53 protein-coding genes, 1 tRNA gene, 3 pseudogenes and 1 riboswitch are annotated in these 55841 nt (G+C 73.5%); of the genes and pseudogenes, 40 read left to right on the top strand and 17 right to left on the bottom strand.

The window, feature by feature from the left end:
- The first annotated feature begins 15 nt into the window (after window positions 1–15).
- From ABZ807_RS23335 to ABZ807_RS23325, 3 genes are all read left to right on the top strand, one after another.
- On the top strand, window positions 16–1137 hold the full coding sequence (locus ABZ807_RS23335; protein WP_357161662.1) for a CapA family protein: 1122 nt from the start codon (window positions 16–18) through the stop codon (window positions 1135–1137).
- Window positions 1138–1282: 145 nt separating this feature from the next.
- Window positions 1283–1945, top strand: coding sequence for a GntR family transcriptional regulator (locus ABZ807_RS23330; RefSeq protein ID WP_357161659.1), 663 nt, complete (start codon window positions 1283–1285; stop codon window positions 1943–1945).
- Window positions 1942–3249 (top strand): MFS transporter, encoded by a 1308-nt coding sequence (locus tag ABZ807_RS23325; RefSeq protein WP_357161656.1) that lies wholly within the window; start codon window positions 1942–1944, stop codon window positions 3247–3249. The genes ABZ807_RS23330 and ABZ807_RS23325 overlap by 4 nt, the downstream gene beginning before the upstream one ends.
- 17 nt (window positions 3250–3266) lie before the next feature.
- On the opposite strand, the gene ABZ807_RS23320 is transcribed toward ABZ807_RS23325, so the two are convergent.
- Window positions 3267–3686, bottom strand: coding sequence for a hypothetical protein (locus tag ABZ807_RS23320; protein ID WP_357161653.1), 420 nt, complete (start codon window positions 3684–3686; stop codon window positions 3267–3269).
- A 144-nt stretch (window positions 3687–3830) separates the two neighbouring features.
- Here ABZ807_RS23320 and ABZ807_RS23315 point away from each other — a divergent pair, with 144 nt between their 5' ends.
- Window positions 3831–4919 carry an S-(hydroxymethyl)mycothiol dehydrogenase gene (locus tag ABZ807_RS23315; RefSeq protein WP_357161650.1) on the top strand — a complete coding sequence of 363 codons (1089 nt, stop codon included), beginning with the start codon at window positions 3831–3833 and terminating at the stop codon, window positions 4917–4919.
- The gene (locus ABZ807_RS23310) at window positions 4916–5545 is read left to right on the top strand and encodes an MBL fold metallo-hydrolase (protein ID WP_357161647.1); all 630 of its coding nucleotides are present in this window, start codon (window positions 4916–4918) and stop codon (window positions 5543–5545) included. The genes ABZ807_RS23315 and ABZ807_RS23310 overlap by 4 nt, the downstream gene beginning before the upstream one ends.
- A gap of 21 nt (window positions 5546–5566) precedes the next feature.
- Here the strand turns inward: ABZ807_RS23310 and ABZ807_RS23305 are convergent, their stop codons facing one another.
- Window positions 5567–5821 carry a hypothetical protein gene (locus ABZ807_RS23305; RefSeq protein ID WP_357161645.1) on the bottom strand — a complete coding sequence of 85 codons (255 nt, stop codon included), beginning with the start codon at window positions 5819–5821 and terminating at the stop codon, window positions 5567–5569.
- A gap of 331 nt (window positions 5822–6152) precedes the next feature.
- On the opposite strand from ABZ807_RS23305, the pseudogene rho reads away from it, so the two are divergent.
- The 5 genes and pseudogenes from rho to ABZ807_RS23280 form a co-directional block, all read left to right on the top strand.
- Window positions 6153–7238, top strand: a pseudogene (gene rho, locus ABZ807_RS23300) (transcription termination factor Rho); the annotation flags it as partial.
- Between the two features lie 10 nt (window positions 7239–7248).
- The gene (locus ABZ807_RS23295) at window positions 7249–7713 is read left to right on the top strand and encodes a VOC family protein (RefSeq protein ID WP_357161642.1); all 465 of its coding nucleotides are present in this window, start codon (window positions 7249–7251) and stop codon (window positions 7711–7713) included.
- 53 nt (window positions 7714–7766) lie between these two features.
- Window positions 7767–8879, top strand: coding sequence for a DUF3626 domain-containing protein (locus tag ABZ807_RS23290; RefSeq protein WP_357161639.1), 1113 nt, complete (start codon window positions 7767–7769; stop codon window positions 8877–8879).
- A gap of 199 nt (window positions 8880–9078) precedes the next feature.
- The gene (locus ABZ807_RS23285; protein WP_357161636.1) at window positions 9079–9783 is read left to right on the top strand and encodes a hypothetical protein; all 705 of its coding nucleotides are present in this window, start codon (window positions 9079–9081) and stop codon (window positions 9781–9783) included.
- A gap of 709 nt (window positions 9784–10492) precedes the next feature.
- A complete protein-coding gene (locus ABZ807_RS23280; RefSeq protein ID WP_357161633.1) occupies window positions 10493–11086 on the top strand; it encodes a hypothetical protein in 594 nt (197 codons plus the stop codon).
- Between the two features lie 96 nt (window positions 11087–11182).
- Here ABZ807_RS23280 and ABZ807_RS23275 read toward each other — a convergent pair whose 3' ends face one another.
- Both ABZ807_RS23275 and ABZ807_RS23270 read right to left on the bottom strand, forming a co-directional pair.
- Complete coding sequence (locus ABZ807_RS23275) at window positions 11183–12628, bottom strand: MFS transporter (protein ID WP_357161630.1); 1446 nt, start codon at window positions 12626–12628, stop codon at window positions 11183–11185.
- Window positions 12629–12665: 37 nt separating this feature from the next.
- Complete coding sequence (locus ABZ807_RS23270) at window positions 12666–12902, bottom strand: hypothetical protein (protein WP_357161627.1); 237 nt, start codon at window positions 12900–12902, stop codon at window positions 12666–12668.
- Between the two features lie 137 nt (window positions 12903–13039).
- Here ABZ807_RS23270 and ABZ807_RS23265 point away from each other — a divergent pair, with 137 nt between their 5' ends.
- Window positions 13040–14218 (top strand): geranylgeranyl reductase family protein, encoded by a 1179-nt coding sequence (locus ABZ807_RS23265; protein WP_357161625.1) that lies wholly within the window; start codon window positions 13040–13042, stop codon window positions 14216–14218.
- 43 nt (window positions 14219–14261) lie between these two features.
- Here the strand turns inward: ABZ807_RS23265 and ABZ807_RS23260 are convergent, their stop codons facing one another.
- Entirely contained in the window at window positions 14262–15338 is a 1077-nt protein-coding gene (locus ABZ807_RS23260; RefSeq protein ID WP_357161622.1) for an NAD(P)-dependent alcohol dehydrogenase, read from the bottom strand.
- Between the two features lie 24 nt (window positions 15339–15362).
- Between ABZ807_RS23260 and ABZ807_RS23255 the strand changes: the two genes are divergently transcribed.
- A complete protein-coding gene (locus ABZ807_RS23255) occupies window positions 15363–15599 on the top strand; it encodes a hypothetical protein (protein ID WP_357161619.1) in 237 nt (78 codons plus the stop codon).
- 82 nt (window positions 15600–15681) lie between these two features.
- Here ABZ807_RS23255 and ABZ807_RS23250 read toward each other — a convergent pair whose 3' ends face one another.
- The 3 genes from ABZ807_RS23250 to ABZ807_RS23240 form a co-directional block, all read right to left on the bottom strand.
- Entirely contained in the window at window positions 15682–17475 is a 1794-nt protein-coding gene (locus ABZ807_RS23250; protein WP_357161616.1) for a 5'-nucleotidase C-terminal domain-containing protein, read from the bottom strand.
- Between the two features lie 248 nt (window positions 17476–17723).
- Window positions 17724–18383: a nucleotidyl transferase AbiEii/AbiGii toxin family protein gene (locus ABZ807_RS23245; protein WP_357161613.1), complete on the bottom strand. Its 660-nt coding sequence runs from the start codon at window positions 18381–18383 to the stop codon at window positions 17724–17726.
- Window positions 18380–18712 carry a hypothetical protein gene (locus ABZ807_RS23240; protein ID WP_357161610.1) on the bottom strand — a complete coding sequence of 111 codons (333 nt, stop codon included), beginning with the start codon at window positions 18710–18712 and terminating at the stop codon, window positions 18380–18382. The genes ABZ807_RS23245 and ABZ807_RS23240 overlap by 4 nt, the downstream gene beginning before the upstream one ends.
- A gap of 820 nt (window positions 18713–19532) precedes the next feature.
- Here ABZ807_RS23240 and ABZ807_RS23235 point away from each other — a divergent pair.
- The 10 genes from ABZ807_RS23235 to ABZ807_RS23190 all read left to right on the top strand — a co-directional run bounded on the left by ABZ807_RS23235 (window position 19533) and on the right by ABZ807_RS23190 (window position 31224).
- Window positions 19533–20126, top strand: a complete 594-nt coding sequence (locus tag ABZ807_RS23235; protein ID WP_357161607.1) for a hypothetical protein — start codon at window positions 19533–19535, stop codon at window positions 20124–20126.
- 463 nt (window positions 20127–20589) lie between these two features.
- Entirely contained in the window at window positions 20590–23892 is a 3303-nt protein-coding gene (fdh, locus tag ABZ807_RS23230; protein WP_357161604.1) for a formate dehydrogenase, read from the top strand.
- Complete coding sequence (locus ABZ807_RS23225; protein WP_357161601.1) at window positions 23885–24979, top strand: 4Fe-4S dicluster domain-containing protein; 1095 nt, start codon at window positions 23885–23887, stop codon at window positions 24977–24979. Before fdh ends, ABZ807_RS23225 begins: the two co-directional genes overlap by 8 nt.
- The gene (gene nrfD, locus ABZ807_RS23220; protein WP_357161598.1) at window positions 24976–26055 is read left to right on the top strand and encodes an NrfD/PsrC family molybdoenzyme membrane anchor subunit; all 1080 of its coding nucleotides are present in this window, start codon (window positions 24976–24978) and stop codon (window positions 26053–26055) included. The genes ABZ807_RS23225 and nrfD overlap by 4 nt, the downstream gene beginning before the upstream one ends.
- A 44-nt stretch (window positions 26056–26099) precedes the next feature.
- Window positions 26100–26195, top strand: a tRNA-Sec gene (locus tag ABZ807_RS23215).
- 22 nt (window positions 26196–26217) lie between these two features.
- Window positions 26218–27522, top strand: coding sequence for an L-seryl-tRNA(Sec) selenium transferase (gene selA, locus ABZ807_RS23210; protein ID WP_357161595.1), 1305 nt, complete (start codon window positions 26218–26220; stop codon window positions 27520–27522).
- A 1-nt stretch (window position 27523) separates the two neighbouring features.
- On the top strand, window positions 27524–29287 hold the full coding sequence (gene selB, locus ABZ807_RS23205) for a selenocysteine-specific translation elongation factor (protein ID WP_357161592.1): 1764 nt from the start codon (window positions 27524–27526) through the stop codon (window positions 29285–29287).
- Window positions 29288–29432: 145 nt separating this feature from the next.
- Window positions 29433–29630, top strand: coding sequence for a hypothetical protein (locus ABZ807_RS23200; RefSeq protein ID WP_357161589.1), 198 nt, complete (start codon window positions 29433–29435; stop codon window positions 29628–29630).
- A gap of 62 nt (window positions 29631–29692) precedes the next feature.
- Window positions 29693–30970: a hemolysin family protein gene (locus tag ABZ807_RS23195; RefSeq protein ID WP_357161586.1), complete on the top strand. Its 1278-nt coding sequence runs from the start codon at window positions 29693–29695 to the stop codon at window positions 30968–30970.
- Window positions 30971–31035: 65 nt separating this feature from the next.
- Window positions 31036–31224 (top strand): hypothetical protein, encoded by a 189-nt coding sequence (locus tag ABZ807_RS23190; RefSeq protein ID WP_357161760.1) that lies wholly within the window; start codon window positions 31036–31038, stop codon window positions 31222–31224.
- A 3-nt stretch (window positions 31225–31227) separates the two neighbouring features.
- On the opposite strand, the gene ABZ807_RS23185 is transcribed toward ABZ807_RS23190, so the two are convergent.
- Window positions 31228–31881: a hypothetical protein gene (locus ABZ807_RS23185; protein ID WP_357161583.1), complete on the bottom strand. Its 654-nt coding sequence runs from the start codon at window positions 31879–31881 to the stop codon at window positions 31228–31230.
- 128 nt (window positions 31882–32009) lie between these two features.
- On the opposite strand from ABZ807_RS23185, the gene ABZ807_RS23180 reads away from it, so the two are divergent.
- Window positions 32010–32213, top strand: a complete 204-nt coding sequence (locus ABZ807_RS23180; protein WP_357161580.1) for a hypothetical protein — start codon at window positions 32010–32012, stop codon at window positions 32211–32213.
- On the opposite strand, the gene ABZ807_RS23175 is transcribed toward ABZ807_RS23180, so the two are convergent.
- From ABZ807_RS23175 to ABZ807_RS23165, 3 genes are all read right to left on the bottom strand, one after another.
- The gene (locus ABZ807_RS23175) at window positions 32210–32686 is read right to left on the bottom strand and encodes a hypothetical protein (protein ID WP_357161577.1); all 477 of its coding nucleotides are present in this window, start codon (window positions 32684–32686) and stop codon (window positions 32210–32212) included. The two genes, ABZ807_RS23180 and ABZ807_RS23175, sit on opposite strands and share 4 nt — an antisense overlap.
- On the bottom strand, window positions 32683–32892 hold the full coding sequence (locus ABZ807_RS23170; RefSeq protein WP_154936875.1) for a phosphatidylethanolamine-binding protein: 210 nt from the start codon (window positions 32890–32892) through the stop codon (window positions 32683–32685). Before ABZ807_RS23170 ends, ABZ807_RS23175 begins: the two co-directional genes overlap by 4 nt.
- A gap of 73 nt (window positions 32893–32965) precedes the next feature.
- Entirely contained in the window at window positions 32966–33847 is an 882-nt protein-coding gene (locus ABZ807_RS23165; RefSeq protein ID WP_357161573.1) for a universal stress protein, read from the bottom strand.
- A gap of 119 nt (window positions 33848–33966) precedes the next feature.
- Between ABZ807_RS23165 and ABZ807_RS23160 the strand changes: the two genes are divergently transcribed.
- The 13 genes from ABZ807_RS23160 (at window position 33967) to ABZ807_RS23100 (ending at window position 44695) form a co-directional block, all read left to right on the top strand.
- Complete coding sequence (locus tag ABZ807_RS23160; protein ID WP_357161570.1) at window positions 33967–34713, top strand: SAM-dependent methyltransferase; 747 nt, start codon at window positions 33967–33969, stop codon at window positions 34711–34713.
- A gap of 304 nt (window positions 34714–35017) precedes the next feature.
- A complete protein-coding gene (locus ABZ807_RS23155; protein WP_357161567.1) occupies window positions 35018–35656 on the top strand; it encodes a CDP-alcohol phosphatidyltransferase family protein in 639 nt (212 codons plus the stop codon).
- Window positions 35653–36603, top strand: coding sequence for a DUF881 domain-containing protein (locus ABZ807_RS23150; RefSeq protein WP_357161564.1), 951 nt, complete (start codon window positions 35653–35655; stop codon window positions 36601–36603). The genes ABZ807_RS23155 and ABZ807_RS23150 overlap by 4 nt, the downstream gene beginning before the upstream one ends.
- On the top strand, window positions 36600–36932 hold the full coding sequence (locus tag ABZ807_RS23145) for a small basic family protein (protein ID WP_067311500.1): 333 nt from the start codon (window positions 36600–36602) through the stop codon (window positions 36930–36932). The genes ABZ807_RS23150 and ABZ807_RS23145 overlap by 4 nt, the downstream gene beginning before the upstream one ends.
- A 9-nt stretch (window positions 36933–36941) precedes the next feature.
- Entirely contained in the window at window positions 36942–37895 is a 954-nt protein-coding gene (locus ABZ807_RS23140; protein ID WP_357161561.1) for a DUF881 domain-containing protein, read from the top strand.
- A 56-nt stretch (window positions 37896–37951) separates the two neighbouring features.
- On the top strand, window positions 37952–38332 hold the full coding sequence (gcvH, locus tag ABZ807_RS23135) for a glycine cleavage system protein GcvH (RefSeq protein ID WP_357161558.1): 381 nt from the start codon (window positions 37952–37954) through the stop codon (window positions 38330–38332).
- 215 nt (window positions 38333–38547) lie between these two features.
- The gene (locus ABZ807_RS23130) at window positions 38548–39000 is read left to right on the top strand and encodes an FHA domain-containing protein (protein ID WP_088962138.1); all 453 of its coding nucleotides are present in this window, start codon (window positions 38548–38550) and stop codon (window positions 38998–39000) included.
- Window positions 39001–39050: 50 nt separating this feature from the next.
- A complete protein-coding gene (locus tag ABZ807_RS23125) occupies window positions 39051–39749 on the top strand; it encodes a MerR family transcriptional regulator (RefSeq protein ID WP_357161754.1) in 699 nt (232 codons plus the stop codon).
- A gap of 179 nt (window positions 39750–39928) precedes the next feature.
- Entirely contained in the window at window positions 39929–40393 is a 465-nt protein-coding gene (locus ABZ807_RS23120) for a bifunctional nuclease family protein (RefSeq protein WP_210778061.1), read from the top strand.
- A gap of 202 nt (window positions 40394–40595) precedes the next feature.
- Window positions 40596–41189, top strand: a complete 594-nt coding sequence (locus ABZ807_RS23115; protein ID WP_357161555.1) for a MerR family transcriptional regulator — start codon at window positions 40596–40598, stop codon at window positions 41187–41189.
- Between the two features lie 451 nt (window positions 41190–41640).
- A complete protein-coding gene (locus tag ABZ807_RS23110) occupies window positions 41641–42813 on the top strand; it encodes a nitric oxide synthase oxygenase (RefSeq protein ID WP_357161552.1) in 1173 nt (390 codons plus the stop codon).
- 5 nt (window positions 42814–42818) lie between these two features.
- Complete coding sequence (locus ABZ807_RS23105; RefSeq protein ID WP_357161549.1) at window positions 42819–44045, top strand: globin domain-containing protein; 1227 nt, start codon at window positions 42819–42821, stop codon at window positions 44043–44045.
- Entirely contained in the window at window positions 44042–44695 is a 654-nt protein-coding gene (locus ABZ807_RS23100; protein ID WP_357161546.1) for a hypothetical protein, read from the top strand. The genes ABZ807_RS23105 and ABZ807_RS23100 overlap by 4 nt, the downstream gene beginning before the upstream one ends.
- Before the next feature lie 146 nt (window positions 44696–44841).
- Here the strand turns inward: ABZ807_RS23100 and ABZ807_RS23095 are convergent, their stop codons facing one another.
- Complete coding sequence (locus tag ABZ807_RS23095; RefSeq protein WP_357161543.1) at window positions 44842–45501, bottom strand: NAD(P)H-binding protein; 660 nt, start codon at window positions 45499–45501, stop codon at window positions 44842–44844.
- A 104-nt stretch (window positions 45502–45605) separates the two neighbouring features.
- On the opposite strand from ABZ807_RS23095, the gene ABZ807_RS23090 reads away from it, so the two are divergent.
- Window positions 45606–46505, top strand: coding sequence for an NAD-dependent protein deacetylase (locus ABZ807_RS23090; protein ID WP_357161540.1), 900 nt, complete (start codon window positions 45606–45608; stop codon window positions 46503–46505).
- Between the two features lie 142 nt (window positions 46506–46647).
- Window positions 46648–46745: riboswitch (glycine riboswitch) on the top strand.
- Window positions 46746–46818: 73 nt separating this feature from the next.
- Window positions 46819–49641, top strand: coding sequence for an aminomethyl-transferring glycine dehydrogenase (gcvP, locus tag ABZ807_RS23085; RefSeq protein WP_357161537.1), 2823 nt, complete (start codon window positions 46819–46821; stop codon window positions 49639–49641).
- A 126-nt stretch (window positions 49642–49767) separates the two neighbouring features.
- Here the strand turns inward: gcvP and ABZ807_RS23080 are convergent, their stop codons facing one another.
- Complete coding sequence (locus ABZ807_RS23080; RefSeq protein WP_088962150.1) at window positions 49768–49968, bottom strand: DUF5999 family protein; 201 nt, start codon at window positions 49966–49968, stop codon at window positions 49768–49770.
- A gap of 124 nt (window positions 49969–50092) precedes the next feature.
- Here ABZ807_RS23080 and ABZ807_RS23075 point away from each other — a divergent pair, with 124 nt between their 5' ends.
- The gene (locus tag ABZ807_RS23075; RefSeq protein WP_357161533.1) at window positions 50093–51289 is read left to right on the top strand and encodes a chorismate-binding protein; all 1197 of its coding nucleotides are present in this window, start codon (window positions 50093–50095) and stop codon (window positions 51287–51289) included.
- A 109-nt stretch (window positions 51290–51398) separates the two neighbouring features.
- On the opposite strand, the gene ABZ807_RS23070 is transcribed toward ABZ807_RS23075, so the two are convergent.
- Both ABZ807_RS23070 and ABZ807_RS23065 read right to left on the bottom strand, forming a co-directional pair.
- On the bottom strand, window positions 51399–52379 hold the full coding sequence (locus ABZ807_RS23070) for a helicase-related protein (protein ID WP_357161530.1): 981 nt from the start codon (window positions 52377–52379) through the stop codon (window positions 51399–51401).
- Between the two features lie 64 nt (window positions 52380–52443).
- Window positions 52444–54072 (bottom strand): annotated as a pseudogene (locus tag ABZ807_RS23065) (SNF2-related protein); the annotation flags it as partial.
- A 432-nt stretch (window positions 54073–54504) separates the two neighbouring features.
- Between ABZ807_RS23065 and ABZ807_RS23060 the strand changes: the two are divergent.
- The gene (locus tag ABZ807_RS23060; RefSeq protein ID WP_357161527.1) at window positions 54505–55173 is read left to right on the top strand and encodes a recombinase family protein; all 669 of its coding nucleotides are present in this window, start codon (window positions 54505–54507) and stop codon (window positions 55171–55173) included.
- Window positions 55174–55693: 520 nt separating this feature from the next.
- Here the strand turns inward: ABZ807_RS23060 and ABZ807_RS23055 are convergent.
- A pseudogene (locus ABZ807_RS23055) lies at window positions 55694–55841 on the bottom strand (IS30 family transposase); the annotation flags it as partial.

Genomic DNA, 55841 nt, shown 5'->3' with positions numbered 1-55841 from the left:
CGGGAAAGCGGCGCCATGCCGGGCGACGAGGTGACCCTGTTTCTCAGCGGCGACGTGATGACCGGTCGGGGAGTGGACCAGATCCTGCCCCGACCGGGCCCGTCCGAGCTGCGGGAACCGGCGGTCACCGACGCCCGCCGGTACGTGGAGCTGGCCGAGTCGGCGTCCGGGCCGGTCCCGCGCCCGGCCCCGCCGCGGTGGCCGTGGGGGGAGGCGCTGCGGCTGCTCGACGACCTGCGGCCGGACGTGCGGATCGTCAACCTGGAGACCTCGGTGACCGGCCGGGGCGAGTTCGCCGCAGGCAAGGCCATCCACTACCGGATGCACCCGGAGAACCTGGCCTGCCTCACCGCCGCCCGGCTGGACGTCTGCGCGCTGGCCAACAACCACGTGCTCGACTTCGGCCCGCGGGGGCTCGCCGACACCCTCGACGGGCTGCGCCGGGTCGGCATCACGCCGGCGGGCGCGGGCCGGGACGCGGCGGAGGCGTGGCGGCCGGCCCGGATCGACCTGGGCGGGGGCCGCCGGCTGCTGCTCTGGTCGGTGGGCGCCCCGTCCAGCGGGATCCCGCCGCAGTGGGCGGCGACCGACCGGCGGGCCGGGGTGGCGTACCTGCCGGAGACGACCGAGGAGTCCGCCGCCGCGCTCGCCGAGCGGGTCGCCGATGAGGCCGGGCCGGGCGATCTGGTGGTGGTCTCCGTGCACTGGGGATCGAACTGGGGTTACCAGGTGCCGGCGGAGCAGGTGCGCTTCGCGCATCGGCTGGTGGAGGCCGGGGTGCACCTGGTGCACGGCCACTCCTCGCACCACCCCCGTCCGATCGAGGTCCATCGGGGCCGGCTGATCCTGTACGGCTGTGGCGACCTGCTGGACGACTACGAGGGGATCGGCGGGCAGGAGTCGTACCGTCCGGAGCTGCGGCTGCTGCACCTGCCCACGTTCGACGCGGGCGGGCTGGTCCGGCTGCGCCTGGTCCCGGTCCGGATCCGCCGGATGCGACTGGAGCGGGCGGCGCCGGCCGAGGCCCGGTGGCTCGCCGACCTGGCCGACCGCCTCGGCGAGCCGCACCGGACCCGGTTCCGGCTCGGCGACGGCGGAGTGATCATGCTCGACCCGGCCGGCGGCGGGCCCTCCTGACGGAGCCAGCGCGGTGGGCGGGTCCCGCCTGCCCTGGGGGCGGCCTGCCCGGGGACGCGGGGGGCCCGGCCTGCTCGACTGTGGCGGGACCCATCCGTGACCGGCCCGCCGCGCCTGCCCACCGGCAGGAACGCATCATAGATACATGACGTATCCCAGCTCGCCGACGCGCGCCACCGTGCCGTCGGCCGCGGAACGGGCCTACCGCTACCTGAAGCGGGCCATCCTGGAGCAGGTCCACCCGGGCGGGTCCCTGATCAGCGAGGGCGAGATCGCCGAGGCCGCCGGGGTCTCCCGCACCCCGGTCCGCGAGGCGCTGCTCCGCCTCGAAGCCGAGGGCCTGGTCGCGCTCTACCCCAAGCGTGGCGCGCTGGTCCGGCCGGTCTCCGCCCGCGAGATCGCCGACGTCATCGAGGCCCGGCGGCTGGTCGAGCTGCACGCCGCCGAGCGAATCTGGCCGGACCGGCACGCCCTACGGCCGGTGCTGGCCGGCTGGCTCGACCGGATGCGCGAGGCCCATGCCGCCGGCGACCTGCGGGCGCTGATGGAGGCCGACCGGGCCTTCCACGCCAGCGTCGTCGAGGCGGCCGGCAACGAGATCCTCGCCGAGCTGTACCACCGGCTGCGCGACCGCCAGCTGCGGATGGGGGTTGCCAGCTTCCGGCTCTCGCCGGGCCGGGCGGAGGTGGCCCTCACTGAGCACGCCGGCCAACTCGCCGCGCTCGCCGGCGACGACCCGCACGCCTGGCTCGACGCCGTCGGCGCGCACATCGACAGCGCCGCGACCGTCTTTCGGACCCTGCGGTGAGCGCCGCTTCGGCAATCCCGCGCCGGTCCGCCGCGCTGGTCTGGGCGGTCGCGCTCTGCGCGTACGTGGCGGCCGTTTTCCACCGCAGCTCGCTCGGCGTGACCGGGGTCGACGCCGCGCACCGGTTCGACATCAACGCCTCCGCCCTGGCCACCTTCTCGGTGGCACAGCTGGCCGTTTACGCGGCCATGCAGGTGCCGGTCGGGGTGCTGCTGGACCGGTACGGCTCCCGCCGGCTGCTGCTCGCCGGCGGCGCGCTGATGGTCGCCGGCCAGCTCTGCTTCGCGGTCGCCACCGACGTACGACTGGCCGTGGCCGCCCGGGTGCTGGTCGGCCTCGGCGACGCGATGACCTTCATCAGCGTGCTGCGGATCGTCGCCTTCTGGTTCCCTGGCCGGCGCAACCCGCTGATGGTGCAGCTGACCGGTACCCTCGGTCAGCTCGGCGCGATCCTGGGCGCGATGCCACTGGTCGCGCTGCTGCACCACGCCGGCTGGACCCCGGCCTTCCTCACCGCCGCCGCGCTGGGCGCGACGGTGCTGCTGATGGTGGCCGCCGCCGTCCGGGACACCCCGCACCGCGAGCACCCCGGAGCCCTCGCCCCCGACCTGGCCACCGTACGCCGGGAACTCGCCGCCGCCTGGGCGCAGCCGGGCACCCGGCTGGGGCTGTGGACCCACTTCGTCACCCAGTTCTCCGGCTCGGTCTTCGCGCTGCTCTGGGGCTACCCGTTCCTGGTGCAGGGGCAGGGCCTGTCGCCGACCGCCGCGGCTGGCCTGCTCACCCTGATGACCCTGGCCACGCTGCTCAGCGGCCCGGTCGTCGCGCACCTGTGCGCGCGGCACCCGTTCCGCCGCTCGGTCGTGGTCTTCGCCATCACCGCCGGCACCGCCGCGGTCTGGGCCGTCGTGCTGGCCTGGCCGGGCCGCGCCCCGCACTGGCTGCTGGTCACCCTGGTGGTCGTCCTGGCCGTGAACGGACCCGGCTCGGTGATCGGGTTCGACTACGCGCGCACCTCCAACCCGGTCCACCGGATCGGCAGCGCGACCGGCATCGTCAACGTCGGTGGGTTTGTCGCCTCGATCCTGTTGGTCCTCGCGGTCGGCGTCGTCCTGGACCTGCTGACCCCGGCCGGGGCGTCCACCCCGACGCTGGACGCCTACCGCTGGGCCTTCGCCGTGCAGTACCTGCTCTGGGCGCTTGGCGCGGTCCAGGTGCTGCGCTTCCGCAACGCCGCCCGCCGCCGGCACGCCGCCGAACGTGCCGGCGCGCCCATACCCGTCGCGGCCGTGCCCGGCACCTGACCCGCTGGCGGCGCCGGTCAGTGGCGGAACCGGCGGTGGGTCAGGGAGTCCAGGACCAGGGTGAGGCCGGCGCCGACCAGCCACACGTCCTTGGCGAGGCCGATGCCGGCCTGGGTCGGTTTCAGGCTGTTGGCCTCGCGCATCCCGGGCGTGCGCAGGTAGAGCTGCACCAGCCCGGCGCCGAACGCGGTCAGACCCAGCCCGGCCAGCAGCGACGGCACGAACGGGGTGAGCAGGGCGGCGCCCAGCGCAATCTCGCCGCCGGACAGCAGCCGGGCGAAGCGGTCCGCCTCCACCTGCCGGAGCTGGGGGATGGATCCGGCCGCCATGCCGTGCAGCCCTGCGGCGGCCTCGCCCTCCAGCGTCCGCTTGCCCAGCCCGGAATTCAGGATGAAAGCGCCGATGCTGACCCGCAACGGCGCGTGCGTGAGCTTCATGTCCACTCCCGTCCCGCGGAGAACCGTGCCCCCGGCCTACCCCGCACCGGCCGCGATAACCCGCCGGCCAAGGCCGTGTCCCCGACGCCGCGCGGCGGTAGGTTCGCGGGTAGGGATGATCGTGCGCGCAGCCGGGAGGACACCGTGAGCCAGCAAGTCCGGGGAGTCGTTTCGCGGCACAAGGGCGCGCCGGTCGAGGTCACCACCATCGTGGTGCCCGACCCGGGGCCTGGCGAGGCGGTGGTGAAGGTGCGGTCCTGCGGGGTCTGCCACACCGACCTGCACTACCGCGAGGGCGGCATCAACGACGACTACCCGTTCCTGCTCGGCCACGAGGCGGCCGGCGTGGTGGAACAGGTGGGGGAGGGGGTCACCGGCGTCGCGCCGGGGGACTTCGTGGTGCTCAACTGGCGGGCGGTCTGCGGCGTGTGCCGGGCCTGCCGGCGTGGCCGCCCCTGGTACTGCTTCAACACCCACAACGCCGCCCGGAAGATGACCCTCGCCGACGGCACCGAGCTCTCGCCGGCCCTGGGCATCGGGGCCTTCGCGGAGAAGACGCTGGTCCACGCCGGGCAGTGCACCAAGGTCGACCCGGCCGCCCGGCCCGCCGCCGTGGGCCTGCTCGGCTGCGGCGTGATGGCCGGCCTCGGCGCGGCGATGAACACCGGCCAGGTCACCCGGGGCGACTCGGTCGCCGTGATCGGCTGCGGCGGAGTCGGCGACGCCGCCGTGGCCGGCGCCGCCCTCGCCGGCGCGACCACGATCATCGCGGTCGACACCGACGCCCGCAAACTCGACTGGGCCCGCAGGTTCGGCGCCACGCACACCGTGAACGCCTCGGCGGACGACCCGGTCGAGGCGATCCGGTCCGCCACCGGCGGGTTCGGCGCCGACGTGGTGATCGACGCGGTGGGCCGTCCGGAGACCTGGAAGCAGGCGTTCTACGCCCGCGACCTGGCCGGCACGGTCGTGCTGGTCGGGGTGCCCACCCCGGAGATGACCGTCGACCTGCCCCTGCTGGACGTCTTCGGCCGGGGCGGCGCCCTCAAGTCCAGCTGGTACGGCGACTGCCTGCCCAGCCGTGACTTCCCCGTGCTCACCGAGCTCTACCTGCAGGGCCGCCTCGACCTGGACGCCTTCGTCACCGAGGAGATCGCCCTGGACCAGGTCGAGGAGGCGTTCCGCCGGATGCACCACGGCGACGTGCTGCGCTCGGTGGTGGTGTTCCCGTGACCGCCCGGGTCGACCACACCGTCACCTCCGGCACCTTCTCCCTCGACGGCCAGACCTTCGACGTCGACAACAACGTCTGGGTCGTCGGTGACGACACCGAATGCGTGGTGATCGACGCCCCGCACGACGTCAACGCGATCCGACACGTGGTCGGCGGTCGCCGGGTCCTCGCCATCCTGGCCAGCCACGCCCACGACGACCACGTACGGGTGGCCCCGGAGCTGGCCCGGGCCACCGGGGCGCCGGTGCTGCTGCACCCCGCTGACCGGGTGCTGTGGGACATGGTCCATCCCGAGCTGCCGCCCGACGGGGCGCTCGCCGACGGGCAGGGGATCGACGTCGCCGGCAGCACCCTGCGCGTCCTGCACACCCCCGGCCACAGCCCCGGCGCGTGCAGCTTCCACGCGCCCGACCTCGGCGCGGTCTTCACCGGCGACACCCTCTTCGCCGGTGGCCCTGGCGCCACCGGCCGCTCCCACAGCGACTTCGGCACCATCGTGGCGTCCATCCGCACCCGGCTGCTCACCCTGCCGCCGGAGACCGTGGTGCACACCGGGCACGGCGACGACACCACCATCGGCGCGGAGGCCCCGCACCTTCAGCAATGGCTGGCCCGCGGGCACTGACCGGCGCGGCGCGGCGGCGGCTCAGCCTTCCCCGCGCGGGTCGAGCACCGGCTTGACGTCCAGGGCCTCCAGGTCGGCGACCCGCACCCGCAGGCCGTCGACCGCCAGCACCCGCACCCGGTGCAGGCCGATCATGCCGGCACCGACGGTAGGGGAGAAGACCAGCCACGCCTCCGGCGAGCCCTCGTCGCCCTGCCTCGGCGCGAGATCCGCGTCGATCAGCGGGGACTCCACCCGCCCGATCGGCCGCACCTCGTACGGCCCGTCGCCGGTCACGCGCCCGCCGACGCCGGCCCAGGCGGCCCCTGCCGTCGCCGGAGCGGCCGCTTGCTGGCCGGGCAGGCGCGGGTTATGCTGCGACGGGACCCGGACGCCGGCGCACCGCGCCGCCCGGACTTCCCGTTCTCCCGCTCCCGCCCACCCGGCGGTCGTCTCCTCGACCGTGCCGGTCTCCGGGCCTCCTCCCGGCCGTCCGCCGTGCGCCGACGGTCTCCCACACCGTCCACCATGGTCCGTGCGTCGACGGTCCCTCCACGATGGCCTCCGGCACCCTCCGCCGGTGCGGGCCGCCGGTCCCAGGAAGGTAGAACCGATGAGTCCCACAACCCTCACGCCGGTCAGCGGCGTGCTCGACGTCGACGACCGGCGCGCCTCCCTGCGCGGGGACGGCTACCTGCCGTCCCCGCGCGACGCGCACCTTCCCCTCGCCCATCTGCGTCGGTACGGGCTGCGCCGCGGCGATGCCGTCACCGGCGCCGCCCGCGCGGACCAGCTCGTCCGGGTGGACACCGTCAACGGGCTGCCTGCCGAGCGTGCCCGGCACCGGCCCGACTTCCACGAGCTCACCGCGCTGTACCCGCAGGAGCGGCTGCGGCTGGAGACCGAGCCGCAGATCCTCACCACCCGGGTGATCGACCTGGTCATGCCGATCGGCAAGGGGCAGCGGGCGCTGATCGTGTCGCCGCCGAAGGCCGGTAAGACCATGGTGTTGCAGGCGATCGCGAACGCGATCACGCACAACAACCCGGAGTGCCATCTGATGGTGGTGCTGGTGGACGAGCGTCCCGAAGAGGTCACCGACTTTTCTCGATCGGTGAAGGGTGAGGTCGTCGCGGCGACGTTCGACCGTCCGCCGCAGGACCACACCACCGTGGCGGAGCTGGCGATCGAGCGGGCCAAGCGGCTGGTCGAGCTGGGCCACGACGTGGTCGTGCTGCTCGACTCGCTGACCCGGCTCGGCCGCGCCTACAACCTGGCGGCCCGCCCGGCTGGTCGTACCCTCTCCGGCGGTGTCGACGTCGCGGCGCTGAACCCGCCCAAGCGGCTGCTCGCCGCGGCCCGCAACATCGAGGGCGGCGGTTCGTTGACCGTCCTGGCCTCCGCGCTGGTGGACACCGGTTCCGCCGCCGACACGCTCTTCTTCGAGGAGCTCAAGAGCACCGGCAACGCCGAGCTGCGGCTGGACCGCGCGCTCGCCGACCGGCGGACCTTCCCGGCGGTGGACCTGCGCGCGTCCGGCACCCGACGCGACGAGCTGTTGCTGACTCCGGACGAGCGGATCCGCCTGCGGGCACTGCGCGTCGCGCTGTCCCAGGTGGACCGTCAGCAGGCCACCGACCAACTGCTGGGACAGTTGGTCGGCACCGCCGACAATCGGGAACTGCTCACCCGGCTCGGCGTCGCGCGGACCTAGGATCGGCCGGGTGAGCACCGATGAGCGACCCCCGACCGTACGACAGCTGCGCCTGGTGGTGGAGGCCGAGGACTACGAGGCCGCCGTCGCCTTCTTCCGGGATGCCCTGGGCCTGCCGGAGCAGGCCGCGTTCTCCGGCGACGGCGACGCCCGGGTGGTGATCCTCGACGCTGGCCGGGCCACCCTGGAGATCGCCAACCCGGCGCAGAAGCGGATGATCGACGAGGTCGAGGTGGGCCGGCAGGTGGCCCCGAAGATCCGGGTGGCGTTCGAGGTGGACGACGCCCCGGCCGCCACCGGAAGGCTGGTGGCCGCAGGCGCGACGGAGATCGCCCCGCCCACCGTGACGCCCTGGCACTCGCTCAACTCGCGGCTCGACGCGCCGGCCGGTTTGCAGCTCACCCTCTTCCAGGAGCTGCGGGACCTCGACGAACGCGCCACCCTGGACGGCTTCGGCACCGGCCGGGACGGCTGACGGCGCGGGAAACGACTCGACACGTCCCGGCCCGCGCGCCGACACTGCTGCCCATGTCGACCGCCACCGGTTGCGTCGTCCTGACCCCGGCGCAGGCCGCCGCACTGCGCCACGTCCGCGCCGTCGCGCTGCGGGAGCGGCCGGCCGCGCTGGCCACCATCGCCCGGCACCTCGCCGGGTCCGGCGCCGGTCACCACCCGGAACGGCTGGTCGCCGCGATGACCGCCGGGGAGGGGCTGTCCGTCAACTTCCACCCCGACCGGCTGCTGGCCGACGGCCGCACAGTGGCCGAGGCGCTCGCCGAGGAGGGCGTCTACCGCAGCCAGTTCGTCACCGGCATCTCCAACGGCGGGCTCACCGCGTACCCGGGCGGGGACCGGGACCGCTGGGAGGAGGCGATGTTCGGCGGGGCGTACCAGGCCCCCGGCGTACGCCCTGGGGAGCGACCGGTCTACGGCGGGCTGAACCTGCTCGACCACCCGGACGGCGCCTCCCCCCGCTTCGGCTCCTGCCACCTGCGGTTGCGTCCCGAGGTGCTGGCCCGGGCCACGCTCTGCTTCGGCGACAGCCACCTCGGGCCGGAGGACTTCGGCACGGCCGACGTCGCCGAGCCGGTCCTGGCCGCCCTGCTGGCGGCCACCGCCGGCACCGGGGTCTGCCTGGGCGTCGCCGGCATGGACCCGGCCCGCCTGGTGGCGACGCTCCTGCGCTGGCGCGAGCGGGGGGCGACGTGGGCGCCCGGCGGGGCCGGGCGCGCCCTGGACGACTACGTCGAGGCGCAGATCCACGGCGGCGTCGACCTGGCCCGGGACGTCGAGGCCATCGTCGCCGACCCCTCGTTCCACGGAACGGACACCGGGCGCGTCCTGGCCCGCATCGCCCACCGGTACGGCCTCCGGCTGCTCTTCCACGCGGGCTTCGCGCTGCCGGTCGACGCGGTCGACCCGGACTTCCGGGGGCCGGCCATCCCGCCGCTTGCCGCCCGGGTGCACGCCGAGTTCGCCCTGCCGGGGGCGCCGGTCGACGCCGCGCTGATCGGCCGGGCGGCGGCCTCGGTGGTCCGCGAGCCGCAGCGCTGGGCGGACCGTGGGCCGGTCGCCGACACCCTCCAGCACCTCAAGCAGCTCTGGCACGTCCTTGTTCGGTTCGGCGAGCCCAGCGCCTGACATCCGGTTCGTGCCGGTCGGTCCGATTCTGGAGTGACCTGTGCCGCAGACCGGGCCACCCGACGCATTTCCGGAATGACCGACAAGCGAAGCTGGTTGTGTTCCCCGTACCGCCGGTCCGCAAACCCCTGCGGGCCAGGCAGTTCCCCCGAGGGGCGCTCAATCCGGAGCGCGTCGACACGAGGAAAGGGCAACCATCGTGAAGCCGGACTTCACTCGATGGCTCCCGGCCATCGCGAAGAACCGCAACACCGCACTGAGCATCGCCGGCGTCGCCGCCCTCGGCGGCCTGGCGTTCGGACCCGCCGCCGTGGCCGCCCCTGTCACCAGCGGACCGCACGCCGGTGCGGTGGCCGCGATCGACCTCGCCACCGGCAAGAGCCGGCAGGCGGTCACGGTCGAGTCGGGCCTGACCACCGGCAGCGCCACCGGCACCGCCACCGGCAAGGTGCCAGCGGGCAAGCCGGACAAGGACCAGCTCATGCCGCACGGCGTGGAGGGCGCGCAGTCCCGCATCCCGCTGGACGACACCCAGCTCGCCAACGCCAAGGCCATCGTCGAGACGGCCAAGAAGACCGGCGTGGGGTCGCGCGGCGCGGTGATCGGCGTCGCCACCTCGCTGCAGGAGTCGAAGCTCTACAACCTGGGTCACCTCGGCGCGTACAACGACCACGACTCGCAGGGCCTGTTCCAGCAGCGCCCGTCGTCGGGTTGGGGCACGCCCGGGCAGATCACCGACCCCGACTACGCCTCGCGGGCGTTCTTCGAGGCGCTGAAGAACGTGCACGGCTGGCAGGACCTGCCGCTGACCACCGCGGCGCAGACCGTGCAGTTCTCGGCCTTCCCGTGGGCGTACGCCCAGTGGGAGGAGCAGGCGGCGGACGTCGTCCAGCAGCTCTGGTGACCTCCTGAACGACACCACGACTGGCCGGTCCCCTCCCGGGGGCCGGCCGGTCGCCGTCTCAGGCCGCCCCGGTGTGCGGCCGCGATCAGCGCGAGGTCGTCCGGGTCCGTCTGGAGGTCCTTCTCTCCGGTGAGAACCCGACCACCCACCGGCTCGCGCTGCCGGCCCGGGTGTCGCTGCTCGGGCGACATGCAGGTGCGCCCGAGGGGGCGTGTGTGGGTTGGTGTCTGGTTCGCGCGTGCCGGTCGGGCCGCGGGTGCCCCCTGTGTGCGATATCGGTTCCATGCGGGCTGGGGAGGTATGTCCGGTAGCGCGGGGCGGACTCGCCGCGACGCGGTATGTCCAGCGTGCGGGGGCGCTGGGCGTCCGGTTTGAGGCGAGCCGTGCCCGGTGTCCCGTGACCGGCGGCACCGTGGGCCCGGAATGGTGGCGGGGCGGGGGTGGTTACATCACCTGGACGATCGCAGCAGCAACCCCGCTGGCCTGACCTGATGGTGTGGCCGGCCCGGGGTGCGGGCCCCCGGGAATGGTGGTGGGCCGGCGGTCGTTACACATGGTCCCGGCGCCGCGAGCCCCCGGTTCGCGATGATCTGCCGGACAGAGACTTTCCCTCTTGTTTTGTTGAGCGCCTTGTCGTGGTGCTTGCCCGCGTGCTCGACCCCCCGGTCGTGGCCGTGGTGCCAATCCCCCCTCGAAGGAGCTACCTCCCATGAACACGATCATGCGTAAGAGCGTTCTTGGTATTGCTGGTCTGGCTTTCGCCGGTGGCATCTTCGCCGGCCCGGCCACCGGCGCCCATGCCGCCCCGGCGGCTGACATGAAGTCGGTTGCGGTGGTGCAGGCGGACAAGCCCGGCGTGGACAACGCCAAGCTGATCCCGCACGGTGTGCAGGGCGCGCAGTCCCGGATCGACCTGAACGGCGAGCAGACCGACAACGCCAAGGCGATCATCGCCGCGACGAAGAAGTCGGGCCTGGACGAACGGGCCGCCGTCATCTCGATCGCCACCAGCCTGCAGGAGTCGAAGCTGGAGAACCTGGGTCACCTGGGTGACCGCAACGACCACGACTCGCTGGGCCTGTTCCAGCAGCGCCCCTCCAGCGGGTGGGGCACGGTCGAGCAGATCACCGACCCCGAGTACTCCACCATGGCCTTCGAGAAGGGCCTGAAGCAGGTCGACGGCTGGAAGGACATGCCGCTGACCGAGGCCGCGCAGACCGTGCAGGTGTCGGCCTACCCGGACGCCTACGCCCAGTGGGAGCAGCAGGCCGCCGACCTCGTCGCCCAGCACTGGAACAGCTGACCCACCGCACCACCACGCTGGCCGGCACCCCTGAACCGAGGGGTGCCGGCCAGCGGCATATCCGGACCCGCAACCGACGAGGGGAGGAGCCGTGGATCAGTGCACCCCGTGGCGGTCAGCGCGGCGCCCCATGGCGACGTCGACGAGGGCGGCGACCAGCGCCAGCAGGATGATCCCCGCCGCCAGCACCAGCGAGCGCCGGAAGGCGGCCGACCAGTCCCCGCCGGTGCTCGACAGCGAGGAGAAGAACACCGCCCCGACTGCGGCGATGCCGGCGGCCGAGCCGATCCGCTGGCCGGTCTGGAGCATCCCGGCCGCGCTGCCCGCCTGCGGCACCGGCACCTCCGACAGGGTGAGGGTCTGGTTCGGGGTGATGACCAGGCCGCTGCCCAGCCCGGCCGCCAGCAGCGGCAGCGCGGTCAGCAGCGGTACGGAGTGGTGCGGGGAGTTGTGCAGCACCAGCACCACCGCCCCGAGGCCGAGCACCACGACGATCAGCCCGATGCCGACCAGTGGGCGGCCGTAGCGGTTGACGATCCGGCCGCCCAGCGTGGAGGCCAGCGCGGAACCGAGGGCGAAGGGCGTGATCGCCAGGCCGGCGACCAGGGCGCTGTACCCGAGGCCGATCTGCAGGTAGAGCGTGAAGATGAAGAAGACGGCGGTGAACCCGCCGAAGTAGACCAGCGCGATCAGCACGCCCAGGGTGTACGAGCGCAGCCCGAACAGCCGCAGGTCGAACAGGGGTGTCTGGTGCCGGGCGTACCGGCGTTCCCAGAGGCCGAACCCGACCAGGACGGCCAGGCCGGCCGGGATGAGTGCCCACTTCCACGGGCCGTGCCACTGCTGGCGTTGCACCAGCGGCAGCAGCAGGAGCACCACCCCGACGCCGAGCAGCAGGACGCCGAACGGGTCCAGTCGGTGCCGGTCGGGCTGCCCGGTCGGTCGGTCGGGCAGCAGCCGCCAGCCAAGCACCACCGCGAGGGCGCCCACCGGCACGTTGACGAAGAACACCCAGCGCCAGCCGTGCTCCTCACCGCCGAGTTGAATGAGCAGGCCGCCGAGCAGTGGGCCGATCGCGGTGGAGATGCCGATGGTCGCGCCGAGCAGGCCGAACGCCCGGCCCCGCTCGGCGCCCCGGAAGAGTTGCTGGATCAGGCCGATCACCTGGGGGTTGACCACCCCGGCGGCGGCGCCCTGGAGCAGCCGGGCGGCGATCAGCCAGGCGGGTGAGGTGGCCAGGCCGGCGAGGGCGCTGGTGAGCGTGAAGAGGGCGATGCCCACCACGAAGGCGGTGCGTCGTCCGCGGGCGTCGCCGAACCGGCCGGCGGGCACCAGGATCAGGCCGAACGTCAGCGCATACCCGGAGAGCACCCACTGCAGGTCGCTCGGGGTCGCGTGCAGCGCCCGGTCGATCGACGGGACGGCCACGTTGACGATGCTGACGTCCAGCAGCGTCATGAACGTCGCGACCAGCCCCACGCCGAGGGCCTGCCAGCGCCGTCGGCCACCCGCCTCCGTCACGGGGACCTGTCGGTCATTCACGACCGACCGCTACCCGGCGCCCCGAGGCGCAAACCGATCATGCCATCTGGCGGGCACACCACCGCGGACCGAAGTCCAGCCCGGCCATGGGCGAGTCCTCCCGGTGCAGCAGATCCTTCTCGGTGAGCAGGTGCAACGGCGCGTGCACCTCCTCCACCGGCATCCCCGCCTCCTGGGCGATCAGGTCCGGATACGGCACCTGACCGCGCGCCTCCAGCGTCGCGACCGCGTCGTAAACCCGTACCTCGGTTTCCGACAGACGTACCTGCTGCATGGTTGACCTCCTTGCGGTGACCCGCCCGTTCCATGGGCGGCCTGGCTACCGCGGATTACCCGCCGGGTGACCGACAATGCCCACCCGATCGGTCGGTCGTGAGCGGCCGGCCGGCCGGGGTGCCCTAGGGTGAATCCGTGATCACCTGGGATCTCGTCGTCGTCGGCGCCGGCCCCGCCGGGCTCTCCGCCGCCCACGCCGCCGCTGGCGCGGGCGTGCGCACGCTGGTGCTGGACCGGGCCGTCCACCCCCGCTACAAGACGTGCGGCGGCGGCCTGATCGGCGCCTCGCTGACCGCGGTCGCCGGCCGCATCGAGGTGCCCGCGCACGATCGGGTCGACCGGGTGACCTTCACCCGGGACGGGCGACGCGCCTTCACCCGCCGGCACCGCACCCCGCTGGTGGCCATGGTCCGCCGCGACGAGTTCGACGACCGGCTGCGCGCGGCCGCGGTCGCCGCCGGGGCCGAACTGCGCGAGGGCGTCGCCGTGCGCGGCATCGACCAGGACCCCGACGGGGTACGCGTACGCCTGGCCGACGGAAAGACCGTGCACGCCCGGACGGTGGTCGGGGCGGACGGCTCCTCCGGGGTCAGCTCCCGGCACGTGGGTGTCCGTTTCCGCCAGGTGGACCTGGGCCTGGAGCGGGAGCTGCCGGTCCCGCCGGCCGAGCAGCGGCGCTGGCGAGGCCGGCTGCTGCTCGACTGGGGCGCCGTCCCCGGCTCCTACGCCTGGGTTTTCCCCAAGGGGTCGAGCTTGACGGTGGGGGTGATCGCCGCCCGGGGCGAGGGGGAGCGGACCCGCGAGTACCTGCGGAGCTTCGTCGACCGGCTGGGGCTGTCCGGGGTGCAGGCCGAGCACGACTCCGGGCACCTGACCCGGTGCCGGGCCGAGGATTCGCCGCTGCGGCACGGCCGGGTGCTGGTCGCCGGCGATGCGGCCGGCCTGCTGGAGCCGTGGAGTCGGGAGGGGATCAGCTACGCGCTGCGCTCCGGGGCGCTCGCCGGCGCCGCGGTCGCCGCCGGTGACCTGGGCCGCTACGAGCGGGACGTACGCGATCAGCTGGTCCCGTCGATGCGGGCCGGGCACCGCCTGCTGGAGGTGTTCGAACGCCGGCCCGACGTCTTCCACGCCCTGCTGGCCACGCCGGCCGGCTGGGGGATGTTCGTCCGGTTCTGCCAGGGCCGGGCCAGCTTCGACCAGACGCTGACCCGGGCGCCGGTCCGGGCCGGCCTGGCGCTGCTGGACCGTCTCCCGCCGGTGCGGCCCCGCCCACCGTCGGCGCCGGCGGAGCCGGCGAACGCCCAGTCCCGCTGACCCGCCGGCGGCTCCTGGCCGGACGGGTCGACGAGCGGGTCGGTCAGGGCACGATGACCGCGCGGCCGTGGATCTCGCCCCGGCGCAGCAGGTCGTACGCCTCCGGCGCCCGCTCCAGGGGGAACGTCTGCACGTCGGCGGTGAGCAGCCCCAGCTGACCCATGGCGATCACCTCCTGGAGTTCGGCGCGGGTGCCCCAGAACGGCACCTCGACGCTGGTCTCCAGCGGCAGGGTGGGTGGCTCGTCGGCGACGGGCCGCACCGGCAGGGTGCCGCCGCCGAGGCCGACCAGGAGCAGCCGGCCGCCGGTGGACACCACCGTCCGGGCGGTGGTCAGGGTGGCGTCCACACCGACACAGTCGATCACCACGTCGGCGCCGTCCGGTGCGGGCCCGACGATCGCTCGGATCGTCTCGATCGCCTCCGGGCCGGCCTGCACCACGTGGTGCGCCCCCATCCGGGTGGCCAGGTCCAGCGCCGCCATGCTGGTGTCCACCGCGATGATCCGTACCGCGGTGGTGGCCGCCAGGATCTGCACCGCCATGTGGCCGAGCCCGCCGATGCCGATCACCACGCAGTAGGTGCCGGGCCGCAGCGCCGGGCGGGCCAGTTCGACGGCGTGGTACGGGGTGAGCCCGGCGTCGGTCAGCGGCGCCGCCTGGATCAGGTCCAGTTCGCCGATGGGCAGCAGGCGGGAGGCCGGCACCACCACGTAGTCGGCCAGCCCGCCGTCACGGCTGAGCCCGATGCCGCCGACAGGCACCCGGCGGCACTGGTTCTCCCGCCCGCGCAGGCAGGCCCGGCAGGTGCCGCAGCCGATGATCCCGTAGACCGCCGCCCGGTCCCCGGGCGACCAGCCGGTCACCCCGGCGCCGACCGTCTCGACCGTGCCCGCGATCTCGTGCCCCAGCGTCATGGGGGTAGGGAAGAGACCGGGGGGCGCGTCGAGGATGTGCAGGTCGGAGTGGCAGGCGCCGACGGCGGCGACGGCGAGCAGCACCTGGCCCGGCCCGGCCGTGGGGGTGGGCGCCGCCACCTGCTCGAGCACGCCGGGAGCAGTCAGCCGTACTGCGCGCATGGTCGCCTCCACCTCGTCGCCGACGCCGGTCGCGGCGCGCATACCCGCGCGGGCACCGTTGATGCCATGGCCATGCTGGACCGGTGGCGGCACAATGCGGGCATGGCCGAGCCGGAGCCCACCTCGTTCGACGACGAGGACTACGCGTTCCTGCGCCACGTGCGCTTCGGCGAGCTGCCGCCACCGGTCCGTCCCGACGAGCGGGTCGAGCTCACCGAGACCGATCCGCGCCGGGACCGACCCGAGCCGACCGCCAACGACGACCAGTGGTTCCTCCGGCTCGGACCGGGCGCCGGCAGCTGACGCCGGCCGGCCCGGCGACGCCGGGACGCGGACGGGCCGCGGGTGCTCACCCACGGCCCGTCCGGCATGCCGGTGGTACGGATCAGAAGACCGGCACGCCCTCGCGGACCAGCTTCCAGTTCGGCACGAAGAAGTCGGCCGGGTTGATCGTCCCCTTCGCCTGCGCCCAGTCGATGAGCAGCTGGCGGATCTCCTGCTGCTGGTTGTAGACCTGGGTCCTGACGATGCCGGGGAAGTTGCCGCCGCCGCTGCGTCGGTAGTTGTTCACCGCGATGACGAACTGCGCATCGGCGGCGACCGGGGTGTCGGTGCCCGGCAGCACCAGGCGGGTGATCCGCTGGCCGACCGGCTTGGAGACGTCGATGTCGTAGTCGAGGCCCGAGATCACGTCGTAGTTGTAGTCCGGCACGCCCGGGTCACTGATGTCGGCCGGGTTGACGGCCGCGCCCACCGGGAGGGTCTTGAAGTACTTCGCCGAGTACTCCAGGTACGCCTTCACCTCGGCGCCGCTGAGCACCACGGCCTCGAGGGTGTTGTCGAAGACGTAGAGGCCGGCCACGTCGCGGATCCGGACGTCGCCCCGCGGGAAGATCGCGGTGCGGCTGAACGGCGCGGCGATCGACAGCACCGGCAGCGACCCGTACGACGTGCCGGCCAGCGCCGCGGTGACGACCTCGGTCTGGACGTGGTTGATGAAGTCCAGGATCGGGGTGTCCTTGTACCGCGACTCGGCGGCGGACAGCTCCTCGCTGGACTGCGCGACGACCGTGTTGACGTAGTCGACCGTCTTGGTGTGCTGGCCGCGCACGGCCGCGAGCACCGCCGGGTCCTCGACCACGGTGTTGGTGTTCAACATGGTGGCGCCCTTGCCGGTGACCTTCCAGCGACCGCGCTCCCGGGTGAGGGTGAAGTCCATCCGGGTGAGGCGCTGTCCCCACTTCGACGGCTCGGCGGTGAGCACCTGCGCGCCGGTGGCGGTGTTGGTGACGAACCGCTCCACGACCTCGCTGTGCGCGTGTCCGAAGAGGATCGCGTCGATGCCGGGGACCTGCTGGGCGATCAGCGCGACCGGGTTCTCGTTCGGCAGCTCCGGGCCGTAGCTGGAGGTGCCGCTGTCGCCGCCGTGCGCGGAGATGATGACGAGGTCGGCGCCGCGCTCACGCATGATCGGCACCCACTTGGCGGCGGTCTCCACCATGCCGGGGAAAACCAGCTTGCCTTCGACGTTGCCCTTGTCCCAGATGGCCACGCCCGGGTTGGTGAGGCCGAGGATGCCGACCTTGAGCTTCGGCGCGCCGTGCCCGCCGAGGTCGACCTCCTTGATCACGTACGGGAGGTAGGCCGGCTTGCCGGTGGCCTCGTTGACGGCGTTCGCGGCGAGCGCGGGGAAGCCCAGCTGCTTGATCCAGGTGGCCAGCAGCGGCAGGCCGTAGTTGAACTCGTGGTTGCCCAGCGTGATCGCGTCGTACTTCAGGATGTTCATGGCGTTGGCCATCGGGTGCGTCTCACCGGTGGTGGTGATCGGCTCCTGCTTGGCGTAGTAGGTGGCCAGCGGCGTGCCCTGGATGGTGTCACCGGCGTCGAGGACCAGGGTGGCCTTGCCCTTGCGCTCGGCACGGATCTGGTTGACCAGGGTGGCCAGCTTGGCGACGCCGATGTCGTTGTGCTTGCTGTCGTCGTACTCGGCGTCCTGGTAGTAGTCCCAGTTGTAGACGTTGCCGTGGGTATCCGACGTGCCGAGGACCGTCAGATCCCAGGTCGTCGGTCCCTTCGCTTCGGCGGCCCGGGCGGGGGCGCCGGCGATCAGGGGGGCGGTCGCGGCGGCGGCGGCGACGGCCAGCACCTGGCGGCGCGAGGCGCCGGAGGAGGAGGTCATGAGGTGCCCTTCCATGGGGGTGGACGCGCCTCGTGGGCGCCGTTGCGCACCATAACGAGCAGCTGTCGCTCCCGCCACAGCGGCCCGAGGTGTTCCACCCCGCCAGCGCTCCCGGCCACCTGTCCGTAACACCGGGGTCACCCGTACGGCCGATCGCCCTCGCGTCTGGCCGGGCCTTCGGGCAGGGCCGACCGGGGCCAGGCCGGACGAACCAACCCGAGGCGGCGCCCCGCTGGCCGTCGCGGCGGTCAGCGGGGCCAGGCGGCCAGCCGGCGGCGGACGTCCGCGATCCGCGCCGCATCCAGGCCGTACCGGGTGAACCGCTGGTCCGGCATCCGGTCCAGGTAGCGCCCCGCCTCCCGGACGTCGTCGTCGTCCAGCGCCGGGTCGACCTGCCGGGCCAGCTCCAGCAACTCCGCGACCGGGTAGTGGTCCAGCGCCGCCGACACGTCGATGTAGTCGCGCACCTCGCGCCGGTTGACCAGCGCCGCGGTCTTGTTCGCCACCAGGTCGCGGACGTCCATCACCGGGCCGAAGTCCATCACCACGGGGGAGCGGTACCGGTCGAGCCGGGCCAGGCTCAGCCGGATCCGCCGCGGCCCGCGGGTGACCACGAAGTCCTTCATGTCGCGGTCGAAGCCCTCGAACAGCCCGCCCAGGTCGCTGTCCGGGTCGGCGTCGGCCACCTCGAACCCGGCGCGCTCCAGCGCCGTGCGCACCTCGGCGGCGGCGGCCGCCGCTGCGCCCTCCACGTCGGCGAAGAGGTCGACATCCTCGGTGGGTCGGGTGACCAGCCCGTGCGCGGCCCAGGCCACCCCGCCGCCGAGCACGAATCGGTGCGGCCCGGCCGCTGTCAGCGCCACCCGGGCCACCTCCCGGTAGAACTCGTGCAGGTGCGGGCCGGTCACGCGGTACGCAGACCCCGGTGCCGGCTCTCCCACGCCTGCCGCACACCCCGGGGGAGGTTCAGCCGCCGCCACACCCGCCGCAACGTCCGGCCGTTGATCAGGTGCCGCAGGTCGTCGGCGCGGGTCGTCTCCCGCAGCACGTTCTCGTACATCCACAGCAACTGGTCCGGGTCGCCCAGGTCGAACGTCCGGTCCGCGTTCCACATCAACCGCACCGGCAGCTCCACCACCCCACGGGTGGGGCCGGCCAGCTCCGCGAGGGTGCGCGCCACCACGGCGGGACGGCCGGGGCGGGCCAGGTGGGGCGCGGTGCTGACGACGGCCTGCATGCTGCCAGGGTAACGCCGACCCCGGCCCGTGCGGCCAACCTGGTCGCCGGGTTTCCGTTTCCCGCCCATTCCCGCCCGTCGCGTTGGCGCGGCTCCGCCGTTGCCTGACTCCGGCGCTCGGGCCTGCCCCATGCGTCGATCACATCCTCGCCGCCCGCCGAGCGTCTCCCGCGGGCGCCGGCATTTCCCGGGTACGGGGACGAGGTGGGTGGGCGTTTCGCGCCCCGCCGCGCCATCCGCACCCTGATCGCCCGGTCAAGTGGTCGATGCCCCCTCCGCGATCGGTGCGGCATCGTTGGCAGACTCCGGGTCGGCGTGGCGGGGACACCGCCCTTCGACACCCTGAGGCGGATCACCCCCTGCCCGCTGAGTGTGGGGGCCAGGCGCGCGATCGGTGGTTGGGTGGGCCGTCACGGCTGGGTGATCTCTCCGGCGCGGGGCCGGATCGACCCGGCGGGCCGGTATGTCCCGGACCGCGCGTCCGGTTTGAGGCGAGCCGTGGCGGCCTGTCCCGTGACCGGCGGCACCCGGGCGGCGGAATGGTGGCGGGGCGGGGGTGGTTACATCACCTGGACGATCGCAGCAGCGACCCCCGCTGGCTTGGCCTGATGGTGGCCGGCTCGGGGTGTTGGGCCCCCGGGAATGGTGGTGGGCCGCCGGTCGTTACACATGGTCCTGGCGCCGCGAGCCCCCGCTCGTGAAGCCTGCCGGACAGAAGCTTTCCTCTTCTTGTTTTTGTTGAGCGCCTTGTCGTGGTGCTTGCGCGTGTCCGACCCCCGTCGGATGCGTCGCCAATCCCCCCTCGAAGGAGCTAACTCCCATGAACACGATCATGCGTAAGAGCGTTCTTGGTATTGCTGGTCTGGCTTTCGCCGGTGGCGTGTTCGCCGGTCCGGCCACCGGCGCCCATGCCGCCCCGGCGGCTGACATGAAGTCGGTTGCGGTGGTGCAGGCGGACAAGCCCGGCGTGGACAACGCCAAGCTGATCCCGCATGGTGTGCAGGGCGCGCAGTCCCGGATCGACTTGAACGGCGAGCAGACCGACAATGCCAAGGCGATCATCGCTGCGACGAAGAAGTCGGGTCTGGACGAGCGGGCCGCCGTGATCTCGATCGCCACGAGCCTGCAGGAGTCGAAGTTGGAGAATCTGGGTCACCTGGGTGACCGCAACGACCACGACTCGCTGGGCCTGTTCCAGCAGCGTCCGTCCAGCGGGTGGGGCACGGTCGAGCAGATCACCGACCCCGAGTACTCGACGATGGCGTTCGAGAAGGGTCTGAAGCAGGTTGACGGCTGGAAGGACATGCCGCTGACCGAGGCCGCGCAGACCGTGCAGGTGTCGGCCTACCCGGACGCCTACGCCCAGTGGGAGCAGCAGGCCGCCGACCTCGTCGCCCAGCACTGGAACAGCTGACCCACCGCACCACACGCTGGCCGGCACCCCCACCAGGGTGCCGGCCAGCGCCGCACCCACCCCCGGCACCGGCCACACTCCACGACGCACGGACCGCAAGCAACGGACCCACGCCGCAACAGCAAGCAACGAAACCACGATGAGTAGCAAGTGGTGCCGGTCACCCGAGCCGGGTGGAACAGCGGACCGGGGTAGCCTGTTGAGTCAGGTGTCGGTGTGTCCAGTGTCCCCGGGCCTCACCTAATTGCCGCCGCGGAATACCGTCCGGCTGGAGCCGCGTCGCGCCACTCGCCGAGAGGCGACCTGCACACCGACACCCCAGCGCCGCCCCCGACCCACCCGGCCGGGGGCGGCGCTGTCTCCATCGTCGAAAGAGATCCCTGCGCTCCACTCGCATACGCCGCCGGACTGTCCTATGTTCGGAAGGTCAGCTTCCGCAGCGTCGGGGAGGAGGTGCCGAGCGGTGGGCCTGCGTACCTTCATCGAGGGTTGGCCGGTCTATCGGCAACTCACCGGCACCGACCCACTGGGCCGGGGCGCCGCAGCGCAGTCCGGCCGTTCGGCCGCGCTGACCGCGCGCACCGACACCGCAGACAACATGGCCCGCTCGGTCTGCCCGTACTGCGCGGTGGGCTGCGGCCAGCGGGTGTTCGTCAAGGACGGCCGGGTCACCCAGATCGAGGGTGACCCGGACAGCCCGATCTCCCGGGGCCGGCTCTGCCCGAAGGGCTCGGCCAGCAAGAGCCTGGTCACCAGCCCGCTGCGGCAGACCAAGGTCCGCTACCGCCGGCCGTACGGCACGGAGTGGGAGGACCTGGAGCTCGACACCGCGCTCGACATGATCGCCGACCGGCTCCTCGCCGCTCGCGAGGAGACCTGGGAGGACGTCGACCGCGAGGGCCGGCCACTCAACCGCACGCTGGGCATCTCCAGCCTGGGCGGGGCGACGCTGGACAACGAGGAGAACTACCTCATCAAGAAGCTGTTCACGGCGATGGGGGCGCTCCAGATCGAGAACCAGGCGCGGATTTGACACTCCGCCACCGTCCCCGGTCTGGGGGCCAGCTTCGGTCGCGGTGGCGCGACGGACTTCCAGCAGGACGTCGCCAACGCTGACGTCATCGTCATCCAGGGCTCGAACATGGCCGAGGCCCACCCGGTGGGTTTCCAGTGGGTGATGGAGGCCAAGCGCCGCGGCGCCAAGGTCTTCCACGTCGATCCCCGGTTCACCCGGACCAGCGCCCTGGCCGACACGTACCTGCCGATCCGGGCGGGCACCGACATCGCGCTGCTCGGCGGCGTGGTGCGCTACATCCTGGAGAACGAGCTCGACTTCCGGGAGTACGTGCTGGCATACACGAACGCCGCCACCATCGTCAGCGAGCGGTACGTCGACGCCGAGGACGGTGACGGCTTCTTCTCCGGCTTCGACCCGCAGACCGACAGCTACGTGCAGGACAGCTGGCAGTACGCGGGGCACGAGACCTCCTCGGGCAGCGGGCACACCGCCAAGGAGCGGGAGAGTGCCGCCGGGCTGCGGCACGAGTCGCATGGCGCCCGGGTTGCCGGCCAGGTCCTGCGGGACGAGACCCTGCAGCATCCGCGCTGCGTCTACCAGATCCTCAAGCGTCATTTCGCCCGCTACACGCCGGAGATGGTGGAGCGGGTCTGCGGCATTCCGCGGGAGAAGTTCCTGGAGCTGGCCCGGGCCTGGACGGAGAACTCCGGCCGGGAGCGCACCGGCGTGCTGATCTACTCGGTGGGCTGGACCCAGCACAGCGTCGGCGTGCAGTACATCCGCAGCGGGGCGATCATCCAACTGCTGCTGGGCAACATGGGCCGCCCGGGCGGTGGCGTGCTGGCCCTGCGCGGGCACGCCAGCATCCAGGGCTCGACCGACATTCCGACGCTGTTCAACCTGCTTCCCGGCTATCTGCCGATGCCGCACCACGCCGACCACCCGACGTTCGACGAGTGGGTGAACAGCATCCGGCACCCCCGCCAGAAGGGGTTCTGGGGCAACGCCCGCGCCTTCGGGGCCAGCCTGCTCAAGGCGTACTGGGGGGACGCGGCGACCCCGGAGAACGACTTCTGCTACGGGTACCTGCCCCGGATGACCGGCGACCACGGCACCTACCAGCAGGTGCTCAACATGATCGACGGCAAGGTCAAGGGGTACTTCCTGCTCGGCCAGAACCCCGCGGTCGGCTCCGCGCACGGCCGCGCCCAGCGGCTGGGCATGGCGAACCTCGACTGGCTGGTCGTCCGCGACCTGTTCATGATCGAGAGCGCGACCTTCTGGAAGAACGGCCCGGAGGTGGCCACCGGCGAGATCGTGCCGGAGGAGTGCCGTACCGAGGTGTTCTTCCTGCCCGCCGCCTCGCACGTGGAGAAGGAGGGCACCTTCACCCAGACGCAGCGGCTGCTGCAGTGGCGGGAGAAGGCCCTCGACCCGCCGGGCGACGCCCGCTCCGAGCTGTGGTTCTTCTACCACCTCGGGGGCAAGCTGCGGGAGAAGCTGGCCGACTCGGACCAGCCCCGGGACCGGGCGCTGCTCGACCTGGCCTGGGACTACCCCACGCACGGTGCGCACGCGGAGCCGAGCGCCGAGGCGGTCCTGCGCGAGATCAACGGGTACGACGTGACGACCGGCCGCCCGCTGGCCTCGTTCGCCGAGGCCAAGGAGGACGGCTCCACCGCGATCGGCTGCTGGATCTACAGCGGCGTGTACGCCGACGGGGTCAACCAGGCGGCCCGGCGCAGGTCCCGGCACCAGCAGGACTGGGTGGCCGCCGAGTGGGGCTGGGCCTGGCCGGCGAACCGCCGCACCCTGTACAACCGCGCCTCGGCCGACCCGCAGGGCCGGCCGTGGAGCGAGCGGAAGCGCTACGTCTGGTGGGACCCGGACGCCGGCGAGTGGACCGGCTACGACGTGCCCGACTTCGAAAAGACGAAACCGCCGACGTACCGGCCGCCGGAGGGGGCCAGCGGCCCCGAGGGGATCGCCGGCGACGATCCGTTCGTCATGCAGGGCGACGGTAAGGGCTGGCTCTACGCACCCAGCGGCGTCCTGGACGGCCCGCTGCCGACGCACTACGAGCCGGCCGAGTCGCCGATGCGCAACCCGCTCTACGGCCAGCAGGCCAACCCGACCCGCAAGACCTACGACCACCCGGTGAACTCGGTGAACCCGAGCCCGCCGCAGGAGCACAGCGACGTCTTCCCGTACGTCTTCACGGTCAGCCGGCTCACCGAGCACCACACCGCCGGCGGCATGAGCCGGACGGTGCGGCCGCTGGCCGAACTCCAGCCGGAGATGTTCGTGGAGGTCTCGCCCGAGCTGGCCGCGACGGTGGGGCTCACCCACCTGGACTGGGCGCACCTGGTCAGCGGACGGGCGGTGATCGAGGCGAAGGTGCTGGTCACCGACCGGCTGACCCCGCTGCGCGTGGACGGCCGGGTGATCCACCAGGTCTGGCTGCCGTACCACTTCGGCTACGAGGGCATCGTCACCGGCGACTCGGCCAACGACCTGTTCGGCATCACCCTGGACCCGAACGTGCTGATCCAGGAGAGCAAGGTCGGCACCTGTGACGTACGCTCCGGGCGGCGGCCGACCGGGGCGGCGCTGCGGGACCTGGTCGCCGACTACCGGCGGCGGGCCGGGATCGTCCCCGGGGCATGCCCCCCGACGGTGACCACCGAGGTTCGGCACCCTGCCTGCAGCGGCGAGGGCGGGCCGCGGGAGAGGGGCGACGATGCCTGACCGGAACAGCCTCTACGGCCCCGTTGACCCGGCACCGGACGCGGGATGGGTCGAGGCCGGCCCCCGGATGGGCTTCTTCACCGACACCAGCGTCTGCATCGGCTGCAAGGCGTGCGAGGTGGCCTGCAAGGAGTGGAACGGCGTTCCGGCGTCCGGCTTCGACCTGCTCGGCATGTCGTACGACAACACCGGCGCGCTGACCGCGAACTCCTGGCGGCACGTGGCCTTCATCGAGCAGCCCGTCCCGGCCGGGCACCGCACCCTGTCGTTCGCCGGGACCCCGACCGACGGGTCGGCCAGCGCGTCGTCGGCGGCCGTCGCGGCGGGCACCGGCAACCCGACCGGTACCGGCCCCGGCGTACCGCCCGGCACCGTCGACGCCGCGGCCCGGATGGCCGCCGCCCCGGCGGACCGCGTCGCACCGCCCGGCGCCGGAACGGCCACCGGCGCCGGGCCGCAGTTCCTCGGCATGCCCGGCGCGCAGCCGCCCGGCCGGTCCACCGGCGTGCAGGCGCGCACCGACTTCCGCTGGCTGATGATGTCGGACGTCTGCAAGCACTGCACCCACGCCGCCTGCCTGGACGTCTGCCCGACCGGCTCGCTGTTCCGCACCGAGTTCGGCACGGTCGTGGTGCAGGAGGACATCTGCAACGGCTGCGGTTACTGCATCCCGGCCTGCCCTTACGGGGTGATCGACCAGCGTGAGGGCGATGGCCGGGCGTGGAAGTGCACGCTCTGCTACGACCGCCTGGGCGCGGGACTGACGCCCGCCTGCGCGCAGGCATGCCCCACCGAGTCCATCCAGTTCGGCCCGCTCGACGAGCTGCGGGAGCGGGCCGCCGAACGAGTGGCCGTGCTGCACGAGCGGGGGGTGCCGGAGGCCCGGCTCTACGGCCACGACCCCACCGACGGCGTTGGCGGCGACGGGGCGTTCTTCCTGCTGCTCGACGAGCCCGAGGTCTACGGCCTGCCACCGGACCCGGTGGTCACCACCCGGGACCTGCCGAAGATGTGGAAGCGTGCCGGGTTGGCGGCCCTGGCCATGGCGGCGGCTGCCGTCGCCGCGTTCGTCGGAGGTTCGTCGTGAGTCCGGACCGCGCCCCGGTAGGGGCCCTGTTCCGCCGGTTCCAGGAGCGGCTCGGGGCCGGCGGGCCGGGCCCGCATCCGCCCCGCGACGTCGCGCCCGCCGACCAGCGGGGCCGGCGCGGCGGCGAGGAGCTGACCGTCCCCGAGGCGGAGTTCACCTCGTACTACGGCCGGCCGATCCTCAAGGCGCCGGTCTGGCGGTGGGACATCGCCGCGTACCTGTTCACCGGGGGCCTGGCCGCCGGCTCGTCGCTGCTGGCCGCCGGCGGGCAGCTCACCGGCCGCCCGGCGTTGCGCCGCGCCGGCCGGGTCACCGCGCTGGGCGCGGTCGCCGCCAGCGGGTACTTCCTGGTCAACGACCTGGGGCGGCCGTCCCGCTTCCACCACATGCTGCGGGTGGCGAAGCCGACCTCGCCGATGTCGGTGGGCACCTGGATCCTCACCGCCTTCGGCCCGGCCGCCGGCGTCGCCGCGGTCGCCGAGGCGGCGCCCTGGCTCCCCGAGCGCGGCGTGCTCGGGTTGGCCCGCCGGGTGCTGCCCCCGGTCGGGCAGGTCGCCGGGCTGGCCGCCGCCGCGACCGCGCCGGCCCTGGCCACGTACACCGGGGTGCTGCTGGCCGGGACGGCCGTGCCGTCCTGGCACGAGGCGTACCCGGAGTTGCCGACCATCTTCGCGGGCAGCGCGCTGGCCAGCGGCGCCGGCGTGGGGCTGATCGCCGCGCCCTGCGCGCAGGCCGGTCCGGCGCGGCGGATGGCGGTGGCCGGCGCGGCGCTGGAACTGTTCGGTTCGCACTCGGTGGAGACCCGGCTGGGGTTGCTCAGCGAGCCGTACCGGACGGGCAAGGCCGGCCGGTTGCTGCGCGCCGGGCGGGCGCTCACCGCCGCAGGCGTGGCCGGGGCGCTGGTCGGCAGGCGCAGCCGGGCGATCTCCGCGCTGTCCGGCGGGGCGTTGCTCGTCGCGTCGGTGGCCACCCGGTTCGGCATCTTCCACGGCGGCGTCACCTCGGCGCGGGACCCGAAGTACACGGTGGTGCCGCAGCGTGAGCGGGTACGCCGGCGGGAGTCCGGCGAAGGCTGAGGCTCCCGGCGCGGCGGGCCGGGGGCTGTGGTTGACTCCTGGACGGAGGCGTTCAGGAGGCTGGTGCCCCTCCCGGTCTTCAAAACCGGTGTGGTCCGGGATCCGGGCCAGGCGGGTTCGATTCCCGTCCGTCTCCGCCAGACCGCTCGGGAGATGACACGCATGGGCGAGGCGCCGGCCGACCCACGGCGGCGGGTGCCGCGCACCGACACCCTGCTCGCCGACCCGCGCCTGGCCGCGGCCGTCGCCGCCCTCGGCCGCGATCGGGTCAAGGCCGCCGTCGGCCGCGCCCAGGAGTGCGCCCGCCGTGGCGACATCGCCCCCGAACAGGTACGCGACGCCGCGCTCGCCGCGCTGCCCGCGCCGACACCCCGCGCGGTGCTCAACGCCACCGGCGTCGTGCTGCACACGAACCTCGGTCGGGCGTCGCTGTCGGCCGCCGCCGTCGAGGCGGTCGTCGCCGCTGCCGGGCACACCGACGTGGAGCTCGACCTGCGCACCGGCCGGCGCGCCCGGCGGGGACGTGACGCGCTCGACGCGCTCGCCGCCGCGGTGCCCGACGCGGCGGCCGTGCACGTGGTCAACAACGGCGCAGCGGCGCTGGTGCTCGCCGCCACCGCCCTCGCCGCCGGCGCGGAGATCGTGGTCAGCCGGGGCGAGCTGGTGGAGATCGGCGACGGGTTTCGCCTGCCCGACCTGCTGGAGAGCACCGGCGCCCGCCTGCGGGAGGTCGGCACCACCAACCGCACCACCCTGGACGACTACGCCGCGGCGATCGGCCCCAAGACCGGGTTCGTGCTGAAGGTGCACCCGTCGAACTTCCTCGTCACCGGCTTCACCTCCGCCGTGCCGGTCCGCGCGCTGGCCACCCTCGGCGTACCGGTGGTGGCCGACATCGGCTCCGGGCTGCTCGCGCCCGATTCGCTGCTGCCCGACGAGCCGGACGCCGCCACCACCCTGCGGGCCGGCGCGGCGCTGGTCACCGCCAGCGGCGACAAGCTCCTCGGCGGGCCGCAGGCCGGGCTGCTGCTCGGCGACGCCGAGCTGGTCGAGCGGCTGCGCCGGCACCCCCTCGCCCGGGCGCTGCGGGTCGACAAGCTCACCTTGGCCGCCCTGGCGGCCACCCTGCACGGCCCGGACACTCCGACCCGGGCCGCCCTGCACGCCGACCCGGCCGTGCTGCGGGAACGCGCCGAACGGCTGCGCGACGCGCTCGGCGCCGACGGCTGCAAGGCCGAGGTGGTGCCGAGCACCGCCGTGGTCGGCGGCGGCGGCGCGCCCGGCGTCGCGCTGGACTCGTGGGCGCTGAGCCTGCCCGAGGGCTACGCCGGGCCGCTGCGCCTCGGTGTGCCCCCGGTGCTCGGCCGGGTCCTGCGCGGCCGGCTCCTGCTGGACCTGCGCTGCGTGCCCCCGGCCGCCGACGACACCCTGCGGGCCGCGGTGCTGCGGATCCCGGTGGCCGGCTGACATGTACGTCGTCGCCACCGCCGGTCACGTCGACCACGGCAAGTCGACCCTGGTGCGGGCGTTGACCGGGATGGAACCCGACCGGTGGGCCGAGGAACGCCGCCGGGGCATGACCATCGACCTCGGCTTCGCCTGGACCACCCTGCCCGCCGGCGGCACCGTCGCCTTCGTCGACGTGCCCGGACACGAGCGCTTCGTGCCGAACATGCTCGCCGGGGTCGGGCCCGCCCCGGCCGCGCTGATCGTGGTCGGCGCCGACGAGGGCTGGATGCCGCAGTCCGCCGAGCACCTGGCCGCGCTGCACGCGCTCGGGGTGTCGTACGGCCTGCTCGCGGTGACCCGCGCGGACCTGGCCGACCCGGGGCCCGCCCTCGCCCGGGCCCGGGCGGAGATCGCCGGCACCAGCCTCGGCGACGTCGAGGCGGTGCCGGTCAGCGCGGTCACCGGCGCCGGGCTGCCCGAGCTGCGTGCCGCCCTGGACCGGCTGGTCGCCCGCCTGCCGGAGCCCGCGCCGGACGCGTCGGTGCGGCTCTGGGTGGACCGGTCCTTCACCATCCGGGGCAGCGGCACCGTGGTGACCGGCACCCTCGGTGGCGGCCGGCTGCGGGTCGGCGATCAGCTGGAGCTGGCCGCCACGGGCGAGCCGGTCCGGGTACGCGGCCTGCACTCCCTCGGTGCCGCCCACGACCGGGTGGACGCGGTCGCCCGGGTCGCGGTGAACTTGCGGGGCGTGGCGAAGGACCGGCTGGCCCGCGGTGACGCCCTGCTCACCCCCGGCCGGTTCCGGCTCACCGACCTGCTCGACGTCCGGCTGGCCGGCGACCCGGCCGCCGATCTGCCCGCCACCCTCACCCTGCACGTCGGCTCGGCGGCCGTGCCCGCCCGGGTCCGCCCGCTCGGCCCGGACACCGTGCGGCTGCGGCTGGCCCGGCCGCTGCCGCTGCTGATCGGCGACCGGGCGCTGCTGCGCGACCCCGGCCGGCACCACGTCAGCGGCGGGGTGACCGTGCTGGACGTGGCCCCGCCGCCGCTGCGCCGGCGCGGCGCCGCCGCGGCCCGGGCGGCCGTCCTCGCCGACCTCGACGGGCGGCCCGACCTCGCCGGGGAGCTGCGCCGCCGGGCGCTGGTGCGCGCCGGGGAGCTGACCCGGATGGGGGTGCCGGCCACCGTCGCCCCGGTCGCCGGCGACTGGCTCGCCGACCCGGAGCACTGGCGGCGGCTGGCCACCCGGCTGGCCGAGGAGACCACCCGGTACGCGCGGGAGCACCCGCTGGAGGCGGGCGTCCCGGTGGAGGTGCTGCGCCGGCGTCTCGACCTGCCCGACCGCGCGCTGGTCGAGGCCCTGGTCCGTGCGCCGCTGTCGCTGCGGGCGGGCCGGGTCACCGCCACCGGGGCCGACGTGCTGCCGGCGCCGGTGGCCCAGGCCGTGCAGCGGGTCCGCGCCGAGTACGCCGAGCACCCGTTCCGGGCCCCCGAGGCGGACCGGCTCGCGACCCTCGGCCTCGGCCCGCGGGAGATCGGCGCGGCGGTGCGCGCCGGGGCCCTGCTGCGGCTGGCCGAGAACGTGGTGCTGCTGCCCGGCGCGGTCGACGACGCGGTACGGGTGCTGGCCCGCTTGCCGCAGCCGTTCACGCTCAGCGCCGCCCGGCAGGCGCTGGACACCACCCGCCGGGTGGCCGTGCCGCTGCTGGAGCTGCTGGACCGGCGGGGCGCCACCCGCCGGCTGCCCGACGACGCCCGTGCGGTGGTCGGCCCGCCGGCCTGACCCCGGCGGCGGCCCGGACGATCCCCTTCGGCGAGCACGTCGACCACCGTGTTCGGGCGGTCGACGCGGGCGCGGTGCCCGGCGGGTGACCGCGGGTGACCCGAAGCCGCGCCGCGGTGGGCGCCGCGTCGCCTACCGTGACGCCATGGACCCATCGGCGGTCTGGCGGGACAAGAACCACCGCTGGCGGATCGAGGCGTACCGGGCGCCGGACCTGCGGTTCGCGATCTTCGCCACCAACGGCACCACCGAGTCGGCGCCGCTGTGGCTGTTCGGCATGTCGGCCCTGGCCCGCTGGCTGATGAGCCACGCCATCTCCCTGGACGACCTGGAAAACGACTGACCCGGCCTCCCCCGCGGCGCGGCTGCTGTTGAGTAGGGGCCAGGTGGCGGGGAGGGGGTGTGATGCTCGGGCAGCTCGTCCTGGTGGCGGTGCTGGTGCTGGTCAACGCCGCCCTCTCCGGCAGCGAGATGGCGCTGGTGACGTTGCGGGAGGGGCAGCTGCGCCGGCTGGGCCGCTCCGGTCGGACCGGGGCCCGGCTGGCCCGGTTGGCCCGGGAACCGAACCGCTACCTGGCCACCGTCCAGCTCGGCATCACCCTCGCCGGGTTCCTCGCCTCTGCGGTCGCCGCCGTCTCGCTGGCCCAGCCGCTGATCGGGCCGCTGGCTTTCCTCGGCGGCGCGGCCCGGCCGGTGGCCGTGCTGCTGGTGACCGTGGCGCTCACCTTCGTCACCCTGGTTGTCGGCGAGCTGGCCCCGAAGCGGCTGGCGATGCAGTGGGCGGAGCGGTGGGCGTTGCTGAGCGCGGCCCCGCTGGACCTGCTGGCCCGGCTGTCCCGGCCGGCGGTCTGGCTGCTCAGCCGTACCACCGACCTGCTGGTCCGGCTGGCCGGCGGGGACCCGCGGGCGAGGCGGCAGGAGGTGACCGAGGAGGAACTGCGGGAGATGCTGGTCAGCCAGCGGGGGCTGTCGGCGCAGCAGCGGGAGATCCTTTCCGGGGCGTTCGACATCGCCGGCCGTACCCTGCGGGAGATTCTGGTTCCCCGGCGGGACGTGACGGTCCTACCCGCGTCGCTGTCCGCGTCGGAGGCGATGCGCCGGATGGCCGCCACCGGGCGGTCCCGGGCTCCGGTCGTCGGGCCGGGCGGGCTGGACGACGTCCGGGGGATGGTGCACATCCGCGACCTGGTCGACGCCGACGGCGACACGGCGGGCCGGCGGGCCCGCCCGCCGGTGCTGCTGCCTGGCACCCTGCCGGTCGCCGACGCCATGCGCCAGCTGCGGCAGCGCCACGAGCAGCTCGCCCTGGTGGTCGACGAGTACGGCGGCATCGACGGCCTGGTCACCATGGAGGACCTGCTGGAGGAGGTGGTCGGCGAGCTGTACGACGAGACCGACCGGGACGTCTCCAGGGTGGTCCGGGAATCGGACGGGGCGCTGCTGCTGCCCGGTGACTTCCCGCTGCACGACCTGGCCGACCTGGGGGTGCGGCTGACGTTTGCGGTGCCGCGGGACTACACCACGATCGCGGGGCTGGTGCTGGCCGGGCTGGGCCGGCTGCCCGACGGGCCGGGGGAATCCGTGCGGCTGCCGGGGCTCACCGTCGAGGTGGTCGAGGTGGCCGACCGGGCGGTGCGGCGGGTGCGGCTGCGCGGCCCGGCGGCCGGCTACCCGGCGGAGTGACCCGGACGGGGTAACGGCGGCGGAAACGGCCCTTCCGGGGCGGGGCCGGCCGTACCGTGCGAGACGTGAAGGACCGAGGGATGCGGACGTTCCTGGCGGTGCTCGCCGGACTGGCGGTGATCTACTTCGGCGCCACCGGGCGCAGTGCCGAGGAGGGTGGCGGGATCTCCGGCGGGGTGGTGCTGCTCGCCCTGCTGGCCGCGCTGCTGGTGTGGAACCTGACCAAGCCGGGGGACAACACGCCCGTCAAGTAGGGCTCAGCGGGCAGCCGCCGTCCGACTGACCTCGCCCGCGGACTCCTCGCCCAGGGCCACCCGGACCAGCGCCGAGGCGAGCCGGCCGAAGTCCGCCTCGCCGACCAGCCCGGCCAGGCCCCGTGGGTTCGCCGGCAGCCCGAGTCGTTTCGCCCCGGTCAGTGCCCGCCGGTCGGCGTACGGGCGCACGTCCGGCCAGACCGTCTGCGCCTCACGCAGGAAGATGTCCGCCCCGGTCGGGCCGATGCCGGGGAACTCGGTGAGCAGCCGGCGCAGCACGGTCGGCTGCTCGTCCGCCTCTCGGTGCAGCCGGCGTAGGTCACCGTGCCAGCGGTCCAGGCAGAGCCGGGCCCCGGTGCCGAGCATCGTGGCGGTCCGCTCGTCGTAGCGGCGGTAGTGCCCGCGCCCCAGTGCGTCGACCCGTTCCTGCCAGCTCGCCGCCTCCATCGCCTGCGGGGTGCGCCAGCCGGCGGCGAAGATCTCCCGAGCGGCGGCGAGCGCGACCTGCGCCCGGATCCGGGTGCTCAGCAGGGTGGTCAGCACCAGCAGTTGGTAGAGCGGCCCCGGCCGGTCGGTCAGCCGGATACCGGCCTCCTCGGCGTAGGTGCGCCCCTGCCGGTCCAGCAGCATCCGCGCCGTCCGTCGTTCGTCTCCCATCGCCGTGCAGTACCCGTCCTGCGGCGGATCAGCCGGGCCGGCGCGGGTCGAATGTGCGGGACGGCGGCGGGTAAGCCGACCACGGACGCGGTCGACCGCCGCGCCGGTCCACCCGGAAGGAGACACCCGTGACGAACGTGCAGCAGCCCGAGATGCGCCGCAACGGGAACAACCCGACCGTCCAGGACAGCAAGGGTCCGGGCGCGGCGGGTCACCCCGCCAACCGAGGCTCGTCGCGGGGCGACCGGGGTCGCCCGGTGCCGCGCGGTCAGGCGTCACCGTACGGTCCGGGCGGTGCCACCGCCGAGGATGACAGCGAGTCGCGGGGCTAAGTGCACCGCGCGGAGGGCGGTCGCAGCCGGTTCCAGGTGGCTGCGGCCGCCATTCCGTACGCCAGGTGCGGCACGATGTCGGCAACCCAGTCGGATCGGCGCCAGGTGCGAGGGTCGGTGACGCCGAGCGCCGTCATCATCCCGTCGGAGGCCGCCATCACCGTCCCGCCGAGCACGCCGGTCGCGGCGGGCAACGGCGCCCGGCGGCCGCCGGCGAGCGCGCCGAACACGGCGCCCACGGCGACACCGAGGCCGTACCCGAGGACGGGCCCGAGGCCCGAGCGGCGGTTGGCCGCCCGGTCCTCGGGACCCAGGTCCACGTGTGCCACTCCGGCCAGCCGGCCGGCCACCTCCGTCGGGGTGCCGCTGGCCGGTCGCGCTCGCAGGACGATGTCCAGATAGCTGACGACGTTCAACGCGGCGCTGCCGACCGCGCCGGCGATCGCCCCGTTGACCAGGCCGGGCGCCCTCACTTCGGGTCGCCCGGCTCGCGCTCACCCTTGGGGCCGAAGGTCCGTTCCCCACGGACCACGCCGCGTTGGCCGCGATCCTCCTGCAGGATCCGGTTGGCGACCTGGTTGGCCTCCTGGTCCGCCGCCCGTCCCGACTGCTCGATCAGGTCGCGCAGGCGCGCGCGTTCCTTGTCGTACGCGTTGCTTCCCGGCCGTGGTCCTGGCATCGCCGCCTCCTCGGTCGCTGTCACCCGCGTTCCGTACCCGCGCCGTCTACCCGTCTGCCGGCGGGTCAACCGCTCACTCCGGGGTACGCACCAGGGCCACCGGACAGGCGCTGTGGTGCAGCACCGCGTGGCTCACCGAGCCGAGCAGCAGCCCGGCCAGTTCGCCGTGCCCCCGGCCGCCGACCACCACCAGCACCGCCCGGCGGGAGGCGGCGGTGAGCGCGGCGACCGCCCGCTCGCGGACCACCTCGTGGGTGACCGGCAGGTCCGGGTAGCGCTCGTGGATGCCGGCGAGGGACTCGGTGAGCAGCCGGCCCTCCTCGCCGCGCAGTTGGGACTCCTCGTAGACCAGCGGCTGCATGTCGCCGGGGCCGGCGGAGCCGGGGTGGCGGTAGGCGTGCACGGCGTGCAGCGCGGCGCCCCGGACGTCGGCCTGCTCCACGGCGAACTCCACGGCCGCCCGGGACGCTGGCGAGCCGTCCACCCCGACGACTACCGGGCCGTCGGGGTGTTCCTCGCCGCGGGCCACCAGCACCGGGCAGTCCGCGTACGTGGCGACCTGCACGGCCGCCGAACCGATCACCAGCGCGCCGAACCCGCCCAGCCCGCGGTCGCCGAGCACGATCATCGCGGCGGTGGGGGTCTCGCCGAGCAGCACCGCGGACGCCTCACCGTCGATGATCTCGCCGGTCACCCGGAGTCCCGGTACGGTCGCCTCGGCCTCGGCGACCGCCTGCTCGACCAGGTGCTCCGCCTGGTGGCGCAGCCCGCCACCGGGCGGGCCGCCGGTGAGCGGGCCCCCGGGAACCCGTAGCAGCGGCCAGATGAACGCGTGCACCACCCGCAGCGGCCGGTGGCGGCGGGCCGCCTCCGCCGCTGCGAGCCGGACGGCGCGCAGCGCCGGCTCGGAGCCGTCCACGCCCACCACGATCGCCGCGCCGCTCGCCGAGTTCACCGCTGTGCACCTCCTGCCCGCGGCCAGTATCCCGGCCCGCGGACTGTCGCCGGGGCGATACCGCCACGGCGGCCACCCCGCTACGCTGTCGCCCACCCGCTGGAAGGGAGCCACCGTCGATGGCCGAGCCGGAGCAGCCGAGCACCGCCCGCATGATCGACTTCTGGTTGGGCGGCGAGCACCATTTCCCGGTGGACGTGGCGGCGGCCCGCGCCTTCGAGGAGGCGTACGGGCCGTGCGCGGCGATTTTCCGGGACCTGCGGGCCTTCCTCGGCCGGGCCGTCGGCGCCGTCGCCGAGGCCGGCATCGACAGCTTCCTCGTCTTCGGGGCCGGCCTGCCCACCCGGGGCAACGTGCACGAGGTGGCCACCTCCGCCACGGTGCTCTACACCGACGTCGACCCGGTCACCATCCGGCTCGGGCAGCGGATCCTGGCCGGCAGCGACCGCGCGGGCTACGGCTACGGCGACGCCACCGACATCGGCACCGTCGACCCGGCCCAGCTGCACCGTTTCGCGCCCGGGTGGGGGAGGCGGCCGGTCGGCGTAGTCTTCCTCGGCCTGGCCGCCTTCCTTGACGACGAGACCCTCGCCCGGACCCTTGACGAGCTCTACGACGCGGCCGCCCCGGGCACCTTCCTGGCGTTCGACTTCGACAGCGAGGAGCTGGCCGGGTACCCGCAGGCCCTGGCGATGATGGGGCCGCACTTCCGGATGCGGGCGCCGGCGTCGTTCGCCCCGCTGCTGGGCAGGTGGGTGCCGACGGCCGAGGGCATCGTGCCGGTGGCCCGGTGGCGGCCCCGGGGCGAGCCGGTCGCGGTGCCGGACGCGTTCCACGGCGGGTTGGCCGGCAAGCCCGCCGACTGACGGGGCCGGTGCGACGCCTGGCCCCGTCTCCGGTCCCGCGGGAACCTGCCCCACTAGTGTCCTAGGATGCCCTACGGGTGGTGACGCACCGCACACCGGAAACTCCGCAACCACCCGAGCGCGACCCTCGGGAACCGATTCATGAGCCCGATATAGTGGCAACTCGCCGGCCCACGATCACCACGTCAAGGACGGCAGCAGGGGAGGTCCCAGCCGGGGCCGCCGAGGCGCCGGCGTTGGTCGGCCCGTCAGCGCGCACGTCCCGCCGAGGCGGCGTCCGGTTCGTGCTGCGGAGGGAGGTTCGGTGTCGCGTCGGCCCGCTCGGTCAGAGCATTCGCAGGGCACGGGCGGCATCGCCGTCAGTGATCGGGTGCTGACCCTGCCGAACCTGATCAGCTTCGTCCGACTGCTCGGCGTACCGCTGTTCCTCTACCTGTTCCTGGTGGCGGAGGCGGATGTGGCGGCCATCGTGGTGCTGGCCGTCGGCGGCACCAGCGACTGGGTGGACGGCTGGATCGCCCGGCGACTCCGCCAGGTCAGCCGCCTCGGCGAGCTGCTCGACCCGTTCGCCGACCGGCTCTACATCCTCGCCACCCTGCTCGCGTTCACGGCGCGCGAGGTGGTGCCATGGCAGTTCACCGCCGCGCTGCTGGCCCGGGAGCTGCTGCTGCTCGGCTCGCTGGCGGTGTTGCGCCGGCACGGGTACGGCCCACCGCCGGTGCACTACGTGGGCAAGACGGCCACCTTCCTGCTGCTCGCGGCCTTCCCGATTCTGCTGCTGGGGGCCGCCTCGGCGGCGGTGGCCACCGCCGCCGGGGCGATCGGCTGGGGGCTCGCCTGGTGGGGGCTGGTGCTCTACTGGGTGGCCGGCGCGATGTACGTGGTGCAGGCGGCGCGGCTGGTCCGTTCCGTGCGGGCCCGTTCCGGGGGAGCCCCGGCATGAGCGCGCCGCCGGACTCCGGTGGGCGCAGCGCCCGGGGATACGCGCCGGATTTCCTCACCGAGCTGTTCCGCAATCCGCTGGACCCGGGTTACGCCGATGCGGCGGCCCGGCGCCGGGAGTCGCCGGCCCCGCCGCGGTGGCGGGGTACGTCCGGGCGGGCGGTCAGCATCGTGGTGATCGCGGTGGTCGGGTTCCTGTTCGCGGTGGCCTACCGGGAGACGGTGGCGGAGGAGCCGAGCCGCGATCAGGCCCGGGCCGGCCTGATCGCGCAGATCAAGCAGCGGGAGAGCGAGACCGACCAGATGACCGTCCGGGCGGACCGGCTGCGCGAGGAGGTGGGCCGGCAGCGCGACGCCGCGCTGAGCGGTTCGCAGGCGGCCCGGTTGCGCAACCTGGAGGCGGGGACCGGTCTGGGCCGGGTGCGGGGCGACGGGGTGGTGGTGCGCCTGACCGACGCGCATCCGAAGGACGGCGACGCGGTGTCCGGTGACTCGGACGCGGGTCCGTCGCGGGTGATCTACACCGACCTGCAGAAGGTGGCCAACGACCTGTGGGCCTCGGGGGCGGAGGCGGTGGCGATCAACGGTCAGCGGCTGACGGCGACGTCGACGATCCGTTCGGCGGGTGCGGCGATCCTGGTGGACTTCCGGCCGGTGACGAGCCCGTACGAGGTGACGGCGATCGGGCCGGGCTCGATGCGGGACAAGTTCGACGAAAGTCGAGCGGCCTACCTGATGCGGCGGGTGGCGAAGGACACCGGCCTGTCCTTCCAGGTGCGGGACGCGGAGGACCTCACCCTGCCGGCCGCGCCGGAGCCGCGGCTACGCTACGCGGAGCCTTCGGTCAGTCCGAGCCCGTCACCGTCGGGGTCGGCCACCGACCGTAAGTCCAGTCCCGGGCCGTCCGGTTCGGGTACGTCTCCCCGCCCCTCCGGAGGTGTCCGATGATCGCGGTGCTGGCGCTGCTCGCCGGTGTGGTTCTCGGGATCTACCTGGACCCGACCGTGCCCGCCGCGTTGCAGCCGTATCTGCCGATCGCGGTGGTGGCCGCGCTCGACGCGGTGTTCGGTGGAGTGCGGGCGAAGCTGGACCGGATCTTCGACGACAAGCAGTTCGTGGTGTCGTTCATCTCGAACGTGCTGGTGGCGGGTCTGATTGTGTACCTGGGTGACCAGCTGGGGGTTGGTGGTCAGCTCTCCACCGGTGTGGTGGTCGTGCTGGGGGTGCGGATCTTCGGCAACGTGGCGGCGATTAGGCGCCACCTGTTCCGGGCGTAGTTTGTGGCGATGAGCGACGAGCAGCGGGACACCGGGACGGGATGGCCGGAGCCGGCGGATCCGGGCCGTCCGTCGGGGCCGGCGGGTGAGCCGGATCCTCGGCCGGACGCGCCGGATCCGGACGAGTTGAGTCCGCTGGTGCCGCCGCCGGAGGCGCCGGAGCGGCAGGAGCGGCAGGAGCCGCCGGCGTCCCCGCCGGAGGAGTCGGCCGCGACCCCGCGGGCCGAGGCCGATCCGGAGCCGGTCAAGGCGGTGCCGGCCGGTCGGCGGTGGAGTTCGGCGGGCGTCATGATCGCGGTGTTGTTGGCGTTGCTCGGGTTCACCCTGGTGGTGCAGTTCAAGACGACGTCGACGGATCCGACGCTGGCGGCGACCCGGCAGGAGGACCTGGTCCGGATCTTCTCGGATCTGGATTCTCGGGAGAAGCGCCTGCAGCAGGACATCGAGGCGTTGGAGGAGAGCCAGCGGCAGCTGCGCTCGGGTGAGCAGGGCCGGCAGGCGGCGCTGGACGAGGCGCGGCGGCGGGCGGACGAGCTGGGGATCCTGGCGGGGACGTTGCCGGCGCGGGGTCCGGGGCTGGAAGTGCGGTTCGAGCCCGGGGTGGGCAAGCCGATTCGGGCGGACCGGATCCTGGACGCGGTGCAGGAGTTGCGGGGCGCGGGCGCGGAGGCGATGCAGATCTCCGGCAGCGCCGGGTCGCCGGTGCGGATCATCGCGTCGACGTACTTCCTGGACGGGCAGGGCGGGTCGTTGGTGGTGGACGGGCGGTCGTTGTCGGGTCCGTTCACGATCACGGTGATCGGTGATCCGGCGACGATGCGCACCGCGTTGAAGATTCCCGGTGGGGTGGCCGCATCGGTCGCGGGTGACGGCGGTAACGTGACGGACGATGAGCGTGAGGTTGCCGAGGTTTCGGCGCTGCACGCACCGATGAAGCTGGAACACGCCCGTCCGGTCTCCTGACCGGCGCGGCCGCACCGGATCGCCTCCGGTGCACCGATGGATAAAGGACGCGTCTGGTGATTCCTGAGGATCTGCGTTACACCGCCGAGCACGAGTGGGTGGTCGGCGCCGACGGCGGCACGCTCCGGGTCGGCATCACCCACTTCGCGCAGGACGCGTTGGGTGACATCGTGTTCGTCCAGTTGCCCGACGAGGGCGCGGTGGTCGCGGCCGGTGAGCCGTTGGGTGAGATCGAGTCGACCAAGAGCGTGTCGGAGATCTACGCCCCGGTGAGCGGGACGGTGGCGGCGCGGAACGAGTCGCTGGGTGACGCGCCCGAGGTGATCAACACGGACCCGTACGGTGCGGGTTGGCTGTTGGAGATCACGCCGGATGATCCGTCGGTGTTGGACGGGTTGCTGACCGCTGGTGCGTACCGCGAGCTCACTGAGAGCTGAGTGTTGCCTGGCCGGGCGCGTAATGTTCTCCGCGCGTCCGGTTGCCCTGCATTTCGGCGCTGGCTAGGCTCGCCCAGTCGACCGAGAACCCAATAGTTGAGCGTTGTGTAATTGCCTTCCCGGGCACGGGGAGCCAGCCGCCGGGTGTGCGACTGCCCGGCGGCCAGACCCGCCATTACCCCGACGCTGACCGAACAGATCCGTGAGGTGGTCCCATGACGCGCCCAGGCGACGAGTTCCCCCCGCTCGACGTCACTTCGACGCTCAATCTCGGTTCGTTGGACGAAGTGCTGGAGGGGCCGGACACCGATGTGGTGCCGAGCCGCATGTCCGGCTCGTTGCCGCCGGGAATGGCGCTGCTGGTGGTTCGTCGTGGCCCGAACGCGGGTGCCCGGTTCCTGCTGGATCATGACGTGACCACGAGTGGGCGGCACCCGGACAGTGACATCTTCCTCGACGACGTGACGGTGTCGCGGCGGCACGCGGAGTTCCACCGGGACGGTGGCACGTTCACGGTGCGGGACGTGGGCAGCCTGAACGGCACGTACGTGAATCGGGAGCGGGTCGAGGCGGCCACGTTGAGCAATGGTGACGAGGTGCAGATCGGTAAGTTCCGGGTGGTGTTCATCGCCGGTCCGCGCCCGGAGGAGGAGGCCGGCCGGGGGTGAACGAGCCTGCGGCTTCCACGCCGCCCGGGGTGTCCCGTGCGCATCCGCTGATGAGCATCGGCGAGGTGCTGGGGCAGTTGCGGGTGGAGTTCCCGGACGTCACCATTTCGAAGTTGCGGTTCCTCGAGGCCGAGGGTCTGGTGGAGCCGCAGCGGACGGCGGCGGGTTACCGGAAGTACAGCTGGGACGATGTGGCCCGGCTGCGGTTCGTGTTGACCACGCAACGGGATCAGTATCTGCCGTTGCGGGTGATCCGTGACCAGTTGGCCGAGTGGGACGCCGGTGGTGACGGGCCGGGTCGGCAGCGGCCGACGTTGGTGGCGGTGGGTCCCGGTGGTGAGGTGCCGGGCCGTGCGGTGGAGGAGCCCGAGTCGTCGCAGGTGCGGCTCGGGCGGGTTGACCTGGTGGCGCGCAGCGGTGTCGACGAGTCGACGTTGGGCGAGTTGGAGCGACTGGGTGTCCTGGTGTCGGATCCGCCGGGTTGGTACGACGCGGATGCGTTGATCATCGCGCGGGCGGTGGCGGGTCTGGCGGCGTACGGGTTGGAGCCGCGGCACCTGCGGGCGTACCGGTCGGCGGCGGATCGTGAGGTCGGTCTGTTCGCGCAGTTGGTGGCGCCGTTGGCGCGGCAGAGTGATCCGGCGGCGCGGGCGCGGGCGGCGGAGACGGCGCGGGAGTTGATGGCGTTGTCGCAGCAGCTGCATGCGGCATTGGTGCGGGTGGGGTTGCGTTCGACGTTGGGTCGGTGAGCCGGTCGTCGAGGTGTTGTGCGGAAAGATCTGCCCCGGGAAGCGTGTCGTAGGCTTGCCGGGGTAACCCCTTTCTGGCGCGGGGCGTGGTGCTGGTGCGCATGGGACGACCGTGTCGCGGTCCGTGTACCGTGCAGGGAAGGGCGCGGTGCGTAGGTGACGACGACACGGAGGCGGCGGTGCGCGAGCTGAGCGTGGTCGGAGTTCGGGTGGAGCTGCCCAGCAACCAGCCGATCGTCCTGCTCAGGGAGGTCGAGGGGGACCGCTATCTGCCGATCTGGATCGGCGCGGTGGAAGCGACGGCGATCGCCTACGAGCAGCAGGGGGTCAAGCCGGCCCGGCCGTTGACGCATGATCTGTTGCGGGACGTGTTGGCGGCGTTGAAGGCGCCGTTGCGGGCGGTGGAGATCATCGAGTTGAAGGAGAACGTCTTCTACGCCGATCTGCTGATCGGGGACGGCGTGCGGGTGTCGGCCCGGCCGAGCGATTCGATCGCGTTGGCGTTGCGGGTGGGTGCTCCGATTCGTTGTGCCGAGCAGGTCCTCAGCGAGGCGGGGATCGTGATCCCCGACGAGCAGGAGGACGAGGTGGAGAAGTTCCGCGAGTTCCTGGAGCAGGTGCGTCCGGAGGATTTCGCCGGCTGAGGGTCGAGCCCCGGCCATCTTCTTGTCGGGCCGTCACGCTCCGTGACGGCCCGAGTGTGTGCGGTGGTGTGCTGTTGTCGCTGCGCGGCGTGTCGCGACCGTTCCTTCCTGGTAACCCCTGGACGCGGCGATAGGGTTGCCGTGTCGAGGGGTGCACGTCCCGGAAAGGACGTGTCACCGCACTGACGGGGAGGTTGTCGGGATGCACGAGCCGCGGGATCCTGAGCCAGCTGTGGAGCGGGGCGAGCCGGTTGTGGCGTCGTCGCTGGTGGGTACTGACGGTGACGGTTCGGTGGGTTACCGGGGTGTGACAGCCTGCCACGCGGTGGGGATCAGCTATCGGCAGTTGGACTACTGGGCGCGGACGGCGCTGGTGGTGCCGAGCGTGCGGGACGCCTCGGGGTCGGGGACGCAGCGGTTGTACTCGTTCCGCGACCTGGTGGTGTTGAAGGTCGTGAAGCGGTTGTTGGACGCCGGGGTGTCGCTGCAGAACATCCGTAAGGCGATCGAGGCGTTGCGGTCGCGTGGGGTGGCGGACCTGGCAAGGATCACGCTGATCTCGGACGGGACGACGGTGTACGAGTGCCGGTCGCCCGAGGAGGTGGTCGACCTGTTGCAGGGCGGCCAGGGCGTGTTCGGCATCGCGATCGGTGGGGCGTTCAAGGAGATCCAGGGGTCGTTGTCGCATCTGCCGGCGGAGCCGGCGACGCCGGGTGGCGGGGAGTCCGCGGAGCCGGTGTCGGATGTGGTGGGCGACGAGTTGGCGGCACGTCGGGCGCGTCGTCGGGCGGGCTGAGTCGGTTCCGGTGGGTGGTGCCGCGGCCGGTCGCGGTACGCGGCGTTTCCTGCTGAGCGAAAGCCGGGTCAGGGTATCGATCCTGATCGTCCGGTGCGTGGTGGCTGCCTGCGTTGTCAGGTAAGGGCGTGCGGCGGCACGTGTCCGTTGTGCACATTGCTGGCCTGAGTCGTCTTGTTGACAGTTGGGGTGTTCCCAGGAATCCTGTCCAGGGTGATCACCACGGACACCGTTTCGTTACTGTGAGTGACGATCGGTGGGGTGGCGCCTGAGCTGATGTGCGGGGGACGGCGCGAAGGTCGCGCCGGAACCTTGCCAGAGGATGGGAAAACGAGCCGAAGTGCACATTGACCACCATGTCGGCCTCCAATCCGTACGGGCCGGCAGTGCTGTCGCCGATCATGCCGGGGCCACCTGCCCGGTGACGGGTGTTCCGGCCGGACGCGAGCCGATGACCGCGAGCGTCGCCGTGGAGGACGTGGCCGCGGAGGCGGCGGAGTTCCTGGAGCTGCACCACGGTGAGCGACGGCTGCCGGGGCTGGCGGCGCGGTTGGCGGAGGTCCGCGAGGAGATCGCGTTGACGGGGTCGTACCGGCACACCCGCGACGAGCTGGCGTACGGGGCGAAGGTGGCGTGGCGGCACTCGGCGCGCTGTGTGGGGCGGATCCGGTGGGCGGGGTTGAGGGTCCGCGACCGGCGGCACGTGACGACGACGGCGGGGATCGCGCAGGAGTTGTCGGCGCATCTGGCGGCCGGGGACAACGGTGGGCGGATCCAGTCGGTGGTCACGGTGTTCGCGCCGGACCGGCCGGGGGTGGGGCCGCGGGCGCGGATCTGGAACGACCAGTTGATTCGCTACTGCGGGCACCGGCGCGACGACGGCTCGGTGCTGGGCGACCCGGCGCAGGTGGGGATGACGGAGGCGGCGAGGCGGTTGGGGTGGCGGCCGCCGCCGGTGCCGGGGCGGTTCGACCTGCTGCCGTGGGTGATCGAGACGGCGCGGGAGGAGCCGATGGTCGTGGACGTGCCGCGGGAGCTGGTCCGGGAGGTGGCGTTGTCGCATCCGGAGCATCCGTGGTTCGCGGATCTGATGTTGCGTTGGCACGCTTTGCCGGTGATCAGCAACATGCGGTTGCGTATCGGTGGGGTGGACTACAGCTGCGCCCCGTTCAACGGCCACTACCTGGGTGACGAGATCGGTACCCGGAACATGGGCGACCGGGAGCGGTACGACCAGCTGCGGGTGGTGGCGGCGGGGTTGGGGTTGGACACCAGCCGGGAGGACACCCTGTGGCGGGAGCACGCGGTGCTGGTGATCAATCAGGCGGTGCTGCACTCGTTCAAGCTGGCGGGAGTGCGGGTGTCGGATCCGCACACCGAGTCGGAGCTGTTCATGAAGTTCTGCGCGCAGGAGGAGCGGGCGGGGCGGCCGGTGCATGGTGACTGGTCGTGGCTCAACGGCAGTGTCGGGTGGGCGGCGTTGCACGCGGTGCACCACCGCTACTACGACACCCGGGTGCCGAACTCGAACATCTGGCCGACGGAGCGGGTGTACGACCCGAGTGGCGTGGTGAAGACGACGCTGCGGGAGCTTCAGGACACGGCCTGCGCGCAGGAGGGCTGACGGACATGGACAAGGTGGCGTTGCGCCAGAGTTGGACGCAGGTCTCGGCCGCCGGCGAGGAGGCGGCGAAGTACTTCTACGCGACGCTGTTCGTGGTGGCGCCGGAGGCGCGGTCGATGTTCCCGACGAACATGCAGTACCAGGAGGACAAGCTCCTCCAGGCGTTGGGGCACATCATCACCAACCTGGACCACACGGGCGCGTTGACGGCGTTCGCGCAGCGGTTGGGCGCCGACCACCGGCGGTTCCACGGCCAGGACCAGCGGGGCAACCCGGTGATCCTGGGGGAGCGGCACTACATCTGGGTGGGGCAGGCGCTGCTGGCGACGCTGGAGCGGTTCCTCGGGCCGTTGTGGACGCCGGCGTTGAAGGCGGAGTGGGCGGCGGCGTACGAGCTGGTGGCGAAGCTGATGCTTACCGGGGCGGCGGAGGCGGAGCGGACATCGCCGCCGTACTGGGAGGCGGAGGTGCTGGGCGTGGAGCGGTGCCGCTCGGACATCGCGGTGTTCACGGTGCGCCCGAACTACCTGTGCAACTACCTGCCGGGGCAGTCGCTGCCGGTGCAGGTACCGCAGTTGCGGACGTGGCGGTACCTGTCGCCGGCGAACGCGCCGCGGGCGGACGGGACGATCGAGTTCCACGTGCGGGCGGCGGGGCGGTTTTCCACCCATCTGGTGCGTAAGCTGCGCACGGGGGACCGGCTGCTGCTGGGGCATCCGACGGGTACGGCGTTGTCGTCGTACGACAGGTCGCCGCACCTGCCGCTGCTGCTGATCGCCGGGGGCACCGGTCTGGCGCCGCTGCGGGCGGTGGTGGAGGCGTTGCAGCAGGGCTCCGGCCGGCGTACGACGTTGGTGGTAGGGGGTCGCACCCCGGACGACCTGTACGACGACAAGGCGTTGGCGCAGTTGGCGTCGGTGCCCCCGGCGGGGGCGTGGCAGGACGGCGGCTCGGGCTGGTTGCGGTACGTGCCGACGGTGGAGATCGGGTGGAGCTGGCAGGGGGCGATCGGCAAGGCTGCCGACACGGCGGTGCGGTTGGGTCCGTGGGCTGACACGGAGGTGCTGGTCTGTGGGAGCCCGGAGATGACCCGGGACACGATCACGATTCTGGCGAGGTCGGGTGTGCAGCCCGAGCAGATCCTGACCGAGAGTTACGATCACTCCCTCTATCCGCCCCTCGCCGCCGGCGCCGCTGCCCCGCGCGACTTCAGCTGGACAGGTGCCCGATGAGCATCGACCACTCCGACCGTCTCGCCATGTCCGCCCTGCCCGAGCAGGGGGAGCTGGGTCGCCAGCTGTCCATGCTGGAGGCGCGCCGCTTCCGGGGCAGCCACTGGTTGTCCGCCGACGAGGTCACCGTGGTGATCCGCACCGCGGATGACCGGATCGCGTTGCTGGGCAACGAGTTGGAGCGGCAACGGCGGGAGAACCACGGGCTGCTCAGCCAGGTGGAGATGCTGCGGCACGGGACGCTGCCGAGCACCGCCCCGCAGGGCCCGGATCCGATGGTGGTGGAGTTGGCGATGCGGGCGCAGGACGAGGCGAACCGCACGATCGGTGAGGCCAGCGCCGAGGGGGCGGAGATCATCGCCGACGCGCGCCGGCAGGCCGACGAGATCCTCGCCGAGGCGCACCGGCGCGCCGGTGACCTGAGCACGTTGGGTCCGGCCCTGCCGGCGGGCGGGCCGTCGCCGGAGGTGCAGCGCAGGCTGGAGGAGCTGGAGGGGCGGCACGCCGCGGCGCTGGCGGCGGTGGCGACCGCGCAGCAGCAGTTGGACCGGTGGCAGGCGCACCTGTCGGCGCAGTCGGAGCAGTTGCGGGCGGACGCGGCGGCGGCGGGCGGGACGAGCGCGCAGCTGCGGGCCGTGCTCGGCGGCTAGGCCCAGCGCCCGGACGACGGGGCGGCCTGCGGCCAGGTGGCCGCAGGCCCCGCCTGTGACTGTGAGGGACTTCCCGCCGGGCGGTCACCGGCCCGGCCTGAACCGCGCCGGCGGGATCAGGCCAGCAGGTCCCTCCGGACCGCGGGTCAGCGGGTGTCCACGGCGGCGACGGCGTCGGAGATCGGGGCCTGTCCGTCGACGAGTTCGAGGACGCGGCCGGCGGTGCCCGGGTGGTAGAGCAGCGCGACGAGGACCCGGGCGACGTCGGTGCGGGTGACCGAGCCGCGCGGTGCGCGCCGGTCGAGGTGGATGCGGCCGGTGGGTTCGTCGTCGGTGAGCCGGCCGGGTCGCAGCACGGTCCAGTTCAGGTCGCGGCGGGTCAGGTCGTCCTCGGCGGCCTTCTTGGCGCGCAGGTACGCCGCCCACACCTCGTCGGTGCCGGCGGCCGGCGGGTCCTCCACACCCATCGAGGAGACGAGCAGGTAGCGACGGACGTCGGCGGCCTGGGCGGCGTCGGCGAGCAGCACGGCGGCGGCCCGGTCGACGGTGTCCTTGCGGGTGGCGCCGCTGCCGGGGCCGGCGCCGGCAGCGAATACCACGGCGTCGGCGCCGGTGAGGTGGCCGGCGATCTCGTCGACGCCGGCGTGTTCCAGATCCACCAGGACGGGGTGGGCGCCGGCGGCGCGCAGGGCGGCGGCGTGGTCGGGGTTGCGGATCAGGCCGACGGCGGTGTCGCCGCGGCCGGCGAGTTCCCGTTCCAGCAATTGGGCGATCTTGCCGTGGCCTCCGGCGATGACGACGCGCATATCCGTCAACCTAGTGGGCGCGGGCTGTCCGGTGGGCGGCGTTGGCGACGAGGGTCACCGCGTGCCGGTCGCCGCCGGGGATGGCGTTGAGGCAGCATGGACGGGTGACCGAGACGATCGACGCGTTGGCCGGCCTGGTCGCCGGTGGTGGTGTCGTGGTGCTGAGCGGGGCGGGGCTGTCCACCGAGTCGGGCATCCCGGATTATCGGGGGCCGAGCGGCGCGGCCCGCCGGCACAGCCCGATGACCTATCAGACGTTCATCCGGGACCCGATGGCGCGCCGCCGGTACTGGGCGCGCAGCCACCTGGGGTGGCGGATGATCGCCCGGGCGGCGCCGAACGACGGGCACCGGGCGGTGGCCCGGTTGCAGGACGCCGGGCTGGTCGACGGGGTGATCACCCAGAACGTCGACGGCCTGCACACGGTGGCGGGCAGCGTGGGGGTGGTGGAGCTGCACGGGCGCCTGGCCGAGGTGGTGTGCCTGGACTGCGGCAATCGCACCTCCCGGGAGGAGTTGGACCGGCGGTTGCGGGAGACGAACCCGGGGTTCGACGCGGCGGTCGGGGCGGTCAACCCGGACGGTGACGTGGAGCTCGCCGACGAGCAGGTGGCCGGGTTCCGCACCGTCGACTGCACGTTCTGCGGCACGGGGATGCTGAAACCGGACGTGGTGTTCTTCGGCGAGACGGTGCCGGCGCAGCGGGTGTCGCGCTGTTTCGCGATGGTGGGCGCCGCGCGGCTGCTGCTGGTGCTCGGCTCGTCGTTGACGGTGATGTCGGGGCGGCGGTTCGTGCTGCGGGCGGCGAAGCTGGGCATCCCGGTGGGGATCGCGAACCAGGGCCCGACCCGGGGGGACGGGTATGCGGCGTTGACCGTCGACGTGCCGCTGGGGCGGCTGCTGCCCGCGCTGGCCGCCCGGGTCATCGACGCGCCGTCGGCCGTGGTGCCGGCGGCCGGGCCGGGCGGCGCGGTGCCGGCGGCGGTCGCACCGGCACCGCGCTGACCTGCGCGGCGTTAGGGCGGGTGACGACGAACGGACCCGGGTCCTCCGGGACGGTGACACCTCCCAGCTGCCGACGATGCTGCCTCCGGGGGGTACGACAGCTGCCGGAAACGGCGACGCTGGTAGCGTTGACCATGCCGGTACCACCCACGCGGGAGAGACCGCCCAGCAGCACCCGGGCGGCGCCGAAGGGGCATATCCTCCCCGGAACCTCTCAGGCAAAAGGACCGCGGGGGCAGGCACTGTGGAGCGCCTTCGGGTGCGACTCAGGGGGAGGCCGACCTGTCGACCTCGCCCCGCAGGAGCGCAGCGCATGAGTGTAGAGAAGTTCGCCGACCGGCACATCGGCCCCGACCCGGGTGACGAGCGGCGGATGTTGGAGGCCGTCGGCTACGGCTCGATCGACGAGTTGATGGACGCGGCGATCCCCGAGGTGATCCGGTGGCACGGCACCCTGGACCTGCCGGAGCCGGCCAGCGAGCGGGAGGCGATCGCCGAGCTGCGGGCCCTGGCCGCCCGTAACACCGTCGCCGTGTCGATGATCGGCCTGGGCTACCACGGCACGCACACCCCGGCGGTGATCCGCCGCAACGTGCTGGAGGACCCGGCCTGGTATACGGCGTACACGCCGTATCAGCCGGAGATCAGCCAGGGCCGGCTGGAGGCGCTGCTGAACTTCCAGACCATGGTCACCGACCTGACCGGGCTGGCCACCGCGAACGCCTCGATGCTCGACGAGGGCACCGCTGCGGCCGAGGCGATGACCCTGGCCCGCCGCGCGTCGAAGACCAAGAGCCCGGTGTACGTCGTCGACGCGGACACCCTGCCGCAGACGATCGCGGTGATCGCCAGCCGGGCCGAGCCGCTGGGGATCGAGGTGCGGGTGCTCGACGTCGAGCGTGACGAGCTGCCGGGCGAGTTCTTCGGCCTGCACCTGCAGTACCCGGGGGCGTCCGGGGCGGTCCGCGACCACGCCGCTCTGGTGGCGGCGGCGCACGCGGTGGGGGCGCTGGTGACCGTCGCGGCGGACCTGCTGGCGCTGACCCTGCTGCGCCCGCCGGGGGAGATCGGCGTCGACATCGCCGCCGGCACCACCCAACGGTTCGGGGTGCCGATGGGCTTCGGCGGGCCGCACGCCGGCTACCTTGCCGTCCGGTCGGGCCTGGAGCGGATGCTGCCGGGCCGGCTGGTCGGGGTGTCCCGGGACGCCGACGGCGACCCGGCGTACCGGCTGGCGTTGCAGACCCGCGAGCAGCACATCCGGCGGGAGAAGGCGACCAGCAACATCTGCACCGCGCAGGTGCTGCTGGCGGTGATGGCCGGCATGTACGCCGTGTACCACGGTCCGGACGGGCTGCGGGCGATCGCCGGGCGTACCCATCACATGGCGGCGCGGCTCGCGGCGGGGTTGCGCGCCGGTGGGGTGCCGGTCGCGGACGTTGCGTTCTTCGACACGGTGACCGCGACGGTGCCGGGCCGGGCGGCGCAGGTGGTGGCGGCGGCGGCCGAGCGGCGGGTGAACCTGCGGCTGGTCGACGCCGACCGGGTGGGGATCTCCTGCGACGAGACGACCACCTTCGAGCACCTGGCGGCGGTGTGGGCGGCGTTCGGCGTCGACGGGGTCGACGGTGACGGGGCCGGGGCGCTACCGCCGGGGCTGGCGCGTACGTCGGACTTCCTCACCCACCCGGTGTTCCGCACCCACCACTCGGAGACGGCGATGCTGCGCTACCTGCGGCGGCTGTCGGACTTCGACTACGCCCTGGACCGGGGCATGATCCCGCTGGGGTCGTGCACGATGAAGCTGAACGCCACCACCGAGATGGAGGCGATCACCTGGCCGGAGTTCGCGCACGTGCACCCGTTTGCGCCGGCGGAGCAGACCGTCGGGTACCGGGACATGATCGGCCAGCTGGAGTCGTGGCTGGCGGAGGTGACCGGCTACGACGCGGTCAGCGTGCAGCCCAACGCGGGGTCGCAGGGTGAGCTGGCGGGGCTGCTGGCCATCCGGGCGTACCACCGGGACCGCGGTGAGGGGCACCGGGACGTGTGCCTGATCCCGTCGTCGGCGCACGGCACGAACGCGGCCAGCGCGGTGATGGCCGGCATGCGGGTGGTGGTGGTCGGCTGCGACGCCGACGGCAACGTCGACCTGGTCGACCTCGACGCGAAGATCGACAAGCACCGGGACGCCCTCGCGGCGATCATGGTGACGTACCCGTCGACGCACGGGGTGTACGAGACGGGCATCGCGTCGCTGTGCGCGAAGGTGCACGACGCCGGCGGTCAGGTGTACGTGGACGGGGCCAACCTCAACGCCCTGGTCGGGTTCGCCAAGCCGGGGCGGTTCGGGGCGGACGTGTCGCACCTGAACCTGCACAAGACGTTCTGCATCCCGCACGGTGGTGGCGGCCCGGGGGTGGGTCCGGTGGCGGTGCGCGCTCACCTGGCGCCGTTCCTGCCGGGCGACCCGCTGGGCGCGCACACCGACGGCCGGCCGGCGATCTCGGCGGCGCGGTACGGCTCGGCGGGGATCCTGCCGATTCCGTGGGCGTACCTGCGGATGATGGGCGCGGCGGGGCTGACCCGGGCGACCGGGGTGGCGGTGCTGGCGGCGAACTACGTGGCGGCGCGGCTGCGCCACCACTTCCCGGTGCTGTACGTCGGCAACAAGGGCCTGGTGGCGCACGAGTGCATCCTGGACCTGCGGCCGGTGACGAAGGCGACCGGGGTGAGTGTGGACGACGTGGCCAAGCGGCTCATCGACTACGGCTTCCACGCGCCGACGATGTCGTTCCCGGTGGCCGGGACGCTGATGGTGGAGCCGACGGAGAGCGAGGACCTGGCCGAGCTGGATCGGTTCTGCGACGCGATGATCGCCATCCGCGCGGAGATCGACAAGGTGGGTGTCGGGGAGTGGCCGGCGGGGGACAACCCTCTCGCCAACGCCCCGCACACCGCGGCGATGGTCGCCGGGGACTCGTGGCCGCACCCGTACCCGCGGTCGGTGGGGGCGTACCCGGCCGGGGTGGACCGGGCGGGCAAGTACTGGCCGCCGGTGCGGCGGATCGACGGGGCGTACGGGGACCGGAACCTGGTCTGTTCCTGCCCGTCGCCGGAGGCCTTCGAGGAGTGACCCGTACGCTGCGCCGGGGCGGCGTCGTGCCGCCCCGGCCGGTGGGCGCACCTGGGGAGGGCGGTCCCTGGCCGGGGGACTAGCCTGGTGCCGGTTGACCAGCTCTTGTTACGGAGCGTGATTGACTCAGGCGACGAGAGCGTGGCGGGCGGGACCGCGGTGCGGGGCGATGGTGCTGCCGTCGGGGAGCAGTTCGCCGGTGTCCTCGAAGACGATGACACCGTTGCAGAGCAGGCTCCAGCCCTGCTCACGGAAGCAGGCGATGACGCGGGCGGCTTCGCGGTCGGTCGCCTCGGCGGAGGGGCAGGTGGGTTGGTGCTGGCACATCAGGTTTCTCCGGACTGTGGGGGCACTGTGTCATGGTTCACATGACCAGTGACGCACAGTACCAAGCTCAAGCGCGCGGAATCGAGCAGGCATCCGTCATGTTCACCCGAAATCCACTGAACGGATGAGGAAGAATGGGCCAACCGGCGTGGAAGCGCTCCCACGACCACTGATCGACGTACCGGGTGTGCCGCCGTCCTGCCGCAGCGTGCTCGCCGAGCGCGACCGGTACGAGTGGCGCCCGGCCGACGGCGGCGACCCGGCCGCGCTGGCCGAGGAGTTCCTGGCCGGACACGGGCTCGACCTGACCGAGCTGGCCCGGCCCGCCACCCATCGGCCGACCGGTGTCTGCGGCGCCGCCCTCTACGTCTCCGCCGCCGCCGGGGCCCAAATGGTCGGCGCCCCGCCGGGCGCGGCCACCCCGGCACCGGCCCTGCCGGAGCTGGCCGTGGTCGTCTACGGTCACGAACCGTTCCCCACCCCGCCCGCCGGCCCGGCGCGCGGGGCGCGCTGGTGGCTGGGGGACTGGCGGGAGAGCTGGACCGCACGGCAGCACGCCGACGCCGTCACGGCGGTCCGCGCGGCCATCGGCCGCGGCGACGTGTACCAGGTCAACGTCGTCGGGCACGCCGCCGCCCGCTACCTCGGCGACCCGCGGCCGGCCCTGTCCCGCCTCGGCGCGCTGCCCGGCGCCCGCTACGGGGGCACCCTGCACGGCGCCGGCTGGGCGATCGGCTGCGCCTCCCCGGAGACCCTGGTCGAGGTGACCGGCGGCCGGGTGATCACCCGGCCGATCAAGGGCACCCGCCCGGCCACCGCCGCCGGACGGCGCGAACTGCTCGCCTCGGCCAAGGAACGCGCCGAACACGTGATGATCGTCGACCTGGAACGCAACGACCTGGCCCGGGTGGCGCGGACCGGGTCGGTGCGGGTGGACGAACTGTTCGCGGTGCGCCGCTGGTGCGACCTGTGGCAGGCCGAGTCGACGGTCTCCGCGGCGGTGGCCGACGGGCTGGGCCTGGCCGACCTGCTGCGCGCGACCTGCCCCGGCGGGTCGGTTACCGGCGCGCCGAAGCTCGCCGCGCTCGCGCACATCGCCGCTCTGGAACCCGTCGGGCGTGGGGCCGGCATGGGGGCGCTCGGCTGGGTCGGCCCGGGCCGGATCGACCTGGGCCTGACCATCCGTACCGTCGCCGCCGACGCCGACCGGCTGCACGTCTGGGCCGGTGGGGGCATCACCTGGGACAGCGACCCGGACGCCGAGGTCGCCGAGGCGGCGGCCAAGGCCGCCCCGCTGCGCGCCCTGCTCGCCGCCGGCTGACCGGCCGTCTGGGCGTCTGCCGGGGCGGCGCGGAGCCTGCCGTCCGCACCGGGCCCCGCCCCGGTGCGCGGGCTGGTCCGCGCGCTGTGGAGCTGATGACGCAGACGACTCAGGCCCGGCGGCCGGGCCGGTGATCCGTTGACGCCATCAGCGTCGCGGCGGCCCACACGCGGCCGGGTCGCCCCCCGGGCCGCTGCCGGTCGACGGCGGTGACCCCCACCCGGGTGGACGGGCGCCCGTCGGCGAGCAGGTCCCCCGCATCGCGGCCACGGATCAACAGCAGCAGGAGCGGTTCGCCCTCCAACAGCCACGACACCTGGTGGCACAGCGCGGCCGCGTGCCGGCATGGGTGGTCCCAGTCCGGGCAGTCGCACTCCGGCAGCAGCTGCCCGCCGGTGGGCGGCAGGCGCACCCCGGCGGACTCGGCGAGCTCGGCGGGCAGCTGCCCCGCCAGCAGGGCGGCCAGGCGCCCGGAGCGGTCGGCGACGGCGACGGCGAGCCGGTCCCAGTCGGCGTCCGGCAGCGTCTCGACGCGGACCACGGTGCGGTGCGCCCGGTCCGGGTCGCCGTCGTGCACGCTCGCAGCGATCCGGCCGGGGCTGATCGTGATCGGTCCGACGTGCCCCCGCGCGGCCAGGCGTCGGCCCCGGCGCACCGGTTCCGGGTCCAGCGCCGACTCCGCCAGCGCCGCCGCCCACCCGGTGGCCCAGCCCGACCGGGTACGCCGGGCCGGCCCGGCCGGGAACGCGGGGAACCCGCGGGCGGTCACGCCAGCCCTCGCAGGGTGACCAGGTCGGCCAGCTCGGCGTCGCCGAGGGCGGCCAGGGCTGCGGGGCCCGGCGTCGAGCACCGCCTCGGCCAGGTCCCGCTTGCCGGCCAGCAGCGCCGCGATCCGATCCTCGACGGTGCCCTCGGCGATGAGCCGGTGCACCTGCACCGGCCGGATCTGCCCGATCCGGTACGCCCGGTCGGTGGCCTGGTCCTCCACGGCCTGGTCCTCCACGGCCGGGTTCCACCACCGGTCGAAGTGGACCACGTGGTCGGCGCGGGTCAGGTTCAGGCCGGTGCCGGCCGCCCGCAGCGACAGCATGGAACACCAGCGCCCGCCCGTCGGTGAACCGGCGCACCAGCTCCTCCCGACGCGCCACCGGCAGCCCGCCGTGCAGCAGCAACGCCGGTACGCCCCGGTCGTCCAGGTGCCGGCGCAGCAGCCGGGCCATTGCCACGTACTGGGTGAAGACCAGCACCGCGCCGCCGGCGGGCAGGATGCCGTCGAGCAGCTCGTCGAGCAGGTCCAGCTTGCCGGAACAGCCGGCCAGGACCGGCGCTGTCTCCCGCAGGTACTGCGCGGGGTGGTTGCAGATCTGCTTGAGCGCGGTGAGCAGCTTGACCACCAGGCCGCGACGGGCGAACCCGTCGGTCGCGGCGATCACGTCGAGCAGTTCCGCCACGGTCGCCTGGTAGAGGGCGGCCTGTTCGGCGGTCAACGCGACCGGCTGGTCGGTTTCGGTCTTGACGGGCAGCTCGGGGGCGACGCCCGGGTCGCTCTTGCGCCGGCGCAGCAGGAACGGCCGGACCAGGCGGGCCAGATCGGCCGCCCGGTCCCGGTCGGTGTCGACGGGGCGTACCCAACGGGACCGGAACTGCGCCAGGGTGCCCAGCAGTCCGGGGGTGGTCCAGTCCAGCACCGCCCACAGGTCGGTGAGGCTGTTCTCCACCGGGGTGCCGGTCAGCGCGACCCGGGCGGCAGCGGGGACCGCCCGCAGTGCCCGGGCCGCGCCGGAGGCGGGGTTCTTGACGTGCTGGGCCTCGTCGGCGACGAGCAGCGGCCAGCGCCGCTCGGCCAGCTCGTCGACGTCCAGCCGCAGCGTCGCGTACGTGGTCAGCACGACACCGCCGTCGACGCCGTCGAGGGTGCGGCCGGGGCCGTGGTGGCGGCGTACCGGGGTGCCGGGGGCGAACCGCGCGATCTCCCGTTCCCAGTTGCCCAGCAGCGAGGCGGGGCAGACCACCAGGGTGGGGCCGGCGGTGGCCGGGTCGGCCTGCCGGTGCAGGTGCAGGGCGATCACCGTGACCGTCTTGCCCAGCCCCATGTCGTCGGCGAGGCAGCCGCCCAGGCCGAGGGCGGTCAGGCCGGCCAGCCAGCGCAGCCCGTGGCGCTGGTAGTCGCGCAGGGTGGCGGTCAGGGCGGCCGGAACGGACACGGCGGCGGGCTCGGTGGTGAGCCAGCGGCGTACCTCCTCCAGCCAGCCCTCGGCGGTGGCTGGGACGTCGGTGCCGTCGACGGTGACCGACCCGGTGAGCGCGGCCCGCAGCGCCGCGACCGGCGGCAGCGGCGCGAGCGCCGGTCGCCGGGCGCGGCGGGCCGACTCCGGGTCGACCAGCACCCAGTGCTGCCGCAGCCGCACCACCGGGCGGCGGGCCTCGGCCAGCGCCCGCAGCTCGGGCGGGGTGAGCGGTTCGCCGTGCAGGGCCAGCCGCCAGTCCAGGGCCAGCTCGCCGAGGTCACCGAGCCGGCTGGTGGGGCCGCCGGCGCGGGGGATGCGCAGCCGCACCGAGGCGGTCAGGTTGCGGCTGACCCCGGCCGGCCAGTGCACGTCCACCCCGGCGTCGGCGAGCCGCTGGGCGGCGCCGCCCAGCAGGTCGGCCAGGTCGTCGTCGGTCAGCGGCAGCGCGTCGGGGACCGGCCGGTCGAGCAGGCCGCCCAGCGCAGGCCAGTGCCGGGCCGCGTCGCGCAGGGCCAGTAGCGCGGCGTCGCGGGCAGCGGTCGGGAAACCGGGCACCGGCCCCGCCCACAGCGCGGCGGCGTCGGTGAGCAGCCCCGGGTCGGTGCGCCGGTGCAGCTGCACCACCGCACGCCACGGCCCGTCCGGGTCGCCCACCGGTTCCAGGCGCAGCGACAACCGGACCCCGGCGTCGGCGGTCACCCGCGCGGCCCAGCGCCGCAGCGCCGGCACCGCCGTCGTGGTGGTCGCCGCCCACGCTCCGGCGGCCGTGTCGTCGCGGGCCAGGGTGTCGGCCCGTGAGGACCAACGGCCGGGAATCCGGCGCTAAGCGTTGGGCAGGGATGGCTGGCTGCGTGCGGCTGCACGACCGGTCCGGCGAGCCGGATCCGGGGGTCCCGGAAACGCTCCTTTGCGGGACGATTGGCGGGCGAGATCGCCGGACCGTGTTCACCCAGGACGTCGAGTCCCGAAAGTCGTCCCGAAACAGGCATGTCGCCGCCGATGTTTCGGGACGTTTACGAGACGATCAGCGTCATGACGTCTGGTCCCGCCCGCCCAGCGGGCACCCCCGCGCCGCCGCACAACCGCATTCGCCTCGGCTATGCCCGCGTCAGCACCCGCGAGCAAGAACACGACTCGCAACTGGACGATCTGAACGCCGCACGCTGCCGCGAGATCGTGATCGAGACCGCGAGCACCCGCGGCGACCGGCCCAAGCTGCGCGCGGCGCTCGACACGCTTCAGCCCGGCGACACACTGGTCATCCACCGGCCCGACCGGGTGGCCCGCTCGATGAAAGAGCTCCTGGTCTTCCTCGAAGACGAACTCCACGCCCGCGACATCACCCTGGAGATCCTGGCGGGCATCTGCGTCGGCGTGCACCGCCCCGGTGGAGCGACCCTCGCTGACCGGCTGCTTTTCGCCGTCGCCGCCCTGGCCGCCGAAATGGAACGCGAGCTCATCCGCGAGCGCACCCTGGACGGCCTGCGAGCCGCAGCCGCGGCCGGTCGTCGAGGTGGGCGTCCCATCGCCTGTGGCGATGACGTCCTGGCTGTCGCTCGCGCGCGACAACAACGTGGAGAGTCGGTTACCGCGATCGCCAAGCACCTCGGCATCGGCCGATCCACGCTCTACCGAGCCCTGCAAGGGGCAACGTGACGTGCGCCGCACAAGAAGTGGATGGAGCCCCGAGCGACACACTGCATGACGAGCCGATAGCAATCCGTGGAGCTGGGCGATTGACGCCGAGCTACGCCTGCTCGCCACCTGGGGGCCTGTAGGTCCAGGCCTCGCGAGGGCGTTCACGTGAAGTGAATAGTTATTGACGCATGGTAGTGGCGTGAGTAGCGTCCCACAGGTCGGCCGACAGCCACCAACGTGAATACCGAACAAGGGAGAGCCGAGTGAAACGATCACTCTTTTCTGTTGGTGCTTCGGCGTGGTCCCCAACGGGGATCGCAAAGATCGCGACCGTGTCGCTCCTGGCGGCTGGGGCGCTGGCCGTCGCCGCGCCCAGCGCTTTCGCCGGCGGCACGTCGGGCGTCGTCAACAACTGCTACACGCAGTGGTGGAACACCGCCTGGGCGCAGAAGTGTGACGCCCCCGGTGCCACGGTCGCCGGCTGGTACTACTCGCACGTCACCTGCAGCTACCCCGAGATCCCCAACCGGGGGCGATTTCAAGCGGTGAGTGCATCACCCGCGGCTATCAGGAATGAATTCAGACGTTCCACCGGGGTTTCCCATCCAAGCGTTTGTCTCGGCCGCCCGTTGAGCATATCAGCAATCTCATCTAATTGCTTCTGCGTGTAGCCGGAAAGGTCAGTC

This window comes from Micromonospora sp. NPDC047548 (assembly GCF_040642975.1).
Lineage (GTDB): Bacteria > Actinomycetota > Actinomycetes > Mycobacteriales > Micromonosporaceae > Micromonospora.
The sequence above is the reverse complement of the archived record's forward strand: the minus strand, read 5'-3'. Positions and strand labels throughout refer to the sequence as shown.

Excerpts from the sequence above, each read along its gene's own strand:
- ABZ807_RS23335 (WP_357161662.1), top strand. The coding sequence starts at position 16 with ATGCCGGGCGACGAGGTGACCCTGTTTCTCAGCGGCGACGTGATGACC.
- ABZ807_RS23330 (WP_357161659.1), top strand. The coding sequence starts at position 1,283 with ATGACGTATCCCAGCTCGCCGACGCGCGCCACCGTGCCGTCGGCCGCG.
- ABZ807_RS23320 (WP_357161653.1), bottom strand. The coding sequence starts at position 3,686 with ATGAAGCTCACGCACGCGCCGTTGCGGGTCAGCATCGGCGCTTTCATC.
- ABZ807_RS23290 (WP_357161639.1), top strand. The coding sequence starts at position 7,767 with ATGTCGACCGCCACCGGTTGCGTCGTCCTGACCCCGGCGCAGGCCGCC.
- ABZ807_RS23280 (WP_357161633.1), top strand. The coding sequence starts at position 10,493 with ATGAACACGATCATGCGTAAGAGCGTTCTTGGTATTGCTGGTCTGGCT.
- ABZ807_RS23270 (WP_357161627.1), bottom strand. The coding sequence starts at position 12,902 with ATGCAGCAGGTACGTCTGTCGGAAACCGAGGTACGGGTTTACGACGCG.
- ABZ807_RS23260 (WP_357161622.1), bottom strand. The coding sequence starts at position 15,338 with ATGCGCGCCGCGACCGGCGTCGGCGACGAGGTGGAGGCGACCATGCGC.
- ABZ807_RS23255 (WP_357161619.1), top strand. The coding sequence starts at position 15,363 with ATGGCCATGCTGGACCGGTGGCGGCACAATGCGGGCATGGCCGAGCCG.
- ABZ807_RS23250 (WP_357161616.1), bottom strand. The coding sequence starts at position 17,475 with ATGACCTCCTCCTCCGGCGCCTCGCGCCGCCAGGTGCTGGCCGTCGCC.
- ABZ807_RS23240 (WP_357161610.1), bottom strand. The coding sequence starts at position 18,712 with ATGCAGGCCGTCGTCAGCACCGCGCCCCACCTGGCCCGCCCCGGCCGT.
- ABZ807_RS23235 (WP_357161607.1), top strand. The coding sequence starts at position 19,533 with ATGAACACGATCATGCGTAAGAGCGTTCTTGGTATTGCTGGTCTGGCT.
- ABZ807_RS23225 (WP_357161601.1), top strand. The coding sequence starts at position 23,885 with ATGCCTGACCGGAACAGCCTCTACGGCCCCGTTGACCCGGCACCGGAC.
- selA (WP_357161595.1), top strand. The coding sequence starts at position 26,218 with ATGGGCGAGGCGCCGGCCGACCCACGGCGGCGGGTGCCGCGCACCGAC.
- selB (WP_357161592.1), top strand. The coding sequence starts at position 27,524 with ATGTACGTCGTCGCCACCGCCGGTCACGTCGACCACGGCAAGTCGACC.
- ABZ807_RS23200 (WP_357161589.1), top strand. The coding sequence starts at position 29,433 with ATGGACCCATCGGCGGTCTGGCGGGACAAGAACCACCGCTGGCGGATC.
- ABZ807_RS23195 (WP_357161586.1), top strand. The coding sequence starts at position 29,693 with ATGCTCGGGCAGCTCGTCCTGGTGGCGGTGCTGGTGCTGGTCAACGCC.
- ABZ807_RS23185 (WP_357161583.1), bottom strand. The coding sequence starts at position 31,881 with ATGGGAGACGAACGACGGACGGCGCGGATGCTGCTGGACCGGCAGGGG.
- ABZ807_RS23170 (WP_154936875.1), bottom strand. The coding sequence starts at position 32,892 with ATGCCAGGACCACGGCCGGGAAGCAACGCGTACGACAAGGAACGCGCG.
- ABZ807_RS23160 (WP_357161570.1), top strand. The coding sequence starts at position 33,967 with ATGGCCGAGCCGGAGCAGCCGAGCACCGCCCGCATGATCGACTTCTGG.
- ABZ807_RS23150 (WP_357161564.1), top strand. The coding sequence starts at position 35,653 with ATGAGCGCGCCGCCGGACTCCGGTGGGCGCAGCGCCCGGGGATACGCG.
- ABZ807_RS23145 (WP_067311500.1), top strand. The coding sequence starts at position 36,600 with ATGATCGCGGTGCTGGCGCTGCTCGCCGGTGTGGTTCTCGGGATCTAC.
- ABZ807_RS23140 (WP_357161561.1), top strand. The coding sequence starts at position 36,942 with ATGAGCGACGAGCAGCGGGACACCGGGACGGGATGGCCGGAGCCGGCG.
- ABZ807_RS23130 (WP_088962138.1), top strand. The coding sequence starts at position 38,548 with ATGACGCGCCCAGGCGACGAGTTCCCCCCGCTCGACGTCACTTCGACG.
- ABZ807_RS23125 (WP_357161754.1), top strand. The coding sequence starts at position 39,051 with ATGAGCATCGGCGAGGTGCTGGGGCAGTTGCGGGTGGAGTTCCCGGAC.
- ABZ807_RS23115 (WP_357161555.1), top strand. The coding sequence starts at position 40,596 with ATGCACGAGCCGCGGGATCCTGAGCCAGCTGTGGAGCGGGGCGAGCCG.
- ABZ807_RS23110 (WP_357161552.1), top strand. The coding sequence starts at position 41,641 with ATGACCGCGAGCGTCGCCGTGGAGGACGTGGCCGCGGAGGCGGCGGAG.
- ABZ807_RS23105 (WP_357161549.1), top strand. The coding sequence starts at position 42,819 with ATGGACAAGGTGGCGTTGCGCCAGAGTTGGACGCAGGTCTCGGCCGCC.
- ABZ807_RS23100 (WP_357161546.1), top strand. The coding sequence starts at position 44,042 with ATGAGCATCGACCACTCCGACCGTCTCGCCATGTCCGCCCTGCCCGAG.
- ABZ807_RS23095 (WP_357161543.1), bottom strand. The coding sequence starts at position 45,501 with ATGCGCGTCGTCATCGCCGGAGGCCACGGCAAGATCGCCCAATTGCTG.
- gcvP (WP_357161537.1), top strand. The coding sequence starts at position 46,819 with ATGAGTGTAGAGAAGTTCGCCGACCGGCACATCGGCCCCGACCCGGGT.
- ABZ807_RS23080 (WP_088962150.1), bottom strand. The coding sequence starts at position 49,968 with ATGTGCCAGCACCAACCCACCTGCCCCTCCGCCGAGGCGACCGACCGC.
- ABZ807_RS23075 (WP_357161533.1), top strand. The coding sequence starts at position 50,093 with ATGAGGAAGAATGGGCCAACCGGCGTGGAAGCGCTCCCACGACCACTG.
- ABZ807_RS23070 (WP_357161530.1), bottom strand. The coding sequence starts at position 52,379 with ATGCTGTCGCTGCGGGCGGCCGGCACCGGCCTGAACCTGACCCGCGCC.
- ABZ807_RS23060 (WP_357161527.1), top strand. The coding sequence starts at position 54,505 with ATGTCGCCGCCGATGTTTCGGGACGTTTACGAGACGATCAGCGTCATG.